Origin of the sequence: Actinomadura sp. NPDC048955 (assembly GCF_040649435.1) — a bacterium.
GTDB classification, from domain to species: domain Bacteria; phylum Actinomycetota; class Actinomycetes; order Streptosporangiales; family Streptosporangiaceae; genus Spirillospora; species Spirillospora luteofluorescens.
Genome location: NZ_JBEZJI010000045.1, coordinates 1 through 56,451, shown reverse-complemented (window position 1 = coordinate 56,451; position 56,451 = coordinate 1). Strand labels below are relative to the sequence as shown.

The 56,451-nt window shown below is 74.0% G+C and carries 50 protein-coding genes and 1 tRNA gene (1 of these 51 only partly in view); 28 read left to right on the top strand and 23 right to left on the bottom strand.

Annotated features, from left to right (window positions below):
* The 5 genes from AB0C84_RS32485 to metG all read right to left on the bottom strand — a co-directional run.
* A protein-coding gene (locus tag AB0C84_RS32485; RefSeq protein ID WP_361073965.1) for a glycosyl hydrolase crosses the window boundary here: on the bottom strand, positions 1-1,136 show its 5' portion. Its footprint begins 4 nt before the window's first position; the window shows 1,136 of its 1,140 coding nt (coding positions 1-1,136); it begins with the start codon at positions 1,134-1,136; the stop codon falls past the left edge of the window.
* Between the two features lie 29 nt (positions 1,137-1,165).
* Entirely contained in the window at positions 1,166-2,071 is a 906-nt protein-coding gene (rsmA, locus tag AB0C84_RS32480; RefSeq protein WP_361073963.1) for a 16S rRNA (adenine(1518)-N(6)/adenine(1519)-N(6))-dimethyltransferase RsmA, read from the bottom strand.
* Positions 2,072-2,129: 58 nt separating this feature from the next.
* Positions 2,130-2,954, bottom strand: coding sequence for a transglycosylase family protein (locus AB0C84_RS32475; protein WP_361073961.1), 825 nt, complete (start codon positions 2,952-2,954; stop codon positions 2,130-2,132).
* Between the two features lie 157 nt (positions 2,955-3,111).
* Positions 3,112-3,936: a TatD family hydrolase gene (locus tag AB0C84_RS32470; RefSeq protein WP_361073959.1), complete on the bottom strand. Its 825-nt coding sequence runs from the start codon at positions 3,934-3,936 to the stop codon at positions 3,112-3,114.
* A complete protein-coding gene (gene metG, locus AB0C84_RS32465; protein WP_361073957.1) occupies positions 3,933-5,726 on the bottom strand; it encodes a methionine--tRNA ligase in 1,794 nt (597 codons plus the stop codon). The genes AB0C84_RS32470 and metG overlap by 4 nt, the downstream gene beginning before the upstream one ends.
* A gap of 92 nt (positions 5,727-5,818) precedes the next feature.
* Between metG and AB0C84_RS32460 the strand changes: the two genes are divergently transcribed.
* Complete coding sequence (locus AB0C84_RS32460; protein WP_361073956.1) at positions 5,819-7,435, top strand: glycosyltransferase family 39 protein; 1,617 nt, start codon at positions 5,819-5,821, stop codon at positions 7,433-7,435.
* Positions 7,436-7,609: 174 nt separating this feature from the next.
* Here AB0C84_RS32460 and AB0C84_RS32455 read toward each other — a convergent pair whose 3' ends face one another.
* From AB0C84_RS32455 to AB0C84_RS32445, 3 genes are read right to left on the bottom strand one after another with little or no spacing between them, the layout of a single operon-like run.
* Positions 7,610-8,401, bottom strand: coding sequence for an SCO1664 family protein (locus AB0C84_RS32455; protein WP_361073954.1), 792 nt, complete (start codon positions 8,399-8,401; stop codon positions 7,610-7,612).
* Positions 8,402-8,454: 53 nt separating this feature from the next.
* Positions 8,455-9,003 (bottom strand): DUF3090 domain-containing protein, encoded by a 549-nt coding sequence (locus tag AB0C84_RS32450; protein WP_361073952.1) that lies wholly within the window; start codon positions 9,001-9,003, stop codon positions 8,455-8,457.
* A 10-nt stretch (positions 9,004-9,013) separates the two neighbouring features.
* Complete coding sequence (locus AB0C84_RS32445) at positions 9,014-9,727, bottom strand: histidine phosphatase family protein (protein ID WP_361073950.1); 714 nt, start codon at positions 9,725-9,727, stop codon at positions 9,014-9,016.
* Positions 9,728-9,780: 53 nt separating this feature from the next.
* Here AB0C84_RS32445 and corA point away from each other — a divergent pair, with 53 nt between their 5' ends.
* Positions 9,781-10,761: a magnesium/cobalt transporter CorA gene (gene corA, locus AB0C84_RS32440; RefSeq protein WP_258939904.1), complete on the top strand. Its 981-nt coding sequence runs from the start codon at positions 9,781-9,783 to the stop codon at positions 10,759-10,761.
* On the opposite strand, the gene AB0C84_RS32435 is transcribed toward corA, so the two are convergent.
* Complete coding sequence (locus AB0C84_RS32435; protein WP_361073948.1) at positions 10,758-11,387, bottom strand: hypothetical protein; 630 nt, start codon at positions 11,385-11,387, stop codon at positions 10,758-10,760. The two genes, corA and AB0C84_RS32435, sit on opposite strands and share 4 nt — an antisense overlap.
* Positions 11,388-11,519: 132 nt before the next feature.
* Between AB0C84_RS32435 and AB0C84_RS32430 the strand changes: the two genes are divergently transcribed.
* From AB0C84_RS32430 to AB0C84_RS32420, 3 genes are all read left to right on the top strand, one after another.
* Positions 11,520-12,479 carry an aldo/keto reductase gene (locus AB0C84_RS32430; RefSeq protein ID WP_179841750.1) on the top strand — a complete coding sequence of 320 codons (960 nt, stop codon included), beginning with the start codon at positions 11,520-11,522 and terminating at the stop codon, positions 12,477-12,479.
* 81 nt (positions 12,480-12,560) lie between these two features.
* Positions 12,561-14,465, top strand: coding sequence for a helix-hairpin-helix domain-containing protein (locus AB0C84_RS32425; RefSeq protein ID WP_361073946.1), 1,905 nt, complete (start codon positions 12,561-12,563; stop codon positions 14,463-14,465).
* Positions 14,466-14,568: 103 nt separating this feature from the next.
* Complete coding sequence (locus AB0C84_RS32420) at positions 14,569-15,210, top strand: hypothetical protein (RefSeq protein WP_338743442.1); 642 nt, start codon at positions 14,569-14,571, stop codon at positions 15,208-15,210.
* Positions 15,211-15,255: 45 nt separating this feature from the next.
* Here the strand turns inward: AB0C84_RS32420 and fabI are convergent, their stop codons facing one another.
* Together fabI and AB0C84_RS32410 are read right to left on the bottom strand one after the other, a co-directional pair.
* On the bottom strand, positions 15,256-16,044 hold the full coding sequence (gene fabI, locus AB0C84_RS32415; RefSeq protein WP_179841752.1) for an enoyl-ACP reductase FabI: 789 nt from the start codon (positions 16,042-16,044) through the stop codon (positions 15,256-15,258).
* A gap of 5 nt (positions 16,045-16,049) precedes the next feature.
* A complete protein-coding gene (locus AB0C84_RS32410) occupies positions 16,050-16,754 on the bottom strand; it encodes a beta-ketoacyl-ACP reductase (protein WP_179841753.1) in 705 nt (234 codons plus the stop codon).
* A gap of 159 nt (positions 16,755-16,913) precedes the next feature.
* Between AB0C84_RS32410 and AB0C84_RS32405 the strand changes: the two genes are divergently transcribed.
* Together AB0C84_RS32405 and AB0C84_RS32400 are read left to right on the top strand one after the other, a co-directional pair.
* The gene (locus AB0C84_RS32405; protein ID WP_361073943.1) at positions 16,914-18,413 is read left to right on the top strand and encodes a TldD/PmbA family protein; all 1,500 of its coding nucleotides are present in this window, start codon (positions 16,914-16,916) and stop codon (positions 18,411-18,413) included.
* 5 nt (positions 18,414-18,418) lie between these two features.
* Positions 18,419-19,801 carry a metallopeptidase TldD-related protein gene (locus tag AB0C84_RS32400; protein WP_361074003.1) on the top strand — a complete coding sequence of 461 codons (1,383 nt, stop codon included), beginning with the start codon at positions 18,419-18,421 and terminating at the stop codon, positions 19,799-19,801.
* Positions 19,802-19,879: 78 nt separating this feature from the next.
* Here AB0C84_RS32400 and AB0C84_RS32395 read toward each other — a convergent pair whose 3' ends face one another.
* Positions 19,880-20,092 (bottom strand): dodecin, encoded by a 213-nt coding sequence (locus AB0C84_RS32395; protein ID WP_258939909.1) that lies wholly within the window; start codon positions 20,090-20,092, stop codon positions 19,880-19,882.
* A 68-nt stretch (positions 20,093-20,160) separates the two neighbouring features.
* Between AB0C84_RS32395 and AB0C84_RS32390 the strand changes: the two genes are divergently transcribed.
* From AB0C84_RS32390 to AB0C84_RS32370, 5 genes are all read left to right on the top strand, one after another.
* The gene (locus AB0C84_RS32390) at positions 20,161-20,496 is read left to right on the top strand and encodes a DUF3099 domain-containing protein (protein WP_179841755.1); all 336 of its coding nucleotides are present in this window, start codon (positions 20,161-20,163) and stop codon (positions 20,494-20,496) included.
* A gap of 712 nt (positions 20,497-21,208) precedes the next feature.
* Positions 21,209-23,227 carry a substrate-binding domain-containing protein gene (locus AB0C84_RS32385; protein WP_361073941.1) on the top strand — a complete coding sequence of 673 codons (2,019 nt, stop codon included), beginning with the start codon at positions 21,209-21,211 and terminating at the stop codon, positions 23,225-23,227.
* Positions 23,228-23,323: 96 nt separating this feature from the next.
* Entirely contained in the window at positions 23,324-24,475 is a 1,152-nt protein-coding gene (locus AB0C84_RS32380) for an acyl-CoA dehydrogenase family protein (protein ID WP_179841758.1), read from the top strand.
* Positions 24,476-24,491: 16 nt separating this feature from the next.
* Positions 24,492-25,247, top strand: a complete 756-nt coding sequence (gene fabG / locus AB0C84_RS32375) for a 3-oxoacyl-ACP reductase FabG (protein WP_258939912.1) — start codon at positions 24,492-24,494, stop codon at positions 25,245-25,247.
* Complete coding sequence (locus AB0C84_RS32370; RefSeq protein ID WP_179841760.1) at positions 25,231-25,821, top strand: TetR/AcrR family transcriptional regulator; 591 nt, start codon at positions 25,231-25,233, stop codon at positions 25,819-25,821. Before fabG ends, AB0C84_RS32370 begins: the two co-directional genes overlap by 17 nt.
* On the opposite strand, the gene AB0C84_RS32365 is transcribed toward AB0C84_RS32370, so the two are convergent.
* The gene (locus tag AB0C84_RS32365; RefSeq protein WP_361073938.1) at positions 25,818-26,588 is read right to left on the bottom strand and encodes a helical backbone metal receptor; all 771 of its coding nucleotides are present in this window, start codon (positions 26,586-26,588) and stop codon (positions 25,818-25,820) included. The genes AB0C84_RS32370 and AB0C84_RS32365 overlap by 4 nt on opposite strands.
* A 12-nt stretch (positions 26,589-26,600) precedes the next feature.
* Positions 26,601-29,819, bottom strand: coding sequence for a fused isobutyryl-CoA mutase/GTPase IcmF (gene icmF, locus AB0C84_RS32360; protein WP_361074001.1), 3,219 nt, complete (start codon positions 29,817-29,819; stop codon positions 26,601-26,603).
* A gap of 98 nt (positions 29,820-29,917) precedes the next feature.
* On the opposite strand from icmF, the gene AB0C84_RS32355 reads away from it, so the two are divergent.
* A complete protein-coding gene (locus AB0C84_RS32355; protein WP_361073999.1) occupies positions 29,918-30,406 on the top strand; it encodes a MarR family transcriptional regulator in 489 nt (162 codons plus the stop codon).
* Positions 30,407-30,453: 47 nt separating this feature from the next.
* Here the strand turns inward: AB0C84_RS32355 and AB0C84_RS32350 are convergent, their stop codons facing one another.
* Positions 30,454-31,557, bottom strand: coding sequence for an alpha/beta hydrolase (locus AB0C84_RS32350; RefSeq protein ID WP_361073937.1), 1,104 nt, complete (start codon positions 31,555-31,557; stop codon positions 30,454-30,456).
* Positions 31,558-31,694: 137 nt separating this feature from the next.
* Between AB0C84_RS32350 and AB0C84_RS32345 the strand changes: the two genes are divergently transcribed.
* Positions 31,695-32,495 (top strand): tryptophan 2,3-dioxygenase family protein, encoded by an 801-nt coding sequence (locus AB0C84_RS32345; RefSeq protein WP_258939917.1) that lies wholly within the window; start codon positions 31,695-31,697, stop codon positions 32,493-32,495.
* Positions 32,485-33,795, top strand: coding sequence for an NAD(P)/FAD-dependent oxidoreductase (locus AB0C84_RS32340; RefSeq protein WP_361073935.1), 1,311 nt, complete (start codon positions 32,485-32,487; stop codon positions 33,793-33,795). Before AB0C84_RS32345 ends, AB0C84_RS32340 begins: the two co-directional genes overlap by 11 nt.
* On the opposite strand, the gene AB0C84_RS32335 is transcribed toward AB0C84_RS32340, so the two are convergent.
* A complete protein-coding gene (locus AB0C84_RS32335; protein WP_361073933.1) occupies positions 33,724-35,172 on the bottom strand; it encodes a DHA2 family efflux MFS transporter permease subunit in 1,449 nt (482 codons plus the stop codon). The genes AB0C84_RS32340 and AB0C84_RS32335 overlap by 72 nt on opposite strands.
* A 206-nt stretch (positions 35,173-35,378) precedes the next feature.
* On the opposite strand from AB0C84_RS32335, the gene AB0C84_RS32330 reads away from it, so the two are divergent.
* Complete coding sequence (locus tag AB0C84_RS32330) at positions 35,379-35,618, top strand: hypothetical protein (RefSeq protein ID WP_361073931.1); 240 nt, start codon at positions 35,379-35,381, stop codon at positions 35,616-35,618.
* A gap of 172 nt (positions 35,619-35,790) precedes the next feature.
* Here AB0C84_RS32330 and AB0C84_RS32325 read toward each other — a convergent pair whose 3' ends face one another.
* Genes AB0C84_RS32325 through moaA form a run of 3 tightly spaced genes read right to left on the bottom strand, consistent with a single transcriptional unit; the run spans position 35,791 to position 37,674 of the window.
* Positions 35,791-36,063 carry a DUF6457 domain-containing protein gene (locus AB0C84_RS32325; RefSeq protein WP_179841767.1) on the bottom strand — a complete coding sequence of 91 codons (273 nt, stop codon included), beginning with the start codon at positions 36,061-36,063 and terminating at the stop codon, positions 35,791-35,793.
* Between the two features lie 49 nt (positions 36,064-36,112).
* Entirely contained in the window at positions 36,113-36,679 is a 567-nt protein-coding gene (locus AB0C84_RS32320; RefSeq protein WP_361073928.1) for an NTP transferase domain-containing protein, read from the bottom strand.
* A 5-nt stretch (positions 36,680-36,684) separates the two neighbouring features.
* A complete protein-coding gene (gene moaA, locus AB0C84_RS32315) occupies positions 36,685-37,674 on the bottom strand; it encodes a GTP 3',8-cyclase MoaA (RefSeq protein WP_361073926.1) in 990 nt (329 codons plus the stop codon).
* A 107-nt stretch (positions 37,675-37,781) separates the two neighbouring features.
* Here moaA and AB0C84_RS32310 point away from each other — a divergent pair, with 107 nt between their 5' ends.
* Entirely contained in the window at positions 37,782-38,609 is an 828-nt protein-coding gene (locus tag AB0C84_RS32310) for a lysophospholipase (protein WP_361073924.1), read from the top strand.
* Positions 38,610-38,631: 22 nt separating this feature from the next.
* Here the strand turns inward: AB0C84_RS32310 and AB0C84_RS32305 are convergent, their stop codons facing one another.
* Both AB0C84_RS32305 and AB0C84_RS32300 read right to left on the bottom strand, forming a co-directional pair.
* Entirely contained in the window at positions 38,632-39,825 is a 1,194-nt protein-coding gene (locus AB0C84_RS32305) for an RtcB family protein (RefSeq protein ID WP_338743456.1), read from the bottom strand.
* A gap of 48 nt (positions 39,826-39,873) precedes the next feature.
* Positions 39,874-41,661, bottom strand: coding sequence for a SelB C-terminal domain-containing protein (locus AB0C84_RS32300; protein WP_258939925.1), 1,788 nt, complete (start codon positions 41,659-41,661; stop codon positions 39,874-39,876).
* Positions 41,662-41,951: 290 nt separating this feature from the next.
* On the opposite strand from AB0C84_RS32300, the gene AB0C84_RS32295 reads away from it, so the two are divergent.
* Together AB0C84_RS32295 and AB0C84_RS32290 are read left to right on the top strand one after the other, a co-directional pair.
* Positions 41,952-43,439 (top strand): MFS transporter, encoded by a 1,488-nt coding sequence (locus AB0C84_RS32295; RefSeq protein WP_361073922.1) that lies wholly within the window; start codon positions 41,952-41,954, stop codon positions 43,437-43,439.
* Between the two features lie 44 nt (positions 43,440-43,483).
* Positions 43,484-45,454 (top strand): propionyl-CoA synthetase, encoded by a 1,971-nt coding sequence (locus AB0C84_RS32290; protein WP_258939927.1) that lies wholly within the window; start codon positions 43,484-43,486, stop codon positions 45,452-45,454.
* A 29-nt stretch (positions 45,455-45,483) separates the two neighbouring features.
* On the opposite strand, the gene AB0C84_RS32285 is transcribed toward AB0C84_RS32290, so the two are convergent.
* Entirely contained in the window at positions 45,484-45,759 is a 276-nt protein-coding gene (locus AB0C84_RS32285; protein ID WP_361073920.1) for a GlsB/YeaQ/YmgE family stress response membrane protein, read from the bottom strand.
* Positions 45,760-45,836: 77 nt separating this feature from the next.
* Complete coding sequence (gene selD / locus AB0C84_RS32280; protein WP_361073918.1) at positions 45,837-46,826, bottom strand: selenide, water dikinase SelD; 990 nt, start codon at positions 46,824-46,826, stop codon at positions 45,837-45,839.
* Positions 46,827-47,003: 177 nt separating this feature from the next.
* Between selD and AB0C84_RS32275 the strand changes: the two genes are divergently transcribed.
* From AB0C84_RS32275 to AB0C84_RS32235, 9 genes are all read left to right on the top strand, one after another.
* The gene (locus AB0C84_RS32275) at positions 47,004-48,857 is read left to right on the top strand and encodes an AMP-dependent synthetase/ligase (protein ID WP_361073916.1); all 1,854 of its coding nucleotides are present in this window, start codon (positions 47,004-47,006) and stop codon (positions 48,855-48,857) included.
* A gap of 10 nt (positions 48,858-48,867) precedes the next feature.
* A tRNA-Sec gene (locus AB0C84_RS32270) sits at positions 48,868-48,963 on the top strand.
* A gap of 46 nt (positions 48,964-49,009) precedes the next feature.
* Positions 49,010-49,201: a DUF3099 domain-containing protein gene (locus AB0C84_RS32265; RefSeq protein ID WP_258939932.1), complete on the top strand. Its 192-nt coding sequence runs from the start codon at positions 49,010-49,012 to the stop codon at positions 49,199-49,201.
* Entirely contained in the window at positions 49,198-49,824 is a 627-nt protein-coding gene (locus AB0C84_RS32260) for a trimeric intracellular cation channel family protein (RefSeq protein ID WP_179841777.1), read from the top strand. Before AB0C84_RS32265 ends, AB0C84_RS32260 begins: the two co-directional genes overlap by 4 nt.
* 278 nt (positions 49,825-50,102) lie before the next feature.
* Entirely contained in the window at positions 50,103-50,915 is an 813-nt protein-coding gene (gene fdhD / locus AB0C84_RS32255) for a formate dehydrogenase accessory sulfurtransferase FdhD (RefSeq protein WP_361073914.1), read from the top strand.
* A 160-nt stretch (positions 50,916-51,075) separates the two neighbouring features.
* Positions 51,076-52,008: a metal-dependent hydrolase gene (locus AB0C84_RS32250; RefSeq protein ID WP_258939934.1), complete on the top strand. Its 933-nt coding sequence runs from the start codon at positions 51,076-51,078 to the stop codon at positions 52,006-52,008.
* A gap of 103 nt (positions 52,009-52,111) precedes the next feature.
* The gene (locus AB0C84_RS32245) at positions 52,112-52,957 is read left to right on the top strand and encodes a M24 family metallopeptidase (protein ID WP_361073912.1); all 846 of its coding nucleotides are present in this window, start codon (positions 52,112-52,114) and stop codon (positions 52,955-52,957) included.
* Positions 52,954-54,723 (top strand): SDR family oxidoreductase, encoded by a 1,770-nt coding sequence (locus tag AB0C84_RS32240; protein WP_361073910.1) that lies wholly within the window; start codon positions 52,954-52,956, stop codon positions 54,721-54,723. Before AB0C84_RS32245 ends, AB0C84_RS32240 begins: the two co-directional genes overlap by 4 nt.
* Before the next feature lie 51 nt (positions 54,724-54,774).
* Positions 54,775-56,451, top strand: a 1,677-nt coding sequence (locus tag AB0C84_RS32235; protein WP_361073908.1) for an NAD(P)/FAD-dependent oxidoreductase, incomplete at its 3' end; no start/stop codon positions are given.

The window sequence follows — 56,451 nt, the reverse complement described above, 5'->3', positions numbered from 1 at the left end:
CCGCCACTGGTGACGGGGAGGTTGCGGGGGTTGAAGTACGGGGTCGTGGCGAGTTCGCGCAGCGCCGAGGTCGCGTGCTTGTCGCCGGTCACCGAGTAGGAGCGGCGCTTGTCGCGGGCGTTCTTCGCCTGCTCGTCGGAGTTGAAGTACACCACGGCCTTGACCTGCGGGTCCTGGAGGGTCTTGGCGGCCTCGCGGAGCCACTCGGCGCGGCGCGGGCCGTAGGACCTCGGCACCCCGAACTCGGCGATCATGATGGGCTTGTGGCGCCCCCGGGCCCACTCCATGAACAGTTTCACCGCCTCCGACAGGTCGCGGTAGTCGTAGTCGGCGCCGGGCTGGGCGTCGGCGCAGATCCAGTCGACCTGGTCGTCGCCCGGGTAGTACGAGCCGGCGTTCGCGCCGCTGAAGCCGCGGGCGGTGGGGCACCACACCCACGCGACGTTGTCGACGTTCTCCCGCTTGAAGATCTCCCGCAGGTGCTTCCACGCGGCGACGAAGTCGGCCGCCGTGTGGACGCTCTTCTGGCCGGTCGCCTTGTCCATGTCACGCGACCAGCGCAGGAACACGGGCTTGCCGAGGGCCTTGACGGCGCGGGCGCGCTTGGCGATCAGGTCGTCGTGCTCGCCCTGGACGATCTCTCGGGTGTCGCCGCCGTCCCAGGTCAGCAGCAGGTAGCGGTTCCCGTCGGCGACGGACTTCTCCAGCCCGCCGGGGAAGTCGCTCTTCCAGCCGCGGTAGCTCTGCACGATGTCGAGCCGGCGGCCGAGCCGCTGCTCGAAGCCGGCGACGGGCGCCATGCCCGGCTTGCCGGCGTCCTTGCCGGACGGCGTCGGCGACTCCGACCCGGAAGGCGACTGCGACGGCGAGCCCGAGTCCGACGGCGAGCCGGAGGGGGACGGCGAGGCGGACGCGGAGTGCAGGCCGGTGCCCTCCGGCACCCAGGCCCCGAAGTAGGCCCCCTGGGCCGGCGGGACCGGCGCCACGCCCGCCCGCGCGGTCGTCGTGATCTTGGGTGCCGCACCGGCGCCGCCCCCGCAGCCCGCCGCGACCGTGGCGATCAGGCCCGCGATCGCGAGCAGCGCCGTCCCCACGATCGGCACCCGGGTCCGCGCCGCCCGCGCACGCGCCTTCACATCGACCTCCGGCTAGTACTGATGCTGTCTCATCCCCCGCGGGGAGCCCTCGCCTCGACGGTTCGAGGGTGATCGCCCCGGCGAGAAGGACCATACTCGGCAATCCGGGCAAAGGCGGCCACGTTCAGCGCTTCGCCCCGGGTCCGCGGGTCGACGCCCGCGGCGCGCAGCGCCTCCTCGGCGGCGGCCGCCGACCCCGCCCAGCCCGCGAGGGCCGCGCGCAGCGTCTTGCGGCGCTGCGCGAACGCGGCGTCGACCACGGCGAACACCTCCTGCCGGGACGCCCCGGTCGGCGGCGGGTCGCGGCGGGTGAACGCCACGAGCCCGGAGTCGACGTTCGGCGCGGGCCAGAACACGGCGCGCCCGACGGCCCCGGCCCGGCGGGCGTGCCCGTACCAGGCGAGCTTCACCGACGGCACCCCGTAGATCTTGGAGCCGGGCGCGGCGACCATCCGGTCGGCGACCTCGGCCTGCACCATCACCAGCGCGGACCGCAGCGACGGCAGCGTGGCCAGCAGGTGCAGCACGACGGGGACGGCCACGTTGTAGGGCAGGTTCGCCACGAGCGCCGTCGGCGCCGGCCCCGGCACCTCCGTGATCCGCATCGCGTCGGCGCGCACGACCTCCAGCCGCTCCGCGAGGTCCGGTTCCCGGGCGGCGGCCGTGGCCGGCAGCTCGGCGGCCAGCGCTTCGTCGATCTCCACGGCGACGACCCGCCGCGCCCGCGGCAACAGCGCCAGCGTGAGCGACCCAAGCCCCGGGCCCACCTCGATCACGACGTCATCGGGGTCGAGCTCCGCGGCCCGGACGATCCGCCGGACGGTGTTGGCGTCGATGACGAAGTTCTGCCCGAGCGTCTTCGTCGGCCTGATGCCGAGCCGCCCGGCGAGCTCGCGCACGTCCGCCGGGCCGAGCAGGCCCCTGGTGTCCCCCATACGACAAGTCTCCCCTGTCATCGCGCGGGCCCGTCCCCCAGGTCCCCGCCGGCGCCGGTCAGGAGAACAGGAACTTCCCGCAGTTGGGCCACTGGCCCTGCCAGCGGCCGTTCACCCGGTTGTAGAGCATCTGCGCCCGGTAGGTCTGCTCGGCGGAACTGGCGTCCGACGGCTTGCCCGAGCCGCCGACCGACGCCCACGACGACAGGGAGAACTGGTAGAGCCCGTAGTACCCGGCCGGGTTCACGGCCTTCGGGTTGTTGTGGGACTCGCAGTTGGCGAGGCCGCGCCAGTTCAGCCGCGTCACCGAGCCGCTGTTCGCCGACTTCGGCCCCACCGCGATGATCTGCGCGACGGGCTTGCGCTTCACCTTCCTCGCGAGGACCTTCGTGACCTTGCGGCCCTTGCGCCGGACGTAGGCCACCTTCACGAGCGTGATGCCGGGGCGGCCCTTGCGCAGCTCCTTCTCGCTCCACGGCGGGACGGACGAGCTCTTCTTGCGGACCGTCGGGGCGGTCGTCTTCACGACCTTGGTCACCGGCTCCGACAGCAGCCGCATGATCTTGATGACGTCCCCGGCGGGCTTGTCGGCGGCCGGCTCCACCAGGTCGTGCGGGCCGAGCGCGATCTTCGCCTGCTCCAGCACCTGGCCGACGGTCGCGCCGGTCGTCATGGTCTCGGTCTTCTTCGCGTCGACCACGATGACGACCTTGCGCGGCGCGGGGGCGCTGGTGCGCGGCGCGTCCGCGACGACGCCGTTCTTCGGGGCCGCCGATCCGCCGTCCCCGCCGCACGCCGAGGCGAGCAGCGCGGAGGCCAGCAGGACGGCGAGGGGCGCGAGCACGCGAGGCGCGCGCGTGCACGGCGCGGATGGGGAAGGCACGGGGAGTTCCTCCAGGGAGCCGGGCTCGGGGGGCGCCCGTCCAACGGCCAGAGATTAGAGGTCCCCGCCCGCCGCCGCCACCGCAACGCCGTCACTCGCCCTATTTGCCCGATATGCGTGCACCCGAGCCCCGTCCCGCCGCCCGGGTGCGCGCGACTCACCAGGGGCCGAAGGCGCGCTCCCCGTTCGCGGCGATCGCGGTGCACAGCTCCGCCAGGTCCACGCCCTTGACCTCCGCCATCGCGCGGACGGTGTGCGGTATCAGGTACGAGGCGTTCGGCTTGCCGCGGTGCGGGATCGGCGTCAGGAACGGCGCGTCGGTCTCCACGAGCAGCAGGTCCATCGGCGCCGCGCGCAGCGCCTCCCGCAGGGGCTCGGCGTTCTTGAACGTGACGTTCCCGGCGAAGCTCATCAGGTAGCCGCGGTCGGCACAGACCCGCGCCATGGCCGCGTCGCCGGAGTAGCAGTGGAAGACCACCGTGTCGGGCGGGCCCTCCTCCTCCAGGATCGCCAGCACGTCGTCGTGGGCCTCCCGGTCGTGGATGACCAGGGCCGTGCCGGTGCGCTTGGCGATGTCGACGTGGGCGCGGAAGGAGCGGTGCTGGTCCTCCTTCGGCGCCCAGTCGCGGTAGTAGTCCAGGCCCGTCTCGCCGATCGCGCGGACCTTCGGGTGCGCGGCCAGCCGGGCGACGTCGGCCAGGACGGCGTCGCTGATGCCCGTCGTCTCGTTCGGGTGGATCGCGACCGCCGCGTACACGTCGTCGAACTCGCCCGCGACCTCCACCGCGAACCGGGAGGACGGAAGGTCGCAGCCGATCGTGACGATCCGCGCGACGCCCGCCGCCTTCGCCGACCTCAGCTGCTCGTCCACCGGCGTCTCGACGATGTCGAGATGGCAGTGGCTGTCGAAGACGTCGTCGGGCAGCCGCTCGGGCAGCGGCGGATAGGAACGCGGGGCCTGACCGTCCCCCTCCTCGGTCACGCCTTCTCCAGCCGGGCGAGCTCCTCGTCCACCACCGACGCCTCCAGCTTCTTGAACAGCGGCACCGGCTTGGCCAGCGGGACGCCCGCCTTGATCGGCATGGACTCCCAGCGCGCCTCGGTCGCGTAGTCGCCGGTGAGGACGCGGTAGTCGGGGCCGCCCTCCTCCGACACCGTCTCCAGCTCGGGCATGCCGCTCCACACGCCCTGCCCGCCGAGCATCTCGTAGACCTTCTGCGAGGAGTTCGGCAGGAACGGCGTCAGCAGCGTCTTGGCGTCGTCGACGACCTGCAGCGCGGTGTGCAGGATCGACTTCACCCGCTCGGGGTCGTCCTTCAGCTTCCAGGGCGCCTGGTCCGACAGGTACTTGTTGGCGTCGCGGACGACGTCCAGCGCCTCGGTGATCGAGTTCTTGAACCGCGACCGGCCGAGCTCGGCCCCCACGGCCCCGAACGCGGCGCGGCTGCGCTGCAGCAGCGCCCGGTCGGCGTCGGTGAGGTCGCCCGCCTCGGGGATCGCGCCGAAGTTCTTCGCCGCCATGTTCACCGAGCGGTTCACGAGGTTGCCCCACGCCGCCACCAGCTCGTCGTTGTTGCGGCGGACGAACTCCGACCACGTGAAGTCGGTGTCCTGGTTCTCGGGGCCGGCGACGGCGACGTAGTAGCGCAGCGCGTCCACGTCGTAGCGCTCCAGGAAGTCCTTCACGTAGATGACCACCTGGCGGGACGAGGAGAACTTGCGGCCCTCCATCGTCAGGAACTCCGACGACACGACCTCCGTCGGGACGTTCAGCGCGCCCAGCGAGCCGGGCGTGCCGCCCTTGTCGCCCTGGCCGCCGTAGCCGAGCAGCATCGCCGGCCAGATCTCGGCGTGGAAGACGATGTTGTCCTTGCCCATGAAGTAGTAGGACAGGGCCTCAGGGTCCTGCCACCAGGCGCGCCACGCCTCGGGGTCGCCGGTGCGCCGCGCCCACTCCACCGACGCGGAGAAGTAGCCGACGACGGCGTCGAACCAGACGTACAGCTTCTTGGCCGGGTTGTCGCGCCAGCCGTCCAGCGGGATGGGCACGCCCCAGTCGAGGTCGCGGCTGATCGCGCGCGGCTGCATGTCGTCGAGCAGGTTCAGCGCGAACTTCAGCACGTTCGGCCGCCACTGGCCCTGCTTACCGCGCAGGTAGCGCCCGAGGACCTCGGTGAACGCGGGCAGGTCGAGCATGAAGTGCTCGGTCTCGGTGAACTTCGGCGTCTCGCCGTTGATCCGCGACACCGGGTTGATCAGGTCGATCGGGTCGAGCTGGTTGCCGCAGTTGTCGCACTGGTCGCCGCGCGCCCCGTCGTACCCGCAGATGGGGCAGGTGCCCTCGATGTAGCGGTCCGGGAGCGTCCGGCCGGTGGACGGCGAGATCGCGCCCATCGTCCTGGTCGGGAAGATGTAGCCGTTGTCGTACAGGCCCTTGAAGACCTCCTGCACGACCGCGTAGTGGTTCAGCGTCGTGGTCCGCGTGAACAGGTCGTAGGACATCCCGAGGCCGTACAGGTCCTCGGCGATCACGGAGCTGTAGCGGTCGGCCAGCTCGCGGGCCGTCACGCCCTCCTTGTCGGCCTGCACCTGGATCGGGGTGCCGTGCTCGTCGGTGCCGCTGACCATCAGGACCTTGTTGCCCGCCATCCGCTGGTAGCGGCTGAACATGTCGGCGGGCAGCGCGAAACCGGAGACGTGCCCGATATGACGGGGCCCGTTGGCGTACGGCCATGCGGGCGCGGTCAAGATATGACGGCTTGACGAGGACATGGAATCAAGGGTAGTCGCGTCACGGAGGCCGCGGCACGCGAGTAACCTGGCTCGGCGTCACAGCAGGACCAGCGGAGGCGGGAACCCAAGGCATGGCCCAGACCACGTCCGATCAGGCGGTCGCCCGGGACGCCGGCGAGGCGGAACCGGACGCGCCCTCCCTCCCCTCCCGCCTGCTGGGCCGGGTGCGGCGGACCCGGCGGGTGGTGTGGCTGTCACTGCTGGTCGCGGCGTCCGCGGTGCTCGCCCAATGGGTGATCATGACGCCGCCGCTGTACTTCGACCCGTACTACGTGTGGCTCGCCGCCCGCGACTGGCCGCACGTCCCCCTCACGCAGTGGCCGTTCGACGAGGTCCCGCACCAGGTCACCCGCATCGGGCTGGTCCTCCCGGCGCGGCTCGCCCAGGAGGTCCTCGGCGACGGCCAGGCCGCCTACTTCACCGTCGCCGCCCTCGGCGGCGCCGCCTTCTTCGTCGGTACGTACCTGGTCGTCCGGTCCCTGTTCGGGGACGTGGCGGGCCTGGCGTCCGCGGCGGTCCTGCTGGTCCACCCGTTCTTCACCATGACCAACCCGTTCGGCCACGAGATCACCTGGTCGACCGGGGTGATGCTGCCGGACATGCCGGGCGCCGGGCTGTTCACCCTCGGGATGGCGGGGCTCGTCGTCGCGAGCCGCAGGACCGGCCGGGCGCAGACGCGGATGCTGCTGGCCGCCGGGGTGCTCCTCGGCACGTCGTTCCTCGTCCGGGAGTTCCTGGCCTTCCTCTTCCTCGCCATCCCCGCCTACCTGGCGCTGCTGCGGATCCCGTGGCGCCGCAACGTCACGGTCGGCGCGCCGATGCTGGCGATCCTGCTGCTCAACTTCCTCCACAACCAGCTGGTGTGGGGCAGCCCGCTCGCCGGGCTCATGTCGGCGGCGGGGCACGGCGGCCAGTCCCGCGACTACGTCACCCGCTCGCTCGCCGCGCGGTCGTTCCTGCGCGCGATGCACGAGTGGAACCCGCTCGGCCTCGTCTTCACCGCCGCGCTGGCCCTCACGATCGTCGGCTGGGCCCTCACCCGCGACCGGCGCCTCGCACTGGTCCTGGTGTGGTTCTTCACTCTGGCCGTGCCGCTGACGCTGTTCTCCGGCGTCCTCGACCCGAACGACATCTCGCTGCGCGCCTGGCTCCAGCGGTACTGGTTCGCGGTGCTGCCCGCGCTGCTCGCGGGCGGGTCCGGGTCGCTGATCCTGATGTTCCGGATGCTGCCGTCCGGCCTGGTGTCACGGCTGCGGCTGCGGACGGTCGTGGCGCCCGTCCTGCTGGTCGCGCTCGGCGCGACGTACGCGGTGGCGGCCGCCCGCGCCGTCCCGGAGCTGCCGCGCGACAGAGCGTGGAACGAGCTGCGCGGCTACCTCGGCGGCCACCGCGACATCACGCTGATCTGCGCCGACCGGCGGCTCGCGCAGACCCTCACCTTCTACACGCGCGACGTGTGGGGCCGCCCGGTCTGGCGCGGCGAGATCCGCGACTTCCCGCACTACCTGCCGGTCCCGCGCAACGCGACGGAAGGGCCGATGCTCTACACGCGCTGGCGCGGCATGGAGTCGCAGATCGGCGGCGGCTGGCGCCCCGACCCCGCCCAAGGCTGGACGCTCATGTGGCGCTCCTCGGACGGAGTCCTCCAACTCTGGAATCCCCCCGCAGGGAGCACCACCGGGAGCTAGGGCTTGCCTCGAAGTGGCCTCGGCCACGCACGCGAACGCGTGACCTGCCCGGTGGAGCGAAGCCGGAGGCGAGCGGAACCGGGCAGATCGCGAAGCGATGCCGCGTTCGCCCAGGCCAGGTCACGTAGCGAGCCGCTAGGCGAGCGAAGTGGGCCGGTACTGAATCAACACCGCCTAGAGCGGCGGCCAGGGGATGGCGGGCCAGTCCTCGGGCGGGTAGGGGTGGATGCGGTGCTTGAGCATCAGCTCGACGCGGCGCCGGGTGGCGTCGACCTCCTCGGCGGTGAGCAGCTCGGCGAGCCGCGCGCCTAGGGCGCCGCCGCGCAGGCCCGCGTCGACCCGGCCGAGCGCCTCGACGGCCTCGGAGGTGAGGGGCTTGCCGCGCCACTGCCACAGGACGGTGCGCAGCTTGTACTCGACGGAGAAGCAGACGCCGTGGTCGCAGCCGTACACGTGGCCGTCGCCGGGCGGCAGCAGATGGCCGATCTTGCGGTCGGCGTTGTTGACCACGGCGTCGAAGACCGCCATCCGGCGGACGGCCTCCTCGTCGGAGCGCGACAGGCCGACCAGGTCGATGTCGGCGTCGGGCTCCACCCACAGCTGGACCATGCCGGGCCCGTAGGGGCCGTCGCGGTGGACGGTCGGCGGGACGGTGTCCCAGCCCATCGCCTTGGAGACCTCGTAGGCGGCGACCTCCCGCTCGGCGAGCGTCCCGTCGGGAAAGTCCCACAGGGGCCGCTCCCCCGCGACCGGCTTGTAGACGCAGTTGGCCGCGACCCCGTCGTGCTCGATCGCGCAGTAGAGGGTGGCGTTGGACGCCTGGACGAGCCGGCCCTCCACGGCGATGCGCCCGGCGGTCAGCAGCCGCTCGGCGGCGGCCGCGTCGCGCGGGGACACCCCGTGCCCGGCCTCGTCCCGCCCGCCTGCGTCGCCGGCGGGCGCCCGGCCCCGGGAGGACTGCGTCATGCGTTCATTCTCCCGGCCACGTCGTCCATGATCCAGCACAGCGGGGTGTCATCTCAGCCGAGGTATCCGTTCTGGCGGGGGCACACGTGCCCCTCGCTGTCGAGCGGCAGGCCGCACAGCGGGCACGGCGGCCGCCCCGCCGCGACCACCTTCAGGGCGCGCTCGGTGAAGGCCCGGGCCTGCGCCGCGCTGATCCGCACCCGCAGCACCGCGACGGCGGGGTCGTCCTCGCCGACCTCGGGCTCCTCGTCGGACTCGGTGACCTCCTGCGCCTCGATGACCACCTGCTCGCCGTCGGGGTCCCAGGCCAGCGCCATCGTGCCGACCTTGAACTCCTCCTCGACGGGCTGGTCGAGGGGGCCGTCGTCCTTGAGCTCGGACGGGGCGGCCGTGGGCACGGCGGCGTCCCCGCCGCTGCGCCGCAGGACCTCGTCCAGCAGCTCCTCGAGCCGCTCGGCCAGCAGCGTCACCTGGAACTTCTCCAGCCCCACGCTGGTGACGCGGCGTCCGGAGCGCGCCTGCAGGTAGAACGCGCGGTCGCCGGGGCGCCCGACGGCGCCGGCGACGAAGCGCTCCGGCGGGTCGTAGGAGATGACGGGCATGACAATGACCCTACGCGCCGCCGCCCACGGCCGCGTCACTCGACCCGAGTCCGTCTTTCCCGGAACGTTCCTCCGGCGGTTCCGGGACCAACCCGGCGACGTCGCCGCCGGTGTCGTTGAGCCGGACGACGAACGGTCGCGTCTCGGTGTAGCGGATCACGGTGAGCGACGCCGGGTCGGCCTGGATGCGCTGGAACTGGTCCAGGTGCAGGCCGAGGGCGTCGGCGACGATCGACTTGATGATGTCGCCGTGACTGCACACCGCGTAGAGGGCGTCCGGGCCGTGGGCTGCGGCGATGCGCCCGTTCCAGTCGCGGACGGCGGTGACGGCGCGGTGCTGCGCGTCCGCCAGCGCCTCCCCCGCCTCGCCGGGGAACCGGGCGGCGCTCGGATGGGCCTGCACGACGCGCCAGAGCGGCTCCTCCGCCAGTTCCTTGAGGGGGCGGCCCGTCCAGTCGCCGTAGCGGACCTCGCCGAACCGGTCGTCGGTCTCGATCTTCTCGGCGGGCTCGCCGCGCCCCGCGGCGACGGCCTCGGCGGTCTCGACGCAGCGTTCGAGGGGGCTGGACACGACGGCGGCGAGCGGCAGGGGGGCCATGCGGGCGCCGAGCGCCGCCACCTGGGCGCGGCCCCGCTCGTCCAGGCGCACCCCGGGCGTCCATCCGGCCAGCACAGGGCCGGTCATAGCGGTCAGGCCATGCCGAACCAGCAGAAGCGTCGTCACACCGGCCACTCTAGGAGATCATCCGGACCTTTCGACGCCCCGGATGCGCGACAATGCGTGGTGTGATCGTCGACAAGGCCATCTACGCCGGCGGGAAGCGCCGCGACATCGAGGGCGACATCAGCGACGCCTTCGACCTCGCCCGCGAGGACGGCGAGTGCTTCCTGTGGATCGGCCTCTTCGAGCCCGACGAGGACGAGTTCGAGCTGGTCAAGGACGAGCTGAACCTGCATCCCCTGGCGGCCGAGGACGCGGTCTCGGCGCACCAGCGGCCCAAGATGGAACGCTACGACGACACGCTGTTCGTGGTGCTGAAGACGCTCGCCTACATCGACAAGACCTCCGACATCGAGGTCGGCGAGATCATGGTCTTCCTCGGCCGGGACTTCGTGGTGACCGTCCGGCACGGCGCCGGGAACCCGCTCGGGCCGGTCCGCAAGCGGCTGGAGGACTCGCCGGACCTGCTCGCGCACGGCGCCACCGCGGTCCTGTACGCGGTGTGCGACGAGGTCGTCGACCGGTACGGCGTCGTCGCGCACGAGGTGGAGGTCGACATCATCGGGCTGGAGCGGGCCGTGTTCGACCCGAACGCCCGGGACGTCACCGCCGACATCTACTCGCTCAAGCGGGAGGTGCTGGAGTTCCGCAGCGCCGAGGACCCGCTCGTCCCCGTACTGCAGGAGATCGTGAAGGGCCGCGTCGCCGAGTGCGGCTCCACCCGCGAGTACTTCCGCGACGTCCTGGACCACCTGCTGCGCGTCGACGGGCAGGTCGACTCCCACAACGAGCTGCTCAACAGCGTGCTGACCGCGCACCTCGCGCTGCTCGGCAAGCGGCAGAACGAGGACATGCGCAAGATCTCCGCGTGGGCCGCGATCATCGCGGTGCCCACCGCGATCGCCGGGATCTACGGCATGAACTTCGACCACATGCCCGAGCTGCACTGGACCATCGGGTACCCGCTGGTCATCGCGGTGATGGCGGTCGTGTGCGTGCTGCTGTTCCGCCGCCTGCGCAAGAGCGGCTGGCTCTAGGGGCCGGTGCCGGCGGAGTCGAGAGGGGACGCCGGCGCGGCGAGGAGCACCGCCCACAGGTGGGACTCGGCGTCGCGCGCCTCGAGGCGGCGGCGCATCCGCTCGATGCCGGAGCGCGTGGGCAGCGCCAGCCAGACGAGCAGCGGGTAGCCGAGAACGAACCCGGCGACGAAGACCAGCTCGCTGTGGGCGACCATCGCCAGCGGGAGCCCCAGCAGGATCACGCCCTCGGCCAGCGCGAACCGCAGCAGGACCGCCTGCCGGAACATCATCAGCGCGGTCCGCGCCGCCGCGCCCGGGTCGGCGCCCGGCGCCATCGGGCGCGGCGCGCGGGGCCCGGCGAGCAGGGCCGCCAGCGCGACGGCCGCGAGCGGCAGGTAGATCCACGGCGGCGCGTCCCCGCGGCCGTCCTCGACGATCAGCGGCATGATCGCCAGGATCAGCAGGGGGGCGGCCAGCAGCGCCAGCATCATCAGGCGCATCCGGCCGAGCTCGGTGCCGCCGCGCAGCGAGGCGAGGTAGCCGGGGTCGTCGCCCGGACCGGCGCCGAACACCGGCGCCGTCTGCGGCCCGCCGTCGCCCTCCGGCGTCTTCGGCGAGTACATCGAGAACGGGGGTGGCGCCATGGCTGCGCACTCTAGCCCGGCGGCGCCCGGTCGCAATAGATCCTCACCAGGATCTTTGCGCCGCGCGCGGGTCCGGCCGGAGCGGCCGCTCACTTTCCGCGCGACTCGCCCGGACCGCTAGATTGGCCGCCTATGAAGGAGCGTCACCTCGGGCGGAGCGGGCTGCTGGTGTCCCGGCTGGGACTCGGCACCATGACCTGGGGCCAGGACACCTCCCCTGACGAGGCGGCCGCGCAGCTCATCGCCTTCGTGGAGGCCGGGGGCACCCTGGTCGACACCGCCGACGTCTACAACGACGGCCACAGCGAGCGCATCCTCGGCCACCTGCTGCGCGAGCTGGTCGACCGCGACGACCTCGTCGTCGCGACCAAGGCGGCGATCAGGCCGAACGGACGCTACGACGGCTCCCGCAGGCACCTGCTGCGCGCCCTCGACGCCTCGCTCGACCGGATGGACCTCGACTTCGTCGACCTGTGGCAGCTGCACGTCTACGACCCGCACACCCCGCTCGAGGAGACCCTCTCGGCACTGGACGAGGCGGTCTCCTCGGGACGGGCCCGGTACGTCGGGGTCTCCAACTACGCGGGCTGGCAGGTCGCCAAGGCCGCCGCCTGGCAGCGGGCCTGGCCGGGCCGCGCGCCGGTCGTGTCCGCGCAGCTGGAGTACTCGCTGCTGAGCCGCGACATCGAGCGGGAGGTCGTGCCCGCCGCGCTGGACGCGGGGGCGGGCCTGCTGCCGTGGTCGCCGCTCGGCCGCGGCGTCCTCACCGGCAAGTACCGCACCGGCATCCCCGCCGGGTCGCGCGCCGCCGCGCCCCACTTCGCCGAGTTCGTCCAGCCGTACCTGGACGAGGAGTGCGCCCGCATCGTGGAGTCGGTGGTGACCGCCGCCGAGGGCCTCGGCTGCTCCCCGCTCGCCGTGGCGCTCGCGTGGGTCCGCGACCGGGAGGGCGTCGCCGCGCCGATCGTCGGCGCGCGGACCGCGGCGCAGCTCGGCGCGATCCTGGCGAGCGAGGAGGTCACGCTGCCGCACGAGATCCGCGGCGCGCTGGACGACGTCTCCGATCTCTCCGACACGACCTCCCACCCGTGATTCGTCCGTGAACCCCGGGGCCGTCCGTGGCACGCTCTGGACGGTCCACCGCCAACCGAGATCAGCCGTGACGGGAAGCCCGTGACCGACACCCCTGACCACACCCCCACACCCGAGGAGCGCAAGGCGCGCGCCGAGGCCGCCATGCGCGCGGCCGAGGCGGCCGCGGGCGCGCTCGACGGGCGGGACGCCCCCGAGCCCGCGCCGCGTTCGGCGCCGCAGCCGCCGCCCGAGCCCGCCGGCGGCCCGGAGGAGGGCCTGCGGGCCCTCGGCGGTCTGTTCGCGGAGACGGGCGTGCCCGCCGCGCTCGCCTCCCGCGCCATGGCGCGTCTCGGGCCGGGAGCCGCCGGGCGGCTGCGGGAGGACCCGTGGCGCCTGCTGAGCGTCCCCGGCGTCCAGCCCGGTCAGGCCGACCACTTCGCCCGCGCCCTGCTCGGCGAGGACGCCCGCCCCGGCGACCCCCGCCGCGGCGGGGCCCTCGTCCTGCACCTGCTGACGGAGGCGGCACGCCAGGGCCACACGGTCACGCCCGCCGCCGACGTCCTGTCCGCGCTGGAGCGGCTGCGCTTCCCCGACCCGCCGCGCGCCGTCGAGGCGGCGCTGGACGAGGCGGAGGTCCTGTCGCTCACCGAGGAGCCCGAGTTCGACGAGGAGGCGTTCGAGGACGGCGCCGAGCCGCCGGAGCCGGAGGAGACGCTCGGCCCGGCGCGGTGGGCGCTCGCGGAGGAGGCGGCGGCCGAGGGGTTCCAGCGCCTGACGCTCACCGCCGCGCCGCTGCTCGACGAGGCGGCCCTGAAGGGCCTGCGCGACGGGCTCCCCGAAGACCGCTCCCTGGCCCTCACCGCCGCGCTGCGCACCGGCGTGAGCATCCTGTCCGGCGCGCCGGACGGCCTCGCGCGCACGGTCGCCGAGATCGCCGCCGCCGCGGCGTCGCAGGGCGTCCGCACGGCCGTGGCGGCGCCCACCGACCGCGCCGCCGCCGACCTCGCGGCCGCCGTCCCCGGCAGGGCGGCGCAGGGATTCGAGGTCACCAGCCTGCACCGGCTGCTGGAGCCGCGCGAGGAACCGTCGGCCGCCCCCGGGGCCGTGCTCTACGAGCGCGGCGAGCAGCGGCCCTTCGACCTCGACCTGGTCATCGTGACGGACGGCGCGGCGCTCGACGTCGAGCTCTGCGCGGTGCTGACCGAGGCGTGCCCCGACGGCGCCCACCTCGTGCTGTGCCGCGAGCCGGGCGCCCCGCCGCCCGCCGGCCCCGGCCGGCCGCTGGACGACCTGGAGGCGTCGGAGACCGTGCCCGTCGTGGCGCTGGACCCCGAGCCGCCGTCCGGCCCGCTCGGCGCGATCACCGACGGGGTGCGCGGCGGCGAGCTCGCGGCCGTGGACGCCCCCGGGCACGAGGTCGTCATCGTGCCGGCCGAGGACGCCGGCGAGGCGGTGCACCGGGCCGTCCAGCTCGTCACCGACTCGATCCCCCGCGCTCTCGGCATCCCGGTCGAGGACGTCCAGGTCGTCGCCCCGGCCGCGGGCGGGGAGGCGGGCGCCGGCGCCCTGAACGCCGCGCTCAAGGCGCGCCTGAACCCGGGTCCCGGCGCGTTCGGCGGCATGGACCCCGGCGACCGCGTGGTCGTCGCCGCGCCGCTCCCGCAGGCCCCGCTCGGCGAGACCGGCGTGGTGACCGGCGGCGGCCCGCACGGGCTGGAGGTCGGCTTCCCGGGCGGCGCCGCGGTCGTCGCCCCGGCGGAGGCGTCCCGGCTGCGGCACGGCTGGGCGGTGCCCGTGGCGCTCGCGCGCGGGACGCGGCGTCCCGCCGTGGTGGCGGTGCTGGGCGCGGACGGCCTGTCACGGCCGCTGGTGGCCACCGCGTTCGGGCTCGCGCGCCGCCACCTGTCCGTCGTGCAGGCGGCCGGACCCGCGCTGGCCAGGGCCGTGCGCGAGGACGGGGCCCCGGCCCGGCGCACCAGGCTCGCGCGGCTGGTGGCCCAGTGAGGTACTGATGGGTAAAGAAACCCCCGTGTCGCGGTTTACGGACGACCCCGTATGGGACACGATGTCAACAAGTGTCAGGCACGGCATCGGGTGGAGGAACGACATGCCCCAGCGGCTCAGGCGGCTCGGAACGGCGTCGGCGGCGGTCTCGGCGGGGGCGCTCGTCCTGGTCCTCGCCGCCCCGGCGGCCGAGGCGGCGGCGGAGACGTGCAAGAAGGGCGTCGATCCCGAGAGCACGGTGGAGAACTGGAAGTGCAACCTCGGCAACCTGCGCGAGGCGATCACCCCGAAGAGCCCCACCCCGGCGCCGGCGCCGTCCAAGACCGTGAAGCCCGTCCCCGAGAGGACCTCGAAGAAGACGAGGACGCCGGCCAAGGCGCCCGCCAAGGCCCCGCGCGGGCCCGCCTCGGCGCCGAGCGGCGGGCGGGCGGCGCCCGGCCCCGCCCCGATGACCGGGCCGGGCGGCCTCAAGCCGTACTCCGGGCAGGCGCCGGCCACGGCGGCCGGGCTGCCGGGCGTCCTGCCCACCCCGGAGATCGCGGCCGACCCGAACGCCTACCGGAACGCTTCGGCCGGGACGGCCGCCATGCCGCAGACCCGCCTCATCTCCCCCGTGGCCGCCACCGGCCAGGACGACGGCCAGATGGTCCTGGTCGCCGCCGCGGCCGGGGCCGCCGGGGCCGTGGGCGCGCTCAACGTCAGCGTCGCGGGCCGCGCCCTCCGCCGCCGGCGCGAGGCCCGCTGAGGACGGCTCCCACGGCCGCGCCGGAGCCCGGCGCGGCCGCCGGGATCACATGGAGGGCGCGCCGACCGAGTGCAGCCCGCCGTCGACGTGGACGATCTCGCCCGTCGTCGCGGGGAACCAGTCCGACAGCAGGGCCGCGCACGCGCGGGCGGTGGGCTCGCTGTCCTTGATGTCCCAGCCGAGCGGGGCCGCCTGCGGCCACAGCTCCGTCATGCCCTCGAAGCCGGGGATGCTCTTGGCCGCCATCGTCGCGAGCGGGCCCGCGGCGACGAGGTTCACCCGGATGCCCTGCGGGCCCAGGTACTTGGCCAGGTAGCGGGCGCACGACTCCAGGCCGGCCTTCGCCACGCCCATCCAGTCGTACACCGGCCACGACTTGGTGGCGTCGAAGTCGAGGCCGACGACCGAGCCGCCGTCCTTCATCAGCGGCAGGCACGCCATCGTCAGCGACTTCAGCGAGTACGCGGAGGCGTGCACGGCGGTGGCGACGTCCTCCCAGGGCGTCTCCAGGAAGTTCCCGCCGAGCGCGGTCTGCGGCGCGAACGCGATCGCGTGCATCACGCCGTCGAGGCGGTCGAAGCCGCTGTCGCGCAGGTTCCCGGCGAGGGCGCCGAGCTGGTCGGCGTCGGTCACGTCGAGTTCCAGCACCGGCGGCGGGTTGTCGGGGCCGGACGGCAGCCGCTTGGCGGTCCGCTGCGTGAGGGTCGGCCGCGGGTAGGCGGTCAGCACCACCTCGGCGCCCTGCTCCTGCGCGATCCGCGCGACGTGGAAGCCGATGGAGGCGTCGGTGAGGACGCCCGTGACCAGGATGCGCTTGCCTTCGAGGATTCCCATGTCCGTCAGTGCCCCATTCCCAGGCCGCCGTCGACCGGGATCACGGCCCCGGTGATGTAGGCGGCGTCCTCACTGGCCACGAACCGCACGGCCTTGGCGACCTCCTCCGGCTTCGCGATGCGCCCGAGCGGCACCGCGGCGGTGATGGCCTTCTGCTGGTCCTCGGTCAGGACCGACGTCATGTCGGTGTCGACGAACCCGGGCGCCACGACGTTGACGGTGATGCCCCGGGACCCGAGCTCGCGGGCGAGCGAGCGCGCGAACCCGACCATGCCGGCCTTGGACGCGGCGTAGTTGGACTGCCCCGGCGAGCCCAGCAGCCCCACGACCGAGGAGACCAGCACGATCCGTCCCGCGCGCTTGCGCATCATGCCCTTCACCGCGCGCTTGGCCACCCGGAACGACCCGGTCAGGTTGGTGTCCAGGACCGAGGTGAACGACTCCTCGCTCATGATCGCCAGGAGCGTGTCCTTGGTGATCCCCGCGTTGGCGACGACCACCTCGACGGGCCCCTGCTCCGCCTCCACCTTGCCGAAGGCCGCGTCGACGTCCTCGGCGCTCGTCACGTCGCACCGGACGCCGAACAGCCCCTCGGGCGGCTCTCCGGACCGGTAGGTGACCGCGACCGCGTCGCCCGCCGCGGCCAGCTCGCGGGCGATGGCGAGGCCGATGCCCCGGTTACCGCCGGTCACGAGGACAGAGCGACTCATCAGGACCCTCTCGTTGTGCTGCTCGTTGGCTGGTGCCCGACACTAGCGGCCCGCGCGCCCGCTGCGGATGTGCCGAACCGACAAGATCCGCTCACCTCCCTTTGTTCGGGCGGCGCGCGGGCCCCCGGCGGGACGGGCGCGGACGGTAGGTTGCGGAGGGTGCATGACATCGATCCCGCCTTCACCGCGCTGCCGCTCCGCGCGCTGGCCGACGCGGCCCTGTCCCGCGCCAGGGAGCTGGGCGCGGAGCACGCCGACTTCCGCCTGGAACGCATCCGCAGCCAGACGCTCCGCCTCCACGACGCCGCCCTGGAGACCGCCCTGGACGCCGACGACGTCGGGCTGTCCGTCCGGGTCGTCAAGGACGGCACCTGGGGCTTCGCCGCCGGCATCGACCTGACCCCCGAGGGCGCCGCCCGCGTCGCCGCGCAGGCGGTCGAGGTCGCCGCCGTCGCCAGGGCCGTCAACCGCGAGCCCATCGAGCTGGCGCCCGAGCCCGTCCACGGGGAGCGCACCTGGGTCTCGGCCTACGAGACCGACCCGTTCGAGGTGCCGACCGCCGAAAAGGTCGCGCTGCTGGCGGCCTGGAGCCGCCGGCTGCTCGGCGACGACCGCGTCGACCACGTCGACGCGACCCTGCTCCAGGTCAAGGAGAACAAGTTCTTCGCCGACCTCGCCGGCACGGTCACCACCCAGCAGCGCGTCCGGCTGCACCCCGTCGTCAACGCCGTGGGCATCGCCGGCGGCCTGTTCGACACCATGCGCACCCTGGCGCCGCCCGCCGGGTACGGGTGGGAGTGGCTGTCGGGCGAGCACTGGGACTGGGACGCCGAGCTGGCCCGCGTCCCCGAGCTGCTCGCCGAGAAGCTCGCCGCGCCGTCGGTGGAGCCGGGCGTGTACGACGTCGTCGTCGACCCGTCCAACCTGTGGCTGACGATCCACGAGTCGATCGGGCACGCCACCGAGCTGGACCGGGCGCTCGGCTACGAGGCCGCCTACGCGGGCACCTCGTTCGCCACGCCCGACAAGCTCGGGACGCTGCAGTACGGCTCCAAGGTCATGAACATCACCGGGGACCGGACGGCCGAGCACGGCCTCGCCACCATCGGCTACGACGACGAGGGCGTGCAGGCCCAGGCGTTCGACATCGTCACCGAGGGCCTGTTCACCGGCTACCAGACCGACCGGCGCATCGCCCGCCTCACCGGCGCCGGGCGCTCCAACGGCTGCGCGTTCGCCGACGCCGCGTCCAGCATGCCGATCCAGCGGATGGCGAACGTCTCGCTCAAGCCCGCCGAGGGCGGCCCGTCCACCGACGAGCTGATCTCGGGGGTCGAGCGCGGCATCTACATCGTCGGCGACAAGAGCTGGTCGATCGACATGCAGCGCCACAACTTCCAGTTCACCGGGCAGCGGTTCTTCCGCATCGAGAACGGGCGCCTGGCCGGGCAGCTCCGCGACGTCGCCTACCAGGCGACCACCACCGACTTCTGGAACTCGATGGAGGCCGTCGGCGGGCCGCAGACCTACGTGCTCGGCGGCGCGTTCAACTGCGGCAAGGGCCAGCCGGGGCAGGTCGCGCCGGTCAGCCACGGCTGCCCCTCGGCGCTGTTCCGCGGCGTCAACATCCTCAACGCGCTGAAGGAGGCCGGCCAGTGAGCACGATCAGGCCGCAGGAGGCCGTCGAGCGGGCCCTGTCGCTGTCGCGCGCCGACGACTGCGTCGTCATCGCCGACGAGGCGAGCACCGCCAACCTGCGGTGGGCGGGCAACACCCTCACCACCAACGGCGTGACCCGCTCCAGCCGCCTCACCGTCATCGCGCTGCGCGACACGGCGGAGGGCGTGGCGGCGGGCGTGGTGTCGCGGTCGGCCGTCGACGCCGACGGCATCGAGGAACTGGTGCGCGCCGCCGAGGCCGACGCCGCGGGCAACGAGGCCGCCGAGGACGCCCGGCCGCTGGTCGCCGAGGGGCCGCCCGCCGGTGCCGCCGGATGGGACGACGAACCCGCCGAGACCGGGATCGGGGTGTTCGAGGGCTTCGCTCCCGCGCTGGGCGAGGCGTTCGCCGCCGCGCAGGCCGGCGACCGGCGCCTGTACGGGTTCGCCAACCACGTCCTCACCTCGACGTTCCTCGGCTCCTCGGCGGGGCTGCGGCTGCGCCACGACCAGCCCACCGGGCTGCTGGAGCTGAACGCCAAGGGCGCGGGCGGCTCGGCGTGGGCGGGCGTCGGCACCCGCGACTTCACCGACGTCGACGTCCCCGCCCTCACCGGCGACCTCGCCCGGCGGCTGGAGTGGGGCGAGCGGCGCGTGGACCTGCCGGCCGGCCGGTACGAGACGATCCTGCCGCCGTCCGCCGTCGCCGACCTGATGATCTACCTGTACTGGTCGGCGGGCGCCCAGGACGCGCAGGACGGCCGGACGGTGTTCAGCGCCCCCGGCGGCGGCACCCGCGTCGGGGAGCGGCTCGCGGACCTGCCGATCACCCTGTCCAGCGACCCGGCCGCTCCGGGCATGCAGTGCGCCCCGTTCGTCGTCGCGCACGCCTCCAGCCGCGAGGCGTCGGTGTTCGACAACGGCCTCGCGCTCGGCGCCACCGACTGGATCAGCGACGGGACCCTCACGTCCCTGGCCCAGACCCGGCACTCCGCCGAGCGCACCGGGCTGCCGCTCACCCCCGCCGTCGACAACCTGGCGATGCGGGGGCCGGACGGCGGCGCGACCCTGGAGGAGATGGTCGCCCGCACCGAGCGCGGGCTGCTGCTGACGTGCCTGTGGTACATCCGGGAGGTCGACCCGCAGAGCCTGCTGCTGACCGGCCTCACCCGCGACGGCGTCTACCTCGTCGAGGACGGCGAGGTCGTCGGGGCGGTGAACAACTTCCGGTTCAACGAGAGCCCCGTCGACCTGCTGTCGCGGATCTCCGAGGTCGGCGAGACCGGGCCGACGCTGCCGCGCGAGTGGTCGGACTACTTCACCCGCACCGCCATGCCGGCGGTCCGGGTGCCCGACTTCCACATGTCGACGGTGAGCCAGGCCACCTGAGCCGTCACGGGCCGGGGACGGCGGGAGGGCGTGCCGGGGGCCCGGCCGCGCGGACCCGCCGTCCCCGGCCCCGTGCGGTCAGGCGTCCTCCAGGCGGAAGCCGACCTTCATGGTGACCTGGAAGTGGCCCACCTCGCCGTCCTCGATGTGGCCGCGGACCTCGGTCACCTCGAACCAGTCCAGGTGCCGCAGGGTCTGCGAGGCCCGCCGGACGCCGTTGCGTATCGCGGCGTCGACGGAATCCGGCGAGGTCCCCACGATCTCGGTCACGCGGTACGTGCGATCGGTCATCGACTCCTCCAGATGTTTTGCCCAGTGCCGCCGGTGCAGGTCGGACTCCATGGGCTTACCGTGGAATGGTGAAGGTCAATCCCCGCCACCACCGCGAGCCGGCGGTCTACACGGTCACCGACGCTCCCCGCCCCATGTCGGAGGACATCGGGCACCGCCAGCGGCGTTACCTGATCTCGATGGGCGTCCGCACGATCTGCTTCGTGGGGGCGGTGGTGGCCGCCGTTGCGGGCGCGCCGTGGTGGCTCGCGCTGCTCATGGTGGTCGGCGCCGCGCTGCTCCCCTACGTCGCGGTGATCTTCGCCAACGGGGGGCGCGAACCGACCGCCCCGGCGGCCTTCGACGACCGCCTCCGCAAGGAACAGAAGCCGGTTTCCGGACAGCGTCCGGAAATCCGGTCGTGACATTCTCTTGACTAACCGCAGGGGGTTTCGGTGTACGATTTGTACCGGCGCTCTGGTCCCCCGTCGGAGCGCCCGTGCCGGTGTTCCGGGCCCCCGTCGGAACACCGATGATGCGGCGCCGGGTGGATTGCCCCCGTATCCACCCGGCGCCGCTTTTCTCTCTCCGGGGTTCCCGCTGAAGCTTCGCGGGCCCGCAGATGACCTTCTCCGCACCTTCACTTGACCGCCCGCTCGGGCCGACGCACATTTGCGCGATAACGCAAGGCTTCCGCGCTGTCCTGCTCCGGCCATGAACCGGAACCCCGTCCTCGCGAACCCCGCGCACCGGTATCCGCAGGGAGCGGGGCGTTCCCGCGCGGGCACCCTCCGTCAGGACGGGCCGGCGGCGGACCGATCCTTCCCGGCGCCCGCTGCGTACTGCTGAGCGGCACCACCGTCCCCGCGCCCCAGGGGGAGGTCCCGTGGACCCGGACTCCGGCCGGACGACCGCCGCGGCGCGGAAGGCCGCGCTCCGCAGGGCGAGGCGCCCGGCCCGCAGTCCTGACCGGCGCGCCCCTATCCCGGGCCTCCCGCCCCCTTGACGGCGACGGCTGATGAGACGAACATCACAGCTGCCTCACCTGAGACATATCGACCATGTGTCTCAGGACGCGGGCCGTCCACCCACGGCGCGACGCGGCCCGCGGCCCCGCCCGGGAAACGGAGATATGCCATGAGCGCATTCGACGACGTGCCCGAGTGGGCGCCCCGGAACCCGCCGGAGCCGGGCGGCCCCGAGTCCCCCTACACCTTCCTCGGCGCCTCGCACCCGGCCGGGCTCCCGCCCCGCGGCGCGGCGGGCGGGCCCGAGAGCGAGCCCTTCGACGCCTTCAGCAGACCCGGCCGCACGCCCCGTCCCCCGGGCCCGGCGCACGCCGCCGCCAAGCAGCCGCGGGGGCCGTGGGCCCTCGGCGGAGGCCGCCCGCCGCGGCGGGTCGGCGGCGTCCTGCTCGGGCCGCTGGCGGGCGCGGTCGGCCTGGTGCTGCTCACCGGGTTCGGCGCGTACGCGATCGCCTCGGCGGGCGAGGGCTGCGCCGGCGGTGGCGCGGTGACGCTCGACGTGGCCGCGGCGCCGGACGTCGCTCCCGCGGTCGTGCGGGCGGCGGGGCGCTTCAACGACGCGGGGCACGAGGTGGACGGGCGGTGCGCCCGCGCGCGGGTGCGCGCCGCCGACCCCGCCGCAGTGGCCACGCTGCTGTCCGGCAAGGGTGTGGCCGGCGTCGCCCGCAGGCCGGACGTCTGGATCCCCGACTCCTCGCTGTGGACCAAGCTCGCCGGCGGCTCCGGGGCGGCCCCGGCCGCGGACGCCTCGGGGCCCCCCGCCGGGATCGCCTCGACCCCGATCGTCCCTGCGGTTCCGCGCGGGCTGGCGACGCAGCTGCGCAACCTCGGTGCCCCGGAGCGGCCGTCCTGGAAGGACCTGCTCGCCGCGGCCGGGACGGCCTCCGGCGCCGAGCCCGACCCCGCCGGGGGCCGCACCGGGGTGCTACCGCCGCGGCTGTTCCGGCTCCAGGTCCCCGATCCGTCCCGGAGCGCGACCGGCGTGGGCTCGCTGATCCTGGCCGGTGCGCTGCTGGGGGACGCCCCCGGCGGCGAGGCGTCGTTCACCGGCGTGGTCCGCACGATCCGGGAGGGCGTCGCCGTCTCCGTGGACGCCGAGTTCGCCGCGTTCGCCTCGTCCGCCTCGTCCGGCCAGGGCGAGGCTGACCGCTACCCGGTCGCGATGGCGCCCGAGCAGGCGGTGTTCGCCTACAACGCGCGGCGTCCGGCCGAGCCGGCGGTCGCGCTGTATCCGGCGGAGGGGACGATCTACCTCGACTACCCGGTCACCGTCCTGGCGGAGGACCGGGCCAGAGCGGGCGCGGCGCGGTTACTGCGGACGGCGCTCGCGGACAGGGCGACCCGGGACGACCTCCGGCGGCTGGGCTTCCGGGCGCCCGGCGGAGCCGCGCCCGCGTCGTTCTCGCCGCGGACCGGCCTGGACCCGCGCCCACCGCGGGCGCTCCCCGAGACGCCCGCCGCGGACGTGCGGCGCACCATGCAGTCGTGGGCGCAGCTGTCGCTGAGCATCCGGATGCTGAGCATCATCGACGTGTCGGGGTCCATGGACGAGCGGGTCGCGCCGGGCGTGACGCGGCTGCAGTCCACGGTGCGCACGGCCCAGGGCGGGCTCGCGCTGCTGCCGGACGACAGCGAGCTCGGCCAGTGGATCTTCTCCACGGACCTGCGGGGCGACCGGGACTGGCGGGAGCTGGTCGGCGTGGGACCGCTCTACGAGCGGCTGGGGTCGGCGACCCGGCGGCAGCTCGTGCTGAGCGCGTTCGCGCGGATCCGGGTGAAGCCGCACGGCGACACCGGCCTGTACGACACGGTCATGGCGGCGTTCGACTACATGAAGCGGACCTACAAGCCGGAGTACGTGAACTCGGTCCTGCTGTGGACGGACGGGAGGAACGAGGACCCGCACGGCCCGTCCCTGGAGGAGACCCTCGACCACATGCGGCGCGAGTACGACCCGGAGCGCCCCGTCCAGGTCAACATGCTGGGCTACGGGTCGGGCGTGGACGTCAACGAGCTGCGGCGGATCGCGCAGGTGACGCACGGCGACGCCTACGTGGCCGAGACGCCCGGGCAGATCCAGGCGATCTTCCTCGAGGCCGTCTCGCGCCGGGTCTGCGAACCCGACTGCTGACCCGCCCCGGCGGCCGACCCCTCTCGTATTTGATTCTAGAACTGGATTCGAGATAACTTAGCGTTCTGTTAGTAACGCTGGCGAGAGGGGCACGGCGTGCGCCGCACCGTTTTCAACGAGGACCACGAGGCCTTCCGGGACACGATCCGGGCGTTCATCGAGGCCGAGGTGGTCCCGGTCTACGAGGAGTGGGAGAACGCGGGCCACCCGCCGCGCGACTTCTACACCAAGCTCGGCGAGCTGGGCGTGTTCGGCATCCAGGTGCCCGAGGAGTACGGCGGCGCGGGCGAGACGAGCTTCAAGTACCAGGCCGTGGTCTCCGAGGAGTGCGCCCGCGCCGGGGTGAGTTTCGGCGGCTACGGCGTGCACGTCAACCTCGTCCTGCCGTACCTGCTGAAGTACGGGTCGCAGGAGCAGAAGAAGCGCTGGCTGCCGCCGTTCGTGTCCGGCGAGATGATGACGGCGATCGCGATGACCGAGCCCGGCACCGGCTCCGACCTCGCGGGCATGCAGACCACGGCGAAGCTGGACGGCGACCACTACGTCCTGAACGGCGCCAAGACGTTCATCACCGGCGGCGTCCTCGCCGACCGGGTGCTCGTGGTCGCGCGGACGTCCCCGGCGACGCCGGAGAACCGCCGGGCGGGCCTGTCGATCCTCGCCGTGGACACCCGGAGCGAGGGCTACGCGGTCGGCCGCAAGCTGGAGAAGATCGGGCTGCGCAGCTCCGACACCGCCGAGCTGTCGTTCACCGACGTGCGGGTGCCCGTGGAGGACCTGCTCGGCGAGGAGGGCCGCGGGTTCGAGTACCTGACGCACAACCTCGCCGAGGAGCGCCTCGGCATCGCGACGAGCTCCTACGCGTCGGCGGCCGCCGCCGTGGAGTTCGCCCGCAGGTACGTCCAGGAGCGCACCGTCTTCGGCAAGACCGTGTCGTCGTTCCAGAACACCAAGTTCGTGCTGGCCGAGTGCGCCACCGAGGTCGAGGCGGCACGCTCGCTCGTCGACCGCTGCATCGAGGCGCTGGACGCCGGCGAGCTCACCCCCGCCGACGCCGCCGTCTGCAAGCTGTTCTGCACCGAGGTGCAGGCCCGCGTCGTCGACAAGTGCCTCCAGCTGCACGGCGGCTACGGCTACATCCTGGAGTACCCGATCGCGCGCCTGTACGCCGACGCCCGGGTCGCCCGGATCTACGGCGGCACCAGCGAGGTGCTCAAGACCATCATCGCCAAGGACATCCAGGTCTGACGGAAGGGCTGCGCACATGACCGACACCCGGGTGGCCATCGTCACCGGCGCCGCGCGCGGCATCGGCGCCGCCACCGCCGTCCGCCTCGCCAGGGAGGGCTTCGCCGTCGCGGTCTGCGACCTCGACGAGGCCGCCTGCGCCGGCACGGTCGAGACGATCACCAAGGACGGCGGCACCGCGCTCGCCGTCGGCGTGGACGTCGCCGACACCGCGCGGGCGAACGCCGCCGTCGCGCGCGTCGCCGCCGAGCTCGGCCCGCCCGTCGTCCTGGTGAACAACGCCGGCATCACCCGCGACAACCTGCTGTTCAAGATGTCCGACGACGACTGGGACTCGGTCCTGTCGGTGCACCTGCGCGGCTCGTTCGTGATGACCCGCGCGGCGCAGGAGCACATGACGAAGGCCGGATGGGGCCGGATCGTGAACCTGTCGTCGGTGTCGGCCCTCGGCAACCGCGGCCAGGTCAACTACTCGGCGGCCAAGGCGGGCCTGCAGGGGTTCACCAAGACGCTGGCGATCGAGCTGGGCAAGTTCGGCGTGACGGCCAACGCGATCGCGCCGGGGTTCATCGCCACCGAGATGACCGCCGCGACCGCCGCCCGCGTCGGCGTCGACTTCGAGGACTTCAAGGCCGCCGCCGCCAAGGAGATCCCGGTCCGGCGCGTCGGCGTCCCCGAGGACATCGCCGGGACCGTAGCGTTCCTGGTCAGCGACGACGCGTCGTTCGTGTCCGGGCAGGTCATCTATGTGGCCGGTGGTCCCCGCGCGTGACGGGGCGGCCCGGGTGCGCGACCGGGACGGGACGGAGGAGTCGCTGCGCGCGGCGGCGGTCGCGCTGCTGCGGCGCGGCGGCGTCCTCGCCGGGCTGAACCTGCGCCAGGTCGCCGACGAGGCGGGAGTCAACCGCGGGCTGGTCTACCAGTACTTCGGGTCGCGGCGGGCGCTGCTGCGCTCGGCGCTGTTCCACCGGTCGCGCCCGAACGCCGAGGACGCCGTGGACGCGGCCGGGCTGCCGCTGCGCGAGCGGCTGGCGCGGCTGTTCTGGACGAGCCTGCGCGACCCCGAGCCGGTCCGGCTGGCGACGCTGCTGGTGCTGGACGGCGACGACCGGCCCCGGGTCCTGCTCAACCGGGGCGCGGGCCGGGAGGACCTCGCGGCGGAGGCGGAGCGCGGCGACCTGCCGGTCGAGGACGTGGCCGCCGTGCAGGCCGCCATCGCCTCCACCGTCTACGGGTACACGCTGCTGCGCGAGCACCTGGCGCGGGAGATCGGCGTGCCCGCCGAGGAGCTCGACGAGCGCATGGCCCGCTGCGTGGAGGCCATGTTCGTGCGCCGCCCCGGCTAGCGGGGGCGGGCCTCGGCGAGCCGTTCCGCGAGGACGGCCGGGGCCTCGACCAGGGACGGGCCGTACCAGGTGAGGAGCCGGCCGCTGACGAGCGCGGCGTCGAGCCCGGGGAAGGACTCCGGGCCGTCGTCCTCGGTGAAGCGGTACGGCTCGTCCGGCAGGACCACCAGGTCCGCGCCGGCCGCGTTCAGCTCGTCCAGCGGGATCTTCGGGTAGCGCTCGGGATGCCCCGCGTAGACGTTGGACACGCCGAGGCGGGCCAGGACGTCGCCGGTGAAGGTGTCGCGCCCGACGACCATCCACGGCCGCCGCCAGATCGGGATCACCGCCGCCCGGGGCTCGCCGGGCGCGACGCCGGCCCAGACGCGGGACGCCTCCTCCAGCCAGCCGGGCACCGGCACCCGGCACGCCTCGGTGAGCATGCGCCGCAGCGACGCCAGCGCCTCCTCGACCGTGCGGATCCGCGTCATCCAGACCGGCACGCCGGCCGCGCGCAGCGCCTCGACGTCGGCGGGCCGGTTCTCCTCGGTGTTGCCGACGACGACGTCGGGCCGCAGCCCGATGATCCGCTCCAGGTCGGGGTTCTTGGTGCCCCGCACGCGCGGCACGTCCAGGCCCTCGGGGTGGGTGCACCAGTCGGTGGCGCCGGCGAGCAGCCCCGGCGCGGTCGCCGCGACCGTCTCGGTCAGGGACGGGACGATCGACACGACGCGGCGCACCCGGTCCGGAACACCGGCCGGGGCGCCGGTGTCGTCGTGGACGGCCATCGGCGGGGCGCCTCAGACGTTGCGGCGGTACTGGCCGCCGACCTCGAAGAACGCGTCGGTGATCTGCTGGAGGCTGCAGACGCGCGCCGCGTCCATCAGCACCGCGAACACGTTCTCGCCGGACCGGGCCGCGTCCTTGAGCGCGGCGAGGGCGGCCCGCGCCCCGTCCCGGTGCGCCTCCTGGTAGCCGTGGACGCGGTCGAGCTGGGAGCGCTTCTCGCCCTCGGTGGCGCGGGCGAGCTCGATCGTCTTCGGGGTCCCGTCGCCCGCCTCCGGGCCGCGGAACGTGTTGACGCCGATGATCGGCAGCGAGCCGTCGTGCTTGCGCTGCTCGTACAGCATCGACTCGTCCTGGATGCGGCCGCGCTGGTAGCCGGTCTCCATCGCGCCGAGGACGCCGCCGCGCTCGCTGATGCGGTCGAACTCGGCCAGCACCGCCTCCTCGACCAGGTCGGTCAGCTCGTCGATGACGAACGACCCCTGCAGCGGATTCTCGTTCATCGCCAGCCCCCACTCGCGGTTGATGATGAGCTGGATCGCCAGGGCCCGCCGCACCGACTCGGCCGTCGGCGTGGTGACCGCCTCGTCGTAGGCGTTGGTGTGCAGGCTGTTGCAGTTGTCGTAGATCGCGATGAGCGCCTGCAGCGTCGTGCGGATGTCGTTGAAGTGCATCTCCTGCGCGTGCAGGGAGCGCCCGGACGTCTGCACGTGGTACTTGAGCTTCTGGCTGCGCTCGTTCGCGCCGTACCGGTCGCGCATGGCCACGGCCCAGATGCGGCGGGCCACCCGTCCGAGCACGTTGTACTCGGGGTCCATACCGTTGGAGAAGAAGAACGACAGGTTGGGCGCGAAGTCGTCGATGTCCATGCCCCGTGCCAGGTAGGACTCGACGTAGGTGAAGCCGTTGGCGAGGGTGAACGCGAGCTGGCTGATGGGGTTCGCCCCGGCCTCGGCGATGTGGTAGCCGGAGATCGACACCGAGTAGAAGTTGCGGACCTTGTTGGCGATGAACCACTCCTGGATGTCGCCCATCATCCGCAGGGAGAACTCGGTGGAGAAGATGCAGGTGTTCTGCCCCTGGTCCTCCTTGAGGATGTCGGCCTGCACGGTGCCGCGCACGGTGGCCAGCACGTGCGCGCGGATCTGCGCGGCCTCCTCCTCGGACGGCTCGCGGCCGTTCTCCTCGTAGAAGGCGTCCAGCCCCTGGTCGATGGCCGTGTTGAGGAAGAACGCCAGGATCGTCGGCGCGGGACCGTTGATGGTCATCGACACCGACGTGGTCGGGGACGACAGGTCGAACCCGTCGTAGAGCGCCTTCATGTCGTCCAGCGTGGCGATCGAGACACCGGACGTGCCGACCTTGCCGTACACGTCGGGGCGCTCGTCGGGGTCGCGCCCGTACAGGGTGACCGAGTCGAACGCGGTGGACAGGCGCGTGGCGGGCTGGCCCTCCGACAGCAGCTTGAACCGGCGGTTGGTGCGGAAGGGGTCGCCCTCCCCCGCGAACATGCGGGCGGGGTCCTCGTTGTCGCGCTTGAAGGGGAACACCCCGGCGGTGAACGGGAACCGGCCGGGCAGGTTCTCGTTGCGCAGGAACCGCAGCAGCTCGCCGTGGTCGGTGTAGCGCGGAAGCGCGACGCGGGGGATCCGGCTGCCCGACAGGGACTCGCGCGTGAGCGTGGTGCGCAGCTCCCTGTCGCGGATCTTCACGACCTGCTCGTCGCCGGAGTAGGACTCCACGACGGCGGGCCAGCCCTCGACGAGTTCGGCGTTCCCGGGCTCCACGTCCCGGCGCGCGCCCTCCAGCAGGCTCTCCACCTCGGAGGCGTCCGTCAGCTCGGCGCGCACCTCGTCCAGCCGCTGGACGCGCCGCACGGCCTCCATCTGCCGCAGCGTGTCGGCGTGGTAGCCGCGGACGGTCTCGGCGATGTCGGACAGGTACCGCACGCGGTTCGGCGGGATGACGTTCGCGGCGCCGGTCGACACCTTGGTCGCGACCTCGGGCAGGGCACCGTCCTCCAGGCGCAGGCCGTGCTCGCCCAGCAGCCCGCCCAGGTGCTGGTAGAGCGCCGTGACGCCGTCGTCGTCGAACGTGGCGGCGCTCGTGCCGAACACCGGCATGTCCTCCGGCCGCCGTCCGAACGCCTCCCGGTTGCGCACGAGCTGGCGGCCGACGTCCCGCAGCGCGTCGGCCGCGCCGCGCCGCTCGAACTTGTTGATCGCGACCACGTCGGCGAAGTCGAGCATGTCGATCTTCTCCAGCTGGGACGCGGCGCCGAACTCCGGCGTCATCACGTAGAGCGACACGTCCACCAGCGGCACGATCGCGGCGTCGCCCTGCCCGATGCCGGGCGTCTCCAGGATCACCAGGTCGTAGCCGGCGGCCTTGCAGGCGGTCACGATGTCCTCGGCGTTCTCCGGCAGCTCCCGCGCGCCCCGGGTGGCCAGCGAGCGGAAGAACACGCGGTCGCCGTCCAGGGAGTTCATCCTGATCCGGTCGCCGAGCAGCGCGCCGCCGCCGCGCCGCCGCGTCGGGTCCACCGCGAGCACCGCGACGCGCAGCCGGTCGCCCTGGTCGACGCGCAGCCGCCGCACCAGCTCGTCGGTGAGGGAGGACTTCCCGGATCCGCCCGTCCCGGTGATGCCCAGCACGGGGACCCGCCGCCCGGCCGCCGCCTCGGCGAGCCGCGCGCGGTCGTCCGCGGGCAGGGCACCGGCCTGGAGGCAGGTGATCGTCCGGGCGAGCGCGCGCCGGTCGCCGGCCAGTACGTCGCCGGCCGGCACGGGCTCGGCGGCCAGGTCGACGTCGCAGTCGCGGACCAGCTCGTTGATCATCCCGGGCAGGCCGAGGCGCTGCCCGTCCTCCGGGGAGAAGATACGCACCCCCGCCCCCGACAGCCGCGCGATCTCCTCGTGCACGATGACGCCGCCGCCCCCGCCGAACACCTTCACGTGCTCGGCGCCGGCCTCCTTCAGGCTGCGCGACAGGTACTCGAAGTACTCGACATGGCCGCCCTGGTAGGAGCTGATCGCCACGCCCTGCGCGTCCTCCTCCAGGACGGCGTCGACGACCTCGCGGACGGAGCGGTCGTGGCCGAGGTGCACCACCTCGGCGCCCTGGGACTGCAGGATGCGCCGCATGATGTTGATGGCCGCGTCGTGGCCGTCGAACAGCGCCGCCGCCGTCACGAAGCGCACCGGGTGCACCGGCGAGTGCAGCTCCCCCGTCACCGTCCCCACCCCAAACCTTGGACATCCAATATTTGGAAGTTAAAGTAGTTTCCGTGCGCGACGCAGTCAAGACCGCATACGGTGGGCCGGTGCCCGACATGCCCGATCCCATCGCCGAGGCCCACCGCCAGTGGAGCGGCCGCTGGCCCGAGCACGCCGACCGCATGGCGGCCGTCACCTCCGTGATGCGGGCCCAGCAGCTCCTGCTGAGCCGGATCGAGGCCGCCCTCAAGCCCCACGGGCTGACGTTCGCCGCCTACGAGGCCCTGCGCCTGCTCGCCTTCGCCCGCACCGGGACCCTTCCCATGGGCAAGATGGGCAACCGCCTCATGGTGCACCCCGCGTCCGTGACCAACGTGATCGGCCGCCTGGAGCGGCGGGGCCTGGTCGGCCGCCGCCCCTCCCCCGACGACCGCCGCGTCGTCCTCGCCACCATCACCCCCGCGGGCCGCGACCTCGCCGAGGAGGCCACGCTCGCCCTCAACGAGTCCGGCTTCGGCATCGCCGGCCTCCCCGCCGCCGAGGCCGCCGACGTCACCACGGCCCTGCGGCGCGTCCGCCTCGCCACCGGCGACCTGGAGCGCTGACGGATCGGCCGGGCCCCGGCCGATCCGCACGCGGTCGCCGCGGCGGCTCAGCGGGCGCGGACCCAGGCGTCGACCAGGTCGGCGACCTCGGGCCGGGAGCGCGGCAGGTAGTGGGTGTCCCTGATGCGGTGGAGGGTCCGGTCGGACGCGGCGAGGGCACCGAGGATCGCGCGGGCGTCGCCGTCGTAGACGCACTCGTCCGCCGTGGCGTGCACCACCAGGGACGGGACGGTAATGCGCGCCAGGTGCGGGGCGGCGGTGCACTGCGAGGTGCGCAGGCTCCACATCGACAGCCAGGACCGCAGCGTGCACAGCGAGCCGATGCCGAACACGCCGTAGTTGGCCTTGGCGGGGTCGCCGAGGTAGCAGCGGTTGGGCTCCCGGTCGGACGGCTCGATGGCGGGGTCGATCATTCGCAGGTCGGCCCAGGTCCGGTGCACGGTGAACAGGGCGTCGCGGGCGCGCGTGCCCTTCAGGGCGTCCAGGCGGGCGAGGACCCGGTCGGTGATGCGCTCGTTGCGGGCGCGCTGGGCGGCGCGGTAGCGGGCCTGGAACTCCGCGCTGAACGGGGGCCCGTTGCCGGGGTCGAAGGGGTCGAGGGACGGGTCGGCCGAGAGCGGGTCGGTCTCGTCGGTGACCGAGGGGTCCATCCAGGCGGTGAGGACCTCGGGGCGGCCGGAGTGGGCGGCGAGCGCGACGAACAGGTCCCCGGCGGGCAGGTCCTCGATGGCGGCGACCGGGCGCATCCCGGCGACCGGCGTGACGTTGGGGTCGACGGCCTGCGACTGGTAGGCCGCCATCAGCGAGCCGCCGCCGGAGTTGCCGAGCAGGACGATCCGCTCGGCGCCCGCCCGCTCGCGGAGCCAGCGCACGCCGGCGCCGATCTCGGCGAGGGCGTGGTCGAGCAGGAAGTACGCCTCGTTGCCGCGGAAGCGGGTGTTCCAGCCGAGGAAGCCGTACCCGCGGGCCGCGAGGTGCTCGGCGAGGTAGTGCTCGGAGAAGTCGACGTTGTAGTGGGTCGCGATGAACGCGGTCCTCGGGGCGGCCCCGGCCGGCCGGTGGTAGATCCCCTGGCACGGGTGGCCGCCCGCGCCGGCCCGGCCTGCCAGGGGCGACGGCAGCCCCACGAACTCCCTGACGATCTCGCCCATCCGGCGCCTCCCGGCTCGATACCGAATCAGGTTCTGATCGTAGGGGGGTATGGACGCGGTACGGCCACCCACCGCCTGGACGTGCCCGTCCATCCCATATGCTGCGGATCACATCCGTTGTGTCGCAAGGAGGCGTGATGGCGGATTCGCCGACGATGACGTACGGCGGCTATCTCAGGCTCGACGACCTGCTGTCGTGCCAGGAGCCGAAGACGCGTGCGCACGACGAGCTGCTCTTCGTGATCATCCATCAGGTCTACGAGCTGTGGTTCAAGCAGATCCTGCACGAGGCCGCGCTGCTGCAGAGCCGGATGGAGGAGGGCAACAGCGGCGGGTCGCTGCACACCGCCCGCCGCATCGCCAAGATCCTCAAGACCGTCGTCGGGCAGCTGGACGTGCTGGAGACGATGACGCCCCGGCAGTTCGCCGCGTTCCGCGACGCGCTCGGCAACTCCAGCGGCTTCCAGAGCGAGCAGTTCCGCGAGATCGAGGCCGTCCTCGGGCGGCGCTCCTTCCCCGCCTCCGACCTGCGCGGCGACGAGCGCCTCCAGGCGGCCGTGTCCCGCCCGTCGGTGTTCGACTCGCTGCTGCGCTACCTCGCCGGGCGCGGCCATCCCGTCCCGCGCGAGGCGCTGGAGCGGGACTTCTCCCTGCCGTGGGAGCCCGACCCCGGGGTGCAGAAGGTCCTGCTCGCCGTCTACGCGGACGAGTCCGGGCCCGCCGCCGAGGTCTGCGAGGCGCTCGTCGACGTGGACGAGGGCATCCAGGAGTGGCGGTACCGGCACCTGAAGATGGTCGAGCGCACGATCGGCGCGAAGATCGGCACGGGCGGCTCGGCCGGCGCCGACTACCTGCGCAGCACCCTGTTCGCCCCCGCCTTCCCCGACCTGTGGGAGGTCCGCTCCCAGACCGAGGAGGTCCCCGTCCATGGCGGCTGAGGGCGGCGAGCGGGTCGCGATCGTCGGCGCGGGCCTGGCGGGCTGCCTGCTCGCGGTGCTGCTCGGCCGCCGCGGCATCGCGGTGACGGTGTACGAGAGGCGGCCCGACCCGCGCGTCGCGGGCGCCGAGCGGGGCCGCTCGATCAACCTGGCGGTCTCGGCCCGGGGCCTGGCCGCGCTGGAGCAGGTAGGCCTGCGCGACCAGTCGCTCAAGCAGGCGCTGCCCATGCACGGGCGGATGGTGCATCCCCTGGCGGGCGGGCAGAACTTCCAGCCCTACAGCGCCGACGGCGAGCGCGCCATCAACTCCATCAGCCGCGCCGAGCTGAACCGGTCGCTGCTCGACACCGCCGAAAGCACGCCGGGGGTCACGCTGCGGTTCTCCCAGCGCGTCACCGGCGTGGACGTCGAGGCCGGCGCCCTCCTGCTGGAGGACGCGGACCCCGAACCCGCCGACGTCGTCCTGGCCGGGGACGGCGCCTACAGCGCGGCCCGCCGGTCGCTGCGCCTGGACGAGGACGCCGACTTCCTGGAGCACGGCTACAAGGAGCTGACCGTCCCGCCGAGGGACGGCGGTTTCGCGCTCGACCCGGACGCGCTGCACATCTGGCCGCGCGGCACCTCGATGATGATCGCGCTGCCGAACCTGGACCGCTCGTTCACCTGCACGCTGTTCTGGCCGAAGCAGGACTTCGCCGCCCTCGACACCCCGGAGAAGGTCAGCGCCTACTTCGAGCGGCACTATCCCGACGTGGCGGGCCTCATGCCGGACCTCACCGGCGACTACGAGCGCAACCCGGTCGGGTCGCTGGTGACCGTCCGGTGCTGGCCGTGGACGCGGTACGGCCGCGGCGCCCTGGTGGCGCTGCTGGGCGACGCCGCGCACGCGATCGTGCCCTTCTTCGGGCAGGGCGCGAACTGCGCCTTCGAGGACTGCATCGAGATCGACCGGTGCCTGACCGAGACGGGCGGCGACTGGCGCCGCGCGCTGTCGCTCTACCAGGAGCGGCGCAAGGCCAACACCGACGCGATCGCCGAGATGGCGCTGGACAACTTCGTCGAGATGCGCGACCGGGTGTCCTCGCCGGTGTACCGGGCGAAGCAGGCCGCGACGCACGCGCTGGAGCGCCGCCTGGCCGGACGTTACGTCTCCCGCTACGAACTCGTGTCGTTCTCGACGATCCCCTACGCGCGGATCCCGGCGCGGATCAGGCGGCAGAACCGGGTGCTAGCCGCGGCCGCCTTCGGTTCCGCGGCGGCCCTCGGCCTCGGACTGCGCGCCCTCGTCCGGCGCGGCTGACACCGGGCGGCGGCCGGCGGCCAGGTCGGCGACCGCCGCCACCAGCGCCGCCAGCACGAACCCCAGCACGACGATCAGCCCGCGCCGGAACGCCGCCGCCCAGTCCCCGCCCGTCCCGGCGATCGCGGCGAAGAACACCGACCCGACGGCGGCGACGCCCATCGCGGTGCCGACCCGCTGCCCGGTCTGCAGGACGCCCGCCGCGCTGCCGCCCTCGGTGTAGTCCACCTCCGACAGCGTGATCGTCTGGTTCGGCGAGATCACCAGGCCGCTGCCGAGCCCGGCCAGCAGCAGCGGCGCCGCGGTCGCCCACGCCACGCCGCCGCCGGGCTTCAGCTCCACGGCGAGCCAGGCCGCGCCGAGCCCGGCCAGCACCAGGCACAGGCCCACGGCGACGAGGGGACGGCCGTAGCGGGTCACGATCCGGCCGCCGAGCGCGGACGCGGCACCCGACCCGAGCGCGAACGGAGTGATGGCGAGGCCCGCCCCGAGCGCGCTGTAGCCGAGGCCGTTCTGCAGGTAGAGGGTGAAGATGAAGAACACCGCGGTGAATCCGGCGAAGTACAGCAGCGCGATCGCCGAGCCCAGGGTGTAGGAGCGGAGCCGGAACAGCGCGAGGACGACCATCGGCGTTCGCGCCCGGCGCTCCCACGCCGCGAAGGCCGCCAGCAGCACGGCGCCCGCCGGCATCAGCAGCCACTTCAGGTCGCTCCGCCACTGCTGCTCCTGGACGAGCGGCAGGAGCACGCACAGGACACCCGCGCCCAGAAGCAGCACCCCGAGCGGGTCCAGGCCCTGCCGCGGCCCGTAGACGGGTTCGGGCAGCAGCCGCCACGCCAGGAACAGCGCCGCGATCCCGACCGGGATGTTGACGTAGAACACCCACCGCCAGCCCTCCGCCGACCCGGCGATCGCGATCAGCCCGCCGCCGAGCAGCGGGCCGACGGCGGTCGCGATCCCGATGACGGCCCCGAGCGCCCCGAACGCCCGTCCCCGCTCGGCGCCCCGGAACAGCTGCTGGATGAGCCCCGCGACCTGCGGGTTGAGGATGCCGCCCGCGACGCCCTGCACGAGCCGGGCGAGGACGAGCAGCAGGATCGTCGGGGCGAGGCCCGCCGCCGCGCTCGCCACCGTGAACAGGGCCAGCCCGGACATGAACACCGCCCGGCGGCTGCGGGCGTCGCCGAGCCGCCCGGCCGGGACCAGCACGAGCCCGAAGGTCAGGGCGTACCCCGACAGGATCCACTGGAGCTGCGCGTCGGACGCGTGCAGCCCCGCCCGGATCGACGGCAGCGCCACATTGACGATGCTGACGTCCAGCAGCGTCATGAAGGCCGCGACGAGGCACACCGAGAGCGCCTGCCAGCGCTTGTTCATTGCCTTTTCTCCTCCTTCGGGCCCGGAGGGCCCTCCATCGTCGATAAGGCGGGCGATCGCTGGCATCGCTGCGACTCGCCTGGCGGGTCGCTGCGCGATCAGATTCTTGCTTCGCTCGAATCTGCCTTCGGACGCGATCGCGACCATTGAGGTCGTTGCGTGGTCGCGGTGGTGGCTGAGGGCGCTGTGATGGCTAAGGTCGGCTCATGACCGACGTTGAACCGGAGGACGGGGCCGAGGAGTTGCAGTGCTCCGCCAAGGGGTGCCGCGCGGACGCCGTGTGGGCGCTGCGGTGGAACAACCCGAAGATCCACACGCCGGAGCGGCGGAAGATCTGGCTCGCCTGCGACGAGCACCGCGAGAGCCTGTCGGCGTTCCTTGATCGCCGCGACTTCCTGAAGGACGTGGTGCCGGTCGCCGAACGCGACGAGCCGGCGGACGGCTAGGGCCTGTCTCGAAGTGCCCGGCCACGCGCGCGAACGCGTGACCTGCCCGGTGGAGCGAGGCCGGAGGCGAGCGGAGCCCGGCAGATCGCGAAGCGATGCCGCGTTCGCCCAGTGCCGGTCACGTAGCGAGCCGCAAGGCGAGCGAAGTGGGCCGGGACTGTGAAAACACAGCCTAGGCGTCGTCGAGGACCGGCTCGCCGGCCTGCTCGGGCACCTCGGCCCGCCAGCCCTCGGCCATCTCGGTCAGCCGCGCGGCGCCGTCCCGCGCGGGCACGCCGCGGCCGACCGCGAGGCCGAGCAGGTAGGCCGTGAGCGGCGCGCCGGGCCGTGCGACGTTGTGGGCGACGTCGCGGGCGAGGTCCAGGACCAGGCCCTGGTCGACGTCCCCGCGCTCCAGGCCCAGTTCGAGGCACGCCGCGTTGATCCAGTCCTCAAGGACAGCCATGGGTTCCCCCTTCGAGCATGGTCCTGGTGGTGTGCCCACTCTCCCACGATCAAAGCAGGCGCTCGGCGGCGGCCAGCTGTTCGGGAGTGTCGCAGTCGAACCACGCGGGGCGGCCGCCGGGCGGCGGCGCGACCGGGACGGGGGCCAGCGGGCCGAGCAGGCCGCGCAGGGACGCGCCGTCGTAGGCGGCCAGCGCCTCCCGCAGGGCGGCCGCGCGCCAGCAGCCCGCGAGCCACTGCTCACGGCCCTCCCCGTCCACCAGGACGGCCCCGTCCCGCTCCCCCGCCGCCTCCAGCAGCGCGGCGACGTGGGCGGGCCGCAGGAACGGCAGGTCCGCCGCCAGCAGCACCAGCCTGGCCGCGCGGACCTCGGCGAGCCCGGCGCGCAGCGCGGGCACCGGCCCGCCGCCCGGCGGGTCCTCGCGGACGACGACGGCGCCCGGCAGGACGTCGCGGCGCGGCCCCACCACGATCAGCCGGGACGCGCCGGACGCGGCCGCCGCCGACCATTCGATCAGCCGGCGTCCCCCCACGGAGGCCGCGGGCTTGTCGGCGCCGAACCGCCGGGCGCGCCCGCCCGCGAGCAGCACGGCGTCGAAGGGCGTGCCGGCGTCCACGCGGCTCAGCCGCCGATCGCCGACATGGGCCGGGCGGGCTGGAGGAACGACGGGTCGTCGATGCCGTGCCCGGCGCGCTTGGTCCGCACGGCCGCGCGCCAGCGGTCGGCCAGTTCGGCGTCGGCGGCGCCGGCGCGCATCGCGTCCCGCAGGTTGGACTCCTCGGTGGCGAACAGGCAGTTGCGGACCTGCCCGTCGGCGGTGAGCCGCACCCGGTCGCAGGCGCCGCAGAACGGCCGGGTCACCGAGCCGATCACGCCGACCGTCTCGGGGCCGCCGTCGACCAGGAACGACTCGGCGGGGGCGCTGCCGCGCTCGTGCCCGGTGTCGGGCACGAGGTCGAACTCGGCGGACAGCCGGTCCAGGATCTCGTCCGCGGTGATCATGTTCTCGCGGGTCCAGCCGTGCTGGGCGTCCAGCGGCATCTGCTCGATGAACCGCAGCCGGTAGCCGTGCTCCAGGCAGTAGCGCAGCAGCGGGACGGCCTCGTGGTCGTTGACCCCGCGCATCAGCACCGTGTTGATCTTGACCGGGGCCAGCCCCGCCCGCCGCGCCGCCGCCAGCCCCTCCAGCACGTCGGCGAGCCGGTCGCGGTGCGCGAGGCGCCGGAAGGTCTCGCGGTCGAGGGTGTCGAGGGAGACGTTCACCCGGTCGAGACCGGCCTCGGCCAGCGGCGCTGCCAGCCGGTCGAGCCCGATCCCGTTGGTGGTCAGCGAGATCTGGGGACGCGGCGCCTGCTCCGCCGTCCGCCGCACGATGCCGGCGAGCCCGCGCCGCAGCAGCGGCTCGCCGCCGGTGTAGCGGACCTCGGTGACGCCGAGGTCGCGCACGGCGAGCCCGACCAGCCGGACGACCTCGTCGTCGGTGAGCAGTTCCGGCTTCGGCAGCCAGTCCAGCCCCTCGGGCGGCATGCAGTACGAGCAGCGCAGGTTGCACCGGTCGGTGAGGGAGACCCGCAGGTCCGTCGCGGTACGGCCGAAGGTGTCGACCAGCACGGGCACCCCTTCCTGTCGCGGTCTGGATCTCCAGCCTATTGCGGCGGTTGACGATCCGATCCCCCGCGGGAGACGGTGATCTTCAGCCGAGGAGCAGGGAGGCCGGAGTGGCGACGTCGCGGGAGTGGGAGTTCGCGGGCACGCGGGGAGCGGTCAACGCCCGGATCTGGGCGGACGGCGAGCCGCGCTACGTCGCGGTGCTCGTGCACGGCTACGGCGAGCACCTCGGCCGCTACGACCACGTCGCGGACGTCCTGGTCGGGCACGGCGCCGTCGTCTGCGGCCCGGACCACGCGGGCCACGGCCGCTCGGCCGGCGACCGCGTGCTGGTCGAGGACTTCGCGGACGTCGTCGCCGACCTGCACACGGTCGTGGAGGCGGCCCGCGGCGACCACCCGGACCTGCCCGTCGTCATGATCGGCCATTCCATGGGCGGTCTGATCGCCGCCCGGTACGCCCAGCTCCACGGCGCCGGCCTCGCCGCGCTCGTGCTGTCCGGCCCGGTCCTCGGCCGCTGGCACGTCGTCGAGGAGCTGCTGCCCCTCGACGCGATGCCGGACGAACCGATCGACACCTCCACGCTCTCGCGCGACCCGGCCGTCGGCAGGGCCTACACCGAGGACCCCCTGATCTGGCACGGCCCGTTCAAGAAGCCCACCGTCCGGGCGCTGGACGACGCCCTGCGCCGCGTCAACGAGCACGGGTCCCTGGGCGCGCTGCCGACCTTCTACGTCCACGGCGAGGCCGACGAGCTCGTCCGCCCGCGCGACACCCGCGTCGGCATCGACGCGATCCGCGGGGACGACCTCACCGAGCGCCTCTACCCGGGCGCCCGGCACGAGGTCTTCAACGAGACCAACCGCGACGAGGTCCTCGCCGACGTCACCGCCTTCATCGACCGCGTGCTGCCGGAGGCGCCGAAGCCCGGCTCGTGAGGCGACGGCGCCCCGGCGGGGGTCAGCCCTTCACGCAGATGAGCTGGCGGAGGTGCGCCACGACCTCGACGAGGTCGGACTGGGCCTCGATCACCGCGTCCAGGTCCTTGTAGGCGCCGGGGATCTCGTCCACGACACCGCTGTCCTTGCGGCACTCGACGCCCCTGGTCTGCTCGACCAGGTCCTCGACGGTGAAGTGCTTGCGGGCCTTGTTGCGGCTCATCCTGCGGCCCGCCCCGTGGGAGGCGGAGTTGTAGGCGGTCTCGTTGCCGAGGCCGCGGACGATGTAGGTGCCGGTCGCCATGGAGCCCGGGATGATCCCGAGGTCGCCGCGCCCGGCGCGGATCGCGCCCTTGCGGGTGACGAGCAGCTCGACGCCGCCGTACTCCTCCTCCGCCACGTAGTTGTGGTGGCAGGAGATGACCTCGCCCCACCTGCAGCGCTTCTCGCCGAACCGCTTGGTGACGACGTTCTGCGCGAGCGCGGTCATGACGGCGCGGTTGCGGCGCGCGTACTCCTGCGCCCAGAACAGGTCGTGGCGGTAGGCGTCCATCTTCGCGGTGCCCTTGAGGAACACCGCGAGGTCGCCGTCCGGCAGGTCCTGGTTGTGGGGCAGCTTGCGGGCGGCCTCGATGTGGTGCTCGGCCAGCTCGTTGCCGATGTTGCGCGACCCCGAGTGCAGGACGAGCCAGATCGCGCCGTCGTCGTCGGCGCACAGCTCCAGGAAGTGGTTGCCGCCGCCGAGCGTGCCCATCTGCGAGCGGGCGCGGCCGTGGCGGGACCGGACCGCCGGGTGCAGGTCGTCGAAGCCCTGCCAGAAGTCGTACCAGCCGCGTTCCTTGAGGCCTGGGAGCGCGGACGGGTCGACGGCGTTCTTGTGCGAGCCGCGGCCCACCGGGATCGCCCTCTCCAGGCGGCTGCGCAGCCCGGCCAGGTCGTCCGGCATGTCCTCGACGGTGAGGGACGACTTGACGGCGGTCATGCCGCAGCCGATGTCGACGCCCACGGCCGCCGGGGACACCGCGTCCCTCATCGCGATCACCGAGCCGACGGTGGCGCCCTTGCCGTAGTGGACGTCAGGCATCACCGCGAGGCCCTCCACCCACGGCAGGGCGGAGACGTTGCGCAGCTGGTCGAGGGCGAGGTCCTCGACGCTCTGCGGGTCGGTCCACATCCGGATCGGGACGCGTCCGCCCTTCAGGGTCTGGTACGGCATTCCCACTCCTTGATCGACGGAACCGGACCGCGATCTATGACGCCAGAGTCACCCCTCCCGGTTCAACCGGTTTTCGCCCTGCCGGCGCTCGGTGAGGCCGAGCCTGTCGAGGTGGCGCAGCAGGGCGACGGCGACGTCGCGGCCGGTCCCGAGGGCGTCGCCGGCCTGGGCGGGCGTGAACGGCTGCGGCAGGCCCGACAGGACGCGCAGCGCCTCCCGGTCGGCGCCCGGGAGCAGCACGAGACCGTCGTCGATCCGCAGGACGGCGCCCGCGCGTTCGGCGCCGGCGAGGGTGTCGCCGGTGAGGCCCAGCTCTTCGAGGCGCCCGGCGCTGGGCGGCTCGAACGGGGCGTCGGCGAGGTCGGCGCGAAGCCGCTCCACGGCCGCGGCCCAGGGCGGAGGCGGCGTCGCGGCGACCGCCGTCGGCGCGGGCTCGGCGGCCGGTGCCGGGGCGGGGCCGGCGGCCGGGCCGTAGACGCGTCCCGCGGCCGGGCCGTAGACGCGTCCCGCGTCCAGGCGCAGCGGCGGCCGGACGAGCGCGGCGACGAGCTCCCGGGACGGCAGGCCGAGGCGCAGCCGGACCGCCTCCATCGGGATCCCGGGGGCGCTCGGGCTCGCGGCGGCGTGCCGGGACGTCTCCTCGGCGAGCCGCTCGAACAGCGACCGCCAGTGCGCCGGGTCGGCGACCCACTCGCCGTTCAGGGCGACGGCGCCGGCCGGGGGCGCGCAGCCCATGAGCGACAGCTCCGAACGGCGGAGCACGCCGTGCCGCCGGAGCACCACGGCGCCGTCCGGGCGGTCCGGCCAGGTCGCCAGCTCCCGGGCGCGGGCGGCGCCCGCGCCGCGGCGCACGAGGGTCGGCGGCCGGACGTCCAGGACGCTCACCCCGGCGATCGAGCGGCGCTCGGGGTCGCGCAGGAGCCCGATGTCGCCGAGGTGGAGGGCGAGCCGGGTGTTGAGGGTCAGGCGGGCGGTGTCGGGGCCGAGGGGCCGCAGCCCGACCGCGACGGCGGCCGACCCGATGTGCAGCGTCATCCGCCGCGCGAGCCTGCCGGACGCCTCGCCGAAGCGGGTCCGGACGTCGACGGAGGTGGTGTGCGTCCAGGCGCCCGGGGTGACCAGGGCCATGCCGGCCTCGACACGGCCCGCGTCGCGCAGCGTCAGCACGACGCGGGAGACCCCGCCGACCGAGTCGCGGGGCTCGTCGGCGCAGCCGATCGTCCGGACGCGGACCCGCTCGCCCGCGGGCATGAGGAGCAGCTCGTCCCCCACGGCGACCGTGCCGGCGGCGAGGGTGCCGGCGATGACGGTCTGCCGCCCGGCGGTGAACGCCCGGTCGGCCCACAGCCGCACCGGGGCCGCCGGGTCGGGCACGGGCAGCCGGCCGGCGAGGCGGTCGAGCGCGGCGGCCAGCTCGGCCGTCCCGGCGCCGGTCTCGGCGCTCACCGCGACGGCCTCCGCGCCGCGCAGCGCGGTCCCGGCCAGCCGCTCGCGGATCTGGCGGAGCGCGGGCTTGGGATCGGCGGCGTCGGCCTTGGTGACGGCGAGGACGCCGAAGCGGACGCCGAGCGCGCCGAGGGCGTCCAGATGCTCGCGCGTCTGCGGCATCCAGCCCTCGTCGGCGGCGACGGCGAGCAGGACCGCGGACGCGGGCGCCGCGACGGCGAGCATGTCCGGGACGGACCGCTCGTCCCCCGGGGCGTCGACGAACGCGACGCGCCGGCCCGAGGGCAGCTCCGTCCAGGCGCCCGTCTCGCCGGGCCGCCTGCCCGTGAGGGCGCGCACGAGCGCCGACTTGCCGTGCCCACCGTGACCGGCGGTGGTGACGACGTGCATCAGCGTCCTTTCCGGGCCTGAACGCCGATGGCCGCGCGAAGGCGGGCCGTGCGGGGAGTGGCGGTGCGGGGAGTGGCGGTGCGGGAGGTGATGCGGGGGTTGCGCAGACGAAGGTCCACGAAAGGCAACCCTAGGGACGTGCGGGCCCCGCGCAAAACGCCGACGCGCTGGCGCGTCGCGCCGCACCCTCGGGCATCGAGGGGTAAATCCTCCGCTCTACACTTATTTAGGTTAAGTAACTACATGCCGCGCGCCGGAGATCCGGCGACCGGCCGATGCGGGAGGTTCGCATGACCGGCGCCCCGGCGGCTCGCAGGACAGGCGCCCCGGCGGCGGGCGGGGCCGGTGCCCCGGCGGCGGGCGGGGCCGGTGCCCCGGCGGCGACCGGAGCCGGCGCCCCGGCCGGCCGGCCCACCGGCCCCACCCTGCTCGCGCTCGCCGTCGCCGGAATGGTCGTGTCGGTGCAGCAGACGCTCGTGCTGCCGCTGCTGCCGCAGCTCATGGTCCGGTTCGACGCCCCCATCACGGACGTGACGTGGGTGTTCACCGCGTCCCTGCTGGCCGGCGCCGTCGCCACCCCGCTGCTGACGCGGTTCGGCGACATGTACGGCAAGAAGCGGATGATCCTGCTCGCCCTCGCGCTGCTGCTGGCCGGCTCGGTGCTGTGCGCGGTGTCCGGCACGCTGCCGGTGCTCATCGCCGGGCGCGCCCTGCAGGGCGTCTCGGCGGCGATGATCCCGCTCGCCATCGGCATGATCCGCGACACGTTCCCGGCCGAGCGGGTCACCACGGCGATCGGCATCGTCAGCGCGACCATGGGCGTCGGCGGCAGCGCCGGCATGATCGTGACCGGGCTGATCGCGGCCCGGACCGGCAGCCACCACCCGGTGTTCTGGATCGCCGCCGCGCTGGCGGCCGCCGGGCTGGTGCTGGTCGCCGCGACGGCGCGCGACGTCGGCGTCCGCGCCGGCGGGCGGCCGGACCTGCCGGGCGCCGCCCTGCTCGCCGGCTGGCTCGTCTGCCTGCTGCTCGGCATCAGCCAGGGCAACGCGTGGGGCTGGACGTCCGGCGGGGTCCTCGCCCTGTTCGGCGCCGCGGCCGCGCTGTGCGCGGTCTGGGTGGCGGTCGAGCTGCGGGTCCGCGCGCCGCTGGTGCGGCTGGGCCTGCTGGTCGGCCCCCGGTCGCTGTCGGCCAACGTCGTCTCGGCGCTGCTCGGCTTCTCGATGTTCGCCGCGTTCACGCTCATCGCCGGGTTCGTCCAGGCACGGCCGGAGGAGGTCGGCTACGGACTCGGCGGCTCGGTGCTGGACGTCGGCCTCTACATGCTGCCGAGCACCGTGACGATGCTGCTGTTCTCGGCGATGGCCGGGCGCCTCGCGGCCCGGCTAGGCCCGGCCTACACGCTCGCGATCGGGTCGGCGTTCGCCGGGCTGTGCTACGCATGGCTCGCGGTGTCGAACTCGCACGTGTACGACATGCTCGCGTTCAGCGCCATCCAGGGGATCGGGTTCGGGATCGCCTACGCCGCGCTCGGCACCCTCGCCGTCCGGCACGTCCCGATGGACCAGAGCGGGATCGCCAGCGGCATCAACTCGCTCGTCCGCACCACGGGCGGCAGCGTCGCGGGCGCCGTCACGGCGTCGATCCTGGCCGGACGGGCCGCGGGCGCCGGCGTCCCCTCCCTCGGCGCCTACGAGCTGTGCTTCTGGGTCGTCTCCGCGGGGGCGGCGCTGGCCGCCCTCATCGCCGTCGCGCACGCCCTGCGCCACCCCGGGTAGACCCCGTCCGGCGGCGCGGGCCCTTGACGAACCGGCCCCGCGCCATGCCCTATAGGTGTGCGGCCCGAATCGCGGCGACGCCGGTCCGGGCCTCCGCGCAGATCCGGGCCAGGACCCGTCACCGGGAGGACGACATGGGCGCCTACGCGGCCGCGTACGAACGCAGCATCGCCGATCCGACCCGCTTCTGGGGGCTGGCGGCACGGGACGTGCGGTGGCTCGTACCGCCGGACCGGGTGCTGGACGACGGGGCGCCGCCCTTCTACCGGTGGTTCACCGGCGGCGAGCTCAACACCTGCGACAACGCACTGGACCGGCACGTCGAGGAGGGCCGCGGCGAGCAGGCCGCGCTGATCTACGACAGCCCCGTCACCGGGACCGTGCGGACCTACACCTTCCGGGAGCTGACCGGCCTCGTCGCGCGGTTCGCCGGGGCGCTGCGCGCGCAGGGCGTCGACCGCGGCGACCGCGTGGTCATCTACCTGCCGATGGTGCCCGAGGCGGTCATCGCGATGCTGGCGTGCGCGCGGCTCGGCGCCGTGCACTCGGTGGTCTTCGGCGGGTTCGCGGCGCGGGAGCTGGCCGTGCGCATCGACGACGCCCGCCCGAAGGCGGTCGTGTCGGCGTCCTGCGGCATCGAGGCGGGCCGGGTCGTCCCCTACAAGCCGCTGCTGGACCGGGCGCTGGAGCTGGCCCGGCACAAGGTCGAGCGGTGCGTGATCCGGCAGCGCGAGCAGCTGCACGCCGACCTCGTGCGGCCGCGGGACGTGGAGTGGGACGAGGCGGTCGCGGCCGCCGAGCCCGCCGGGTGCGTGCCCGTCGCCGCCACCGACCCCCTCTACATCCTCTACACCTCCGGCACGACCGGGCGGCCGAAGGGCGTCGTGCGCGACAACGGCGGGCACGCGGTGGCGCTGCGCTGGTCGATGGAGAACGTGTTCGGCGTGGGGCAGGGCGACGTCTTCTGGGCGGCCTCCGACGTCGGCTGGGTCGTCGGCCACTCCTACATCGTGTACGCGCCGCTGCTCACCGGCTGCACCACCGTGCTGTACGAGGGCAAGCCGGTCGGGACGCCGGACGCGGGCGCGTTCTGGCGCGTCGCCGCACAGCACCGGGTGAAGGCGCTGTTCACCGCGCCGACCGCGATCCGGGCGATCAAGAAGGAGGACCCCGAGGGCACGCTGCTCGCCGGGCACGACCTGTCCGCCCTGGACACGCTGTTCCTCGCCGGGGAGCGCCTCGACCCCGACACCTACCGGTGGGCCTCGCGCGTCCTGGACCGCCCGGTGATCGACCACTGGTGGCAGACCGAGACCGGCTGGCCGATCGTGGCGAACCTGCGCGGGCTGGAGCCGATGCCGGTCAAGGCGGGGTCGCCGTCGGTGCCGGTGCCGGGGTACGACGTGCGGGTCCTCGGCCCGGACGGCTCCCCCGTCCCGCCGGGCGCCGACGGCGACATCGCGATCCGGCTGCCGCTGCCGCCGGGCACGCTGCCCACGCTCTGGCAGGACGACGAGCGCTTCGTCGAGTCGTACCTGACGAAGTTCCCCGGCCACTACCTGACCGGTGACGGCGGGCACGTCGACGAGGACGGCTACGTCTGGGTGATGGGCCGCACCGACGACGTGATCAACGTGGCCGGGCACCGGCTGTCCACGGGGACGATGGAGGAGGTCGTCTCGTCCCATCCGGCCGTGGCCGAATGCGCCGTGATCGGCGTCCACGACCCGCTCAAGGGACAGGTGCCGCGCGGGCTGGTCGTGCTCAAGAGCGGGATCCTGGCCGAGCCCGGCGAGGTGTGCGCCGAGCTGGTCGCGATGGTGCGCGAGCAGATCGGGCCCGTCGCCGCGCTCAAGGAGATCTCCGTCGTGCCCGCGCTGCCGAAGACGCGGTCGGGCAAGATCCTGCGGGGCGTGATGCGGGGCATCGCCGACGGGCAGGAGGTTTCCGTCCCGTCCACGATCGAGGACCCGGACGTGCTGGACGGCCTGCGCCCCGTCCTGCGCCGGGAATGAGGGCCGTTCCGGAGGGGGCGGGCCCCGCGTCACAGGTGGCGGCCGGTCCGCTTGGGCCAGAACGCCGCCACCAGGAGGACCGCGGCCACCGCGAGGAGGACCTGGAAGAGGGCCTCCCACAGGTTCCAGCCGCCCTCGCCGAGGCCGCACAGGTGGACCAGCCCGGTTCCGCCGAACGCCGCGACGACGCCGACCGCCACGAGCAGCCACGCCGGAATGTTCTCGCGGCCAGGCACGACGAACCTGCCCAGGACGCCGATGACGGCGCCCAGGATCACGGCGGCCACGAGCCCGCCGATGGTCATGCCTCGCCTCCCCCGTCCCGATGGGGCCTGCCGGGAACCTACCCCCGTCCCCGATCGGCGACACGGGAGCCGGGCGGCTAGCGGACGACGAGGGTGCGCCGGCCTCGGCCGACGAGCTCGCCGACGATCGGCGCGCCCGGGATCTCCCCGGCGACCAGCAGCCCGCCGGAGGTCTGCGCGTCGGCGAGCAGCAGCCGCTCCTCCTCGGCGATCCGGCGGAAGTCGGCGTGCGGCGACACCCACGCCAGGTTGCGGCGGGTGCCGCCCGGCACGAACCCGTCCCGCACCGCGGCGCGCGCGCCGTCGAGGTAGGGGACGGCGGAGGCGTCCACGACGGCGGTGACGCCGCTCGCCCGCGCGAGCTTGTACAGGTGGCCGAGCAGACCGAAGCCGGAGACGTCGGTGGCGCAGGCGGCGCCGTGTTCGAGCGCGGCCAGGCCCGCCGCCGCGTTCAGTTCCGTCATGGCCGCGACCGCGTGCGGGAACACCTCCCCGGTCGCCCTGTGCCGGGCGTTGAGCGCGCCGACGCCGAGCGGCTTGGTCAGCGTGAGCGGGACACCGGGACGGCCCGCGTCCAGCCGCAGCAGCCGGTCCGGGTCGGCGGTGCCGGTGACCGCGAGGCCGTACTTCGGCTCGGGGTCCTCGATGCTGTGCCCGCCGGCGATCGCGACGCCGGCCAGGGCCGCCGTGTCCCGCCCGCCGCGCAGTACCTCGCGGGCCAGCTCGGCGGGCAGCGCGTCGGCGGGCCAGCCGAGCAGGTTCAGGGCCATCAGCGGCACGCCCCCGACCGCGTAGACGTCGGACAGCGCGTCGGCGGCGGCGATGCGGCCCCAGTCGTAGGCGTCGTCGACGACGGGGGTGAAGAAGTCGGCGGTGGAGACGACGGCCCGGCCGCCCTCGAGGCGCAGCACGGCGGCGTCATCGCCGTCGGGGCCGCCGACGAGGAGCGCGTCGTCTCCGCCGGTGAGGCCGGCCACGACCCGCTCCAGCTCCCCTGGCGGAATCTTGCTCGAGCCGCCGCCGCGCGCGTACTGCGTCAGGCGGGCCACGGGGGCGAGTCGGGTCACCGCTGAATTTAACGCACAACTACCTCAAATGATCAACAAACGGACGGTACCCACCCGGTCACCGATCGCCGACCGGTCCCCGCGACCGGCCCGGAAAACCGGCGAACCCCTTGTCCGAACCCGGTTCGGCGTGATGCGATTTCCCCTCTGCAAGTCATCACTTACTAACCACCGACCATGAGGGGCGACATGGGGATCCAGGAACAGCGGGCCGACCTCGACCGGGCCGTGGCGGGGCAGACGATCTGCACCGCCCTCGCCGCGACCGCCGCGCGGCACGGCGGCAGGCCCGCCTACTCCGACCGGACCGGCGGCGAGTGGAGCACCCTCACCTGGGCGGACACCCGGACCCGCGCGCTGGAGACGGCCGCCGGGTTCGCCGCCCTCGGCCTGGAGGCCGGCGACGTCGTCGCGCTGATGATGCCGAACCGCTCCGAGCACGTGCTGGCCGACCTCGGCGCGGTGCACGCCGGCGGCGTCCCCACCACCGTGTACGCGACGCTCGCGCCCGACCAGGTCGCGTTCGTCGCCGGCCACTGCTCGGCCAGGTACGCCGTGCTGGACGGCGCGGACCAGCTCGGCCGCTGGCTGCCCGTCCTGGACCGCCTCCCCGGCCTCCGCAAGATCATCGTGGTGGACGCCGGCGCCTGCCCGCCCGGCGACCGCTTCCTCACCTGGGACGCCTTCACCGAGCTCGGCCGCCGGGAGCTGGCCGCCGACCCGCTCGCGATCGACCGGCGCTGGCAGGCGGTCGGGCCCGGGGACACCGTCACCCTCCTGTACACCTCCGGCACCACCGGCGACCCCAAGGGCGTCCTGATCACGCACTCGATGGTGCTGCACGAGGCGGAGATGGTCGAGCGCAGCTCCGTCCTGCCCGAACACCCGGCCGGCGTCTCCTACCTGCCGTTCGCGCACATCGCCGACCGCGTGCTCAGCTACTACCTGCCGGTCCGGCTCGCCTCCCACGTCCACTTCTGCCCCGACCCGGCCCAGCTGACGACGATCCTCGGCGAGGTGCGGCCGCACTCCTTCTTCGGCGTCCCGCGCGTCTGGGAGAAGATCATGGCCGGCATCCAGGCGGTGCTGTCCGCCGAGCAGGACGAGGCGAAGAAGCGGGCGGTCGCCGCCGCCCTGGACGCCGGCCGCGCCCACGTGGCGGCGCAGGAGCACGGCGGCACCCTCACCCCGCAGATCACCGAGGCCTTCGAGCGGGCCGACCAGGCGGTCCTCACCCCCATGCGCGCCCTGCTCGGCCTGGACCGCGTCCGCCAGGCCTCCAGCGCCGCCGCGCCGCTGCCCGTCGAGGTGGCCCGGTTCTTCGCCGGGCTCGGCCTGAAGATCTTCGACGCCTACGGGATGACGGAGACGACCGGCGCCATCACCGCCAACCTCGCCGACTCCTTCAAGCTCGGCACCGTCGGCCGCCCGTTCCCCGGCGTCGAGCTGAAGCTCGCCGACGACGGCGAGATCCTCGTCCGCGGCGCCACCTGCACCCCCGGCTACCTGGACCGCCCGGACGCCACCGCCGACCTCATCGACGCCGACGGCTGGGTGCACACCGGCGACGTCGGCCGGCTGGACGGGGACGGCTTCCTCACCGTCGTCGACCGCAAGAAGGAACTGATCATCACCGCGGGCGGCGAGAACATCGCCCCCTCCCTGGTCGAGAACCGGCTCAAGGAGCACCCGCTCATCGGCCAGGCCCTGGCCTTCGGCGACCGCCGCCCCTACGTCGTCGCCCTCATCACCCTCGACGGCGAGGTCGCGCCCGTCTGGGCGGCCGCCCACGGCGTCGACACCACCGACCTCGCCGCCCTCGCCGACCACCCGCTCGTCCTGGAGGAGGTCGCCCGGGCCGTCGAGGACGCCAACGCCCGGCTCGCCCGCGTCCAGCAGGTCAAGCGGTGGCGCCTGCTCACCGCCGAGTGGACCGCCGAGAGCGAGGAGCTCACCCCGACCCTCAAGCTGAAGCGCCGCGTCGTGCACACCAAGTACGCCGCCGACATCGACGCCCTCTACACCGGCTAAGATCACCGCCGGAGGCGTGTGAGCGCCTGGTGGCCTCCCCGGCCTTCAAAGCCGACGGTCCCGAGGATCTCGGGACGGCGGGTTCGATTCCCGTACGCCTCCGCCATCGCGCCCCCCGCGGGCGGGCGGCGGGCGCGACGTAACGTGAGGGCATGAGGCGTCGCAAGCTGGCCTACGGGATCATGATGGGCACGTGCCTCACCCTGTTCGTGCTGGCCTGGGCGGTGGTCCGGTTCTACTCGCACACCGCGGCGATCGCGATGACGGTGGTCGCGCTGGTCATCCCGCCGTTCGCGGTGGTGGTGGCGAACTGGAACATCGACCGGACGGACCGCCGTAGGTGAGCGGCCACGGGGTCGCGTGGGTGCTGGACCTCGCCGGGATCTTCGTGTTCGCCGTGTCGGGGGCGCTCGCGGCCGTCCGGCAGCGGCTGGACGTCGTCGGGATGGTGGTGCTGGCGGAGATCACCGCGCTCGGCGGCGGGATCCTGCGCGACCTGATCATCGGGGCCGTGCCCCCGGCGGCGTTCACCGACCTCGGGTACGTGCTGGTGCCGATGGCGGCGTCGGCGCTGGTGTTCTTCTGGCATCCGCAGGTGACGCGGCTGCTGCCGGCGGTGCTGCTGTTCGACGCGGCCGGGCTCGGGCTGTTCTGCGCGACCGGGACGGTCAAGGCGCTCGAGTACGGGCTCTCGCCGGTGCACGCGGTGCTGCTCGGCATCGTGACGGCGGTGGGCGGCGGCATCCTGCGCGACGTGCTGGCGGGCCGGATCCCGGCGGTCCTGTACGACCGGCAGCTGTACGCGGTGCCCGCACTGCTCGGCGCGGCCGTGACGGCCGGCGCCGAGAGCGCGGGCCTGCACGGCGGCGCCGTCACCGCGGGCGCCGCCGCGCTGGCGTTCGGGCTGCGCGTCCTCGCGATGCGGCAGGGGTGGCGGGCGCCCCGCCCCCGCGGCGTGCCCGACTAGCTGTGTTTCGAAGTCCCGGCCCACTGCGCTCGCCTGGCGGCTGTGTTTCCACGTCCCGGCCCACTGCGCTCGCCTGGCGGCTCGCTGCGTGACCGGTACTGGGCGAACGCGGCATCGCTTCGCGATCTGACCGGTGCGCTCGCCTCCGGCTTCGCGGCACCGGTCAGGTCACGCGTTCGCGCGTTGCGGCCGGGGCCACTTCGGGACGGGCCCCGGCCCCTCGGCGGCTGTGGCCTGGGCTTCGTTTGGGGCGGGTTTCCGGGGTACCGTCAACGGTCATGGGGCGGATCACCGTGCGCAGGCCCGTGCTGCGGCTGAGCGCGTCCGGGCCGCCGGTGCGCCGGCCCGACACGCTCGCGGCCGAGGAGCCGCTGGAGATCCGCGTCGCCGGCAAGCCGCTCACGATCACGATGCGCACGCCCGGGCACGACTTCGACCTGGTCGCCGGGTTCCTGGCGGCCGAGGGCGTGGTCGGCCGGGCCGGCGAGATCGCGGCGATGCGGTACTGCGCCGACACCGAGGAGCAGAACACCCTGGACGTGCTCCTGGCCCCCGGCGTGCCGCCGCCGGACGACTCCATGACGCGGGCGTTCACCACCACCAGCGCCTGCGGGGTGTGCGGCAAATCGAGCATCGAGGCGCTGCGCGCCGACCGGCCCTACGAGGTGGCGGCCGACCCGGTGCGGCTCACCCCGGCCGTGCTGGCGGCCATGCCGGAGCGGCTGCGCGAGGCGCAGCGGGTGTTCGACCGGACGGGCGGCCTGCACGCCGCCGGGCTGTTCGACGCCGAAGGCGAACTCCTGGCCGTGCGCGAGGACGTCGGCCGCCACAACGCCGTCGACAAGGCGGTCGGGTGGGCCCTGCGGGAGGAGCGGCTGCCGCTGACCGGAACGGTCCTCATGGTGAGCGGGCGCGCGTCGTTCGAGCTGACGCAGAAGGCGATGACGGCCGGCGTCCCGGTCCTGGCGGCGGTGTCGGCGCCGTCCTCCCTGGCGGTGGACCTCGCCGAGGACGCGGGGATGACGCTCGTCGGCTTCCTGCGCGGCGAGACCATGAACGTCTACGCGGGGGCGGAGCGTATCGCCCTGTGAGCGGCGCCACTTGTCACGCCGGGTCGAAAACCGAGCGGTAACTTGTTGGGTTCCCCTCAAGAAACCGCGGCCCCGGCAGGAGTTGACTGCACTGCCAATGGCACAGCGCGGCGCGGGGGCACGCCGCGGCCGGCCCGGACGCGTGGAAGGCGAGGACCGCATGACGAGGCCCCAGGCGAGCGGCGGTACGGCGCCCGTCGACGAGCGCCATCCGCCGATCAAGCCGCGGCGCGTCTCCTTCGACTGGTCGCGGACCCCGCTGCACTGGGTCCCGGGCGACCCGGTCGCCACCCACATCATCAACTCCTTCCACATCGTCCTGCCCGAGGGCGAGAAGTGGTTCATCCAGTGCGTCAAGGACGCCCGCCCGCACATCCGGGACGAGCGGCTGCTGGAGGAGATCAAGGGCTTCATCGGGCAGGAGATGGTGCACGCCCGCTCCCACCAGGGCGTCCTGGACCAGATCCTGGGACGCGCCGGCATCGACGTCTCCAAGATCACCGACGCGGCGGGCCGGGGCAACGCCGAGCGCCCCGCGCAGATGGCGGCGCTGAAGGAGCGCAACCCGCGGGCGTGGCGGCGCCGGCTGCGCTTCGAGCTGGCCGCGGTCGCCTCGATCGAGCACTACACCGCCGTGCTCGGACAGTGGATCATGGACAACGACCGGCTCGACAAGGCCGGCGTGGACCCGACGATGCTGGACCTGCTGCGCTGGCACGGCGCCGAGGAGGTCGAGCACCGCTCGGTGGTGTTCGACGTCTACAAGGCCATGGGCGGCCGGTACCCGACCCGTGTCGCCGCGTGGGTCGTGTCGCTGTTCTTCCTTTACTGGGCGCTGATCGGCGGCTCGCTCTACCTGCTCAAGCAGGACCCGACGATCAAGCGGCGGGTGACCCCGCTGCGCGCCTACCGCTCCTACCGGCGGTCCGTCCGGCTCGGCCACGTGCCCGGCATCTTCCGGCTCCTGCTCGGTGAGGCGCCCGTCTACCTGAGGCCGGACCACCACCCGTCCAAGGTGTGCTCCACTCCCCGGGCGCTCGACTACCTCACGCATTCGCCCGCCGCGAAGGCCGCGGGTTACGACCCGTACTAGACCCGCACGCCCACTGGACCCGCACGCCCACTGGACCCGCACGGTGGCGGGCGTCACGCCGCGAGGCCTTGACCCGGGCGCGGATCGGCGATTTATTAACGGCGTGTCCAATAAAGCGTCGCTCGCCCGCGTCCACGACGCGGCGGAGCTGGAGCGGTTCCGTGCCGTCCAGCGGCTGTCCTACCGGTGCGCCGAAGAGGTCGCCGGCACGCTCGAACCGGGCGTGACCGAGCGCGAGGCGTGCCGCCGCATGCGCCGGTGGCTGCGCGAGCGCGGGGTCGACGACTGGCTGCACACCCCGTTCGCCTGGTTCGGCGACCGGTCTGCGTTCCGCGGCTTCCGGCTGCCGACGCAGTTCCTGCCCGGCGGGACGCGCCTGGAGGAGGGCATGCCCTACATCCTCGACATGGCCCCGGTGCGGGACGGCCACTCCGCCGACATCGGGTACGGCGGCGTCCTCGGCGAGAACAGGATCTGGGAGCGGCTCGACGCCGACCTCGCCGGCTACCGGTCGCTGATCCTCGGCCTCGTCCGCGAGCGGCGCACGTTCGCCGACATCTACGCCGAGGTCGACGCGCTCATCGAGCGCCAGGGCTACGACAGCCGCCACCGCGCGTATCCGGGGCGCGTCATCGGCCATCAGATCGGCGTCATAGGCGGGATCCTCCCGAAGCGCGTGGGATTCCCATTCGGTGTACGGTTCCTCCAGACCATCGGCCGCGAACTGGTCAAGGAGCGCCTGGAAGGGCGATCCCCGCTCTGGAACGGGGCCGCGCAGTCCCAGCACCCCCCGACGCCCGGGCTGTGGGCGGTCGAGCCCCACATCGGGTTCCGCGGCGTCGGCGTGAAGTTCGAGGAGATCCTCGTGGTCACCGAGGACGACGCGTACTGGCTCGACGACGACCTTCCCCACGTGCACCGGTGGGCCCGACGGGAGACGACCGCATGACACACCCCGCCCCACCCGCGGCCCGGCGGCGCGTCCGCGGCGACGGCGTCGACCTCGCCGTCTACGAGCAGGGCGACCGGTCGCGCCCCACCGTCCTGCTGGTGCACGGCTACCCCGACACCCACGCCGTCTGGGACGAGGTGGCCGCGCGGCTCGCCCGGCGGTTCCACGTCGTCCGCTACGACGTGCGCGGCGCGGGCGCCTCGTCCCGCCCGTTCGGACGCCGGCGCTACACGTTCGAGTACCTGATGGCCGACATGGAGGCCGTCCTGGACGCGACCGCGCCGGAGCGCAAGGTGCACCTGGTGGGGCATGACTGGGGCTCGATCCAGTCGTGGGAAGCGGTCTGCACCATGCCGGACCGTTTCGCCTCCTTCACCTCGATCTCGGGTCCGTGCCTGGACCACGTCGCCCACTGGACGCGGCGGAACCTGGCGCGCCCCACCCCGGCCAACCTGCGGCGGGCGGCGGGCCAGGCCGTCCGCTCCTGGTACATCTACTTCTTCCAGACGCCGGGGCTGCCGGAGCTGCTGTGGCGGGCCGGCATGGCGAAGCCGTTCGCCAAGGCCCTGGAGCTCGGCGAGGGCGTCCCGCCCCGGCCGGGCCACCCTGCCAGGACGATGGCGCGCGACGCCGCGGCCGGGGTCGGGCTGTACCGGGCGAACATGCTCCAGCGGCTGCGCCGCCCGCGCGACCGGCGCACGGACGTCCCGACGCAGGTCATCGTGCCGACCAAGGACCTGTTCGTCTCGCCCCACCTGGTCGGCGGGCTGGCCGGGCGCGTCCCGAACCTGTCGCTGCGCACGCTCAAGGCCGGGCACTGGGTGCCGCGCAGCCACCCGGACGTCGTCGCCCGCTGGGTCACCGAGCACATCGCCGGCGTCCAGGGCGGCCCGCTCGCCGCCGCCGAGGCGCGCGCGCTCAAGCGAGCCCGGGTGACCCGGAGCCGGCGGCCCTTCGACGGCTCCCTCGTCGTCGTCACGGGCGCGGGAAGCGGGATCGGCCGCGCGACCGCGCTGGCCTTCGCCGAACGCGGCGCCGAGGTGGTCGCCGCCGACCTCGACGCGGCCGCCGCCGAGCGCACCGCCGACCTCGCCGGCCGCCTCGGCCCCGCGGGACACGCCTTCCAGGTGGACGTGTCCGACCGCGGCGCGATGGAGGACTTCGCCAAGGCGGTCATGCACGAGCACGGCGTACCGGACGTCGTGGTCAACAACGCCGGGATCGGCATGGCCGGCCCCTTCCTGGAGCACGACGCCGACGACTGGCGCAAGGTCCTGGACGTCAACCTGTGGGGCGTCCTGCACGGCTCACGGCTCTTCGCCCAGCAGATGGTGGAGCGGGGGCAGGGCGGCCACATCGTCAACACCTCCTCGGCCGCCGCGTTCACGCCGACGCGCGCGCTGCCCGCCTACGCGACGAGCAAGGCGGCCGTGCTGATGCTGTCGGAGTGCCTGCGCGCCGAGCTCAAGGGGCAGGGCATCGGGGTCAGCGCCGTCTGCCCGGGGATCGTCAACACCAACATCACCCGCACGTCCCGGTTCGTCGGCCAGGGCGAGCGGGAGGAGGCACGCAGCCGGGAACGCGTCGCGCGCGCCTACGCGCGCCGCGGCTACGGGCCGGACCGCGTGGCGGAGCAGATCGTCGCGGCCGTCCGCGACGACCGCGCGGTCGTTCCGGTGACCCCGGAGGCGCGCCTGGGCTACCTCGGGTCGCGCGTGGCGCCGGGCGTCATGCGACTGCTGGCCCGTCTCGACGTGGGCTGACCGCGCCCCTCCCGGGCGCGCCCGTAGGGTGATCGAGGGGAGGGATGCCGCATGGCTGACGCCGTCGTCGTCGGCGCGGGTCACAACGGGCTCGTCGCCGCCAACATGCTGGCCGACGCCGGGTGGGACGTCGAGGTGCTCGAAGCGCAGCCCGAACCGGGCGGCGCGGTGCGCAGCGACCGGGGAGTCCACCCCGATCACGTGAGCGACCTGTGCAGCGCGTTCTACCCGCTCGGCGTCGCGTCGCCCGCGATGAGGGCGCTGGAGCTCGAGCGGCACGGGCTGCGCTGGCGGCACGCGCCCGCCGTCCTCGCCCACCCGCTCCCGGACGGGCGCTGCGCCGTCCTCGACCGCGACCGCGACGCGACCGCCGCGGGCCTCGACGCGCTCGGCGCGGGCGACGGCGAGACGTGGCTGCGGCTCTGCCGGCTGTGGGACGAGATGGGAGAGGACGTCCTGCGCGCCCTGTTCACCCCGTTCCCGCCGGTGCGGGCCGCGCTCCCGCTGCTGGCCTCGGCGCGCCGGGCGGGCGGGCTCCGCGTCCTGCGCACCCTGCTGGCCCCCGTCCGCACGCTCGGGGAGCAGGAGTTCGCCGGGCCCGGCGGCCCGCTGCTGCTCGCCGGGTCGGCGCTGCACACCGACCTGTTCCCCGAGTCGAGCACCGGGTCGCTGTTCGGCTGGCTGCTCGCCATGACCGGGCAGCGGTACGGGTGGCCGGTCCCCGAGGGCGGCGCGGGCGAGCTGACGGCGGCGCTCGTGCGGCGGCTGGAGTCGCGCGGCGGGCGCCTGCGCTGCGACACCCCGGTCGCCTCCGTCGTCGTCCGGAACGGGCGCGCGCTCGGCGTCCGCACCGCGTCCGGCGAACCGGTGCGCGCCGCGAAGGCCGTCCTCGCCGACGTGTCGGCCCCCGCCCTCTACGGGGGCCTGGTCGACTGGGCGGACCTGCCCGCCTCGCTGCGCGCCGACATGCGCCGCTTCGTCTGGGACCACGCAACCTTCAAGGTCGACTGGGCGCTGTCCGGGCCGATCCCCTGGGCGGCGGACGGCGCCGGGCGCGCCGGGACCGTCCACCTGTCCCCCGGCCTGGACGCGATGACCGACTACAGCGCGCAGCTCGCCACCGGGCGCGTCCCGTCCGAGCCGTTCGCGCTCCTCGGCCAGATGACGACCGCCGACCCCACCCGCTCTCCCGCCGGGACCGAGTCGGTCTGGGCCTACACCCACGTCCCGCACCGGGTGAAGGCCGACGCGGGACCGGACGGGATCACCGGTGTCTGGGACGGGCGCGAGCGCGACGCCATGGCGAGGCGGATCGAGGACGTCGTGGAGCGTTTCGCCCCCGGCTTCCGCTCCCGCGTCCTCGACCGCCGCGTCACCGCGCCGCCCGCCTTCCAGGAGCACGACGCCAACCTGCTCAACGGCGCGCTCAACGGCGGCACGTCGATGCTCCACCAGCAGCTCGTCTTCCGTCCCGCCCCCGGCCTCGGGCGCGCCGAGACACCGGTCGCGGGCCTGTACCTGGCGTCGGCCTCCGCGCACCCGGGCGGCGGCGTGCACGGCGCGTGCGGCGCCAATGCGGCCCGGGCCGCCCTCGCCCACGCCGGCCCGGCGGGACGCCTGCTCACCCCGGCGCTCGGCGCGGTGTGGGGGGGGGGGGGCCCCCCCCCCCCCCCCCGCGGCGGCGCCGGGCGCGGGGGCGGGGTGGCCCCCGCGGCCGGCGGCCCCCCC

What these genes read in the sequence shown, in the direction of transcription:
- rsmA (WP_361073963.1), bottom strand. Translation starts at nt 2,071, where the DNA reads ATGGGGGACACCAGGGGCCTGCTCGGCCCGGCGGACGTGCGCGAGCTC.
- metG (WP_361073957.1), bottom strand. Translation starts at nt 5,726, where the DNA reads ATGTCCTCGTCAAGCCGTCATATCTTGACCGCGCCCGCATGGCCGTAC.
- AB0C84_RS32460 (WP_361073956.1), top strand. Translation starts at nt 5,819, where the DNA reads ATGGCCCAGACCACGTCCGATCAGGCGGTCGCCCGGGACGCCGGCGAG.
- AB0C84_RS32455 (WP_361073954.1), bottom strand. Translation starts at nt 8,401, where the DNA reads ATGACGCAGTCCTCCCGGGGCCGGGCGCCCGCCGGCGACGCAGGCGGG.
- AB0C84_RS32450 (WP_361073952.1), bottom strand. Translation starts at nt 9,003, where the DNA reads ATGCCCGTCATCTCCTACGACCCGCCGGAGCGCTTCGTCGCCGGCGCC.
- corA (WP_258939904.1), top strand. Translation starts at nt 9,781, where the DNA reads ATGCGTGGTGTGATCGTCGACAAGGCCATCTACGCCGGCGGGAAGCGC.
- AB0C84_RS32435 (WP_361073948.1), bottom strand. Translation starts at nt 11,387, where the DNA reads ATGGCGCCACCCCCGTTCTCGATGTACTCGCCGAAGACGCCGGAGGGC.
- AB0C84_RS32430 (WP_179841750.1), top strand. Translation starts at nt 11,520, where the DNA reads ATGAAGGAGCGTCACCTCGGGCGGAGCGGGCTGCTGGTGTCCCGGCTG.
- AB0C84_RS32420 (WP_338743442.1), top strand. Translation starts at nt 14,569, where the DNA reads ATGCCCCAGCGGCTCAGGCGGCTCGGAACGGCGTCGGCGGCGGTCTCG.
- fabI (WP_179841752.1), bottom strand. Translation starts at nt 16,044, where the DNA reads ATGGGAATCCTCGAAGGCAAGCGCATCCTGGTCACGGGCGTCCTCACC.
- AB0C84_RS32410 (WP_179841753.1), bottom strand. Translation starts at nt 16,754, where the DNA reads ATGAGTCGCTCTGTCCTCGTGACCGGCGGTAACCGGGGCATCGGCCTC.
- AB0C84_RS32395 (WP_258939909.1), bottom strand. Translation starts at nt 20,092, where the DNA reads ATGACCGATCGCACGTACCGCGTGACCGAGATCGTGGGGACCTCGCCG.
- AB0C84_RS32385 (WP_361073941.1), top strand. Translation starts at nt 21,209, where the DNA reads ATGAGCGCATTCGACGACGTGCCCGAGTGGGCGCCCCGGAACCCGCCG.
- fabG (WP_258939912.1), top strand. Translation starts at nt 24,492, where the DNA reads ATGACCGACACCCGGGTGGCCATCGTCACCGGCGCCGCGCGCGGCATC.
- AB0C84_RS32365 (WP_361073938.1), bottom strand. Translation starts at nt 26,588, where the DNA reads ATGGCCGTCCACGACGACACCGGCGCCCCGGCCGGTGTTCCGGACCGG.
- AB0C84_RS32355 (WP_361073999.1), top strand. Translation starts at nt 29,918, where the DNA reads ATGCCCGATCCCATCGCCGAGGCCCACCGCCAGTGGAGCGGCCGCTGG.
- AB0C84_RS32350 (WP_361073937.1), bottom strand. Translation starts at nt 31,557, where the DNA reads ATGGGCGAGATCGTCAGGGAGTTCGTGGGGCTGCCGTCGCCCCTGGCA.
- AB0C84_RS32345 (WP_258939917.1), top strand. Translation starts at nt 31,695, where the DNA reads ATGGCGGATTCGCCGACGATGACGTACGGCGGCTATCTCAGGCTCGAC.
- AB0C84_RS32340 (WP_361073935.1), top strand. Translation starts at nt 32,485, where the DNA reads ATGGCGGCTGAGGGCGGCGAGCGGGTCGCGATCGTCGGCGCGGGCCTG.
- AB0C84_RS32335 (WP_361073933.1), bottom strand. Translation starts at nt 35,172, where the DNA reads ATGAACAAGCGCTGGCAGGCGCTCTCGGTGTGCCTCGTCGCGGCCTTC.
- AB0C84_RS32330 (WP_361073931.1), top strand. Translation starts at nt 35,379, where the DNA reads ATGACCGACGTTGAACCGGAGGACGGGGCCGAGGAGTTGCAGTGCTCC.
- AB0C84_RS32325 (WP_179841767.1), bottom strand. Translation starts at nt 36,063, where the DNA reads ATGGCTGTCCTTGAGGACTGGATCAACGCGGCGTGCCTCGAACTGGGC.
- AB0C84_RS32305 (WP_338743456.1), bottom strand. Translation starts at nt 39,825, where the DNA reads ATGCCGTACCAGACCCTGAAGGGCGGACGCGTCCCGATCCGGATGTGG.
- AB0C84_RS32300 (WP_258939925.1), bottom strand. Translation starts at nt 41,661, where the DNA reads ATGCACGTCGTCACCACCGCCGGTCACGGTGGGCACGGCAAGTCGGCG.
- AB0C84_RS32295 (WP_361073922.1), top strand. Translation starts at nt 41,952, where the DNA reads ATGACCGGCGCCCCGGCGGCTCGCAGGACAGGCGCCCCGGCGGCGGGC.
- AB0C84_RS32290 (WP_258939927.1), top strand. Translation starts at nt 43,484, where the DNA reads ATGCCCTATAGGTGTGCGGCCCGAATCGCGGCGACGCCGGTCCGGGCC.
- AB0C84_RS32285 (WP_361073920.1), bottom strand. Translation starts at nt 45,759, where the DNA reads ATGACCATCGGCGGGCTCGTGGCCGCCGTGATCCTGGGCGCCGTCATC.
- AB0C84_RS32275 (WP_361073916.1), top strand. Translation starts at nt 47,004, where the DNA reads ATGAGGGGCGACATGGGGATCCAGGAACAGCGGGCCGACCTCGACCGG.
- AB0C84_RS32265 (WP_258939932.1), top strand. Translation starts at nt 49,010, where the DNA reads ATGAGGCGTCGCAAGCTGGCCTACGGGATCATGATGGGCACGTGCCTC.
- fdhD (WP_361073914.1), top strand. Translation starts at nt 50,103, where the DNA reads ATGGGGCGGATCACCGTGCGCAGGCCCGTGCTGCGGCTGAGCGCGTCC.
- AB0C84_RS32250 (WP_258939934.1), top strand. Translation starts at nt 51,076, where the DNA reads ATGACGAGGCCCCAGGCGAGCGGCGGTACGGCGCCCGTCGACGAGCGC.
- AB0C84_RS32240 (WP_361073910.1), top strand. Translation starts at nt 52,954, where the DNA reads ATGACACACCCCGCCCCACCCGCGGCCCGGCGGCGCGTCCGCGGCGAC.